Source organism: Pseudovibrio sp. Ad5 (assembly GCF_001623095.1).
Lineage (GTDB): Bacteria > Pseudomonadota > Alphaproteobacteria > Rhizobiales > Stappiaceae > Pseudovibrio.
Map to the genome: position 1 here is coordinate 1 of NZ_LMCH01000064.1, position 57,671 is coordinate 57,671.

General features: G+C 52.1%; 51 protein-coding genes (1 of these 51 running past the window's edge). 25 read left to right on the plus strand and 26 right to left on the minus strand.

Annotated features, from left to right (window positions below; translation table 11 throughout):
* Positions 1 to 201: transposase (locus PsAD5_RS21445; protein WP_153041414.1), on the minus strand; the 201-nt coding region annotated here is incomplete at its 3' end.
* Between the two features lie 281 nt (positions 202 to 482).
* Between PsAD5_RS21445 and xrtT the strand changes: the two genes are divergently transcribed.
* Together xrtT and PsAD5_RS21455 are read left to right on the plus strand one after the other, a co-directional pair.
* The gene (gene xrtT, locus PsAD5_RS21450; protein ID WP_208988746.1) at positions 483 to 1,943 is read left to right on the plus strand and encodes an exosortase T; all 1,461 of its coding nucleotides are present in this window, start codon (positions 483 to 485) and stop codon (positions 1,941 to 1,943) included.
* A 19-nt stretch (positions 1,944 to 1,962) separates the two neighbouring features.
* Positions 1,963 to 4,155: a VIT and vWA domain-containing protein gene (locus tag PsAD5_RS21455; protein WP_063293617.1), complete on the plus strand. Its 2,193-nt coding sequence runs from the start codon at positions 1,963 to 1,965 to the stop codon at positions 4,153 to 4,155.
* A 51-nt stretch (positions 4,156 to 4,206) separates the two neighbouring features.
* Here PsAD5_RS21455 and PsAD5_RS21460 read toward each other — a convergent pair whose 3' ends face one another.
* The 5 genes from PsAD5_RS21460 to PsAD5_RS21480 all read right to left on the minus strand — a co-directional run bounded on the left by PsAD5_RS21460 (position 4,207) and on the right by PsAD5_RS21480 (position 8,859).
* Entirely contained in the window at positions 4,207 to 5,160 is a 954-nt protein-coding gene (locus PsAD5_RS21460) for a branched-chain amino acid ABC transporter permease (protein WP_063293618.1), read from the minus strand.
* Entirely contained in the window at positions 5,160 to 6,047 is an 888-nt protein-coding gene (locus PsAD5_RS21465; RefSeq protein WP_063293619.1) for a branched-chain amino acid ABC transporter permease, read from the minus strand. The genes PsAD5_RS21460 and PsAD5_RS21465 overlap by 1 nt, the downstream gene beginning before the upstream one ends.
* On the minus strand, positions 6,044 to 6,769 hold the full coding sequence (locus PsAD5_RS21470; protein WP_063293620.1) for an ABC transporter ATP-binding protein: 726 nt from the start codon (positions 6,767 to 6,769) through the stop codon (positions 6,044 to 6,046). The genes PsAD5_RS21465 and PsAD5_RS21470 overlap by 4 nt, the downstream gene beginning before the upstream one ends.
* The gene (locus PsAD5_RS21475; RefSeq protein WP_063293621.1) at positions 6,762 to 7,538 is read right to left on the minus strand and encodes an ABC transporter ATP-binding protein; all 777 of its coding nucleotides are present in this window, start codon (positions 7,536 to 7,538) and stop codon (positions 6,762 to 6,764) included. Before PsAD5_RS21475 ends, PsAD5_RS21470 begins: the two co-directional genes overlap by 8 nt.
* A gap of 115 nt (positions 7,539 to 7,653) precedes the next feature.
* On the minus strand, positions 7,654 to 8,859 hold the full coding sequence (locus PsAD5_RS21480) for an ABC transporter substrate-binding protein (RefSeq protein WP_063293622.1): 1,206 nt from the start codon (positions 8,857 to 8,859) through the stop codon (positions 7,654 to 7,656).
* 346 nt (positions 8,860 to 9,205) lie between these two features.
* On the opposite strand from PsAD5_RS21480, the gene PsAD5_RS21485 reads away from it, so the two are divergent.
* The 3 genes from PsAD5_RS21485 to PsAD5_RS21495 are packed head-to-tail and all read left to right on the plus strand — an operon-like array spanning position 9,206 to position 12,315.
* Complete coding sequence (locus tag PsAD5_RS21485; protein ID WP_193778169.1) at positions 9,206 to 9,874, plus strand: helix-turn-helix domain-containing protein; 669 nt, start codon at positions 9,206 to 9,208, stop codon at positions 9,872 to 9,874.
* Positions 9,875 to 9,928: 54 nt separating this feature from the next.
* The gene (locus tag PsAD5_RS21490; protein WP_063293624.1) at positions 9,929 to 11,053 is read left to right on the plus strand and encodes a cupin domain-containing protein; all 1,125 of its coding nucleotides are present in this window, start codon (positions 9,929 to 9,931) and stop codon (positions 11,051 to 11,053) included.
* A gap of 47 nt (positions 11,054 to 11,100) precedes the next feature.
* A complete protein-coding gene (locus tag PsAD5_RS21495; RefSeq protein WP_063293625.1) occupies positions 11,101 to 12,315 on the plus strand; it encodes an aminotransferase class V-fold PLP-dependent enzyme in 1,215 nt (404 codons plus the stop codon).
* Between the two features lie 148 nt (positions 12,316 to 12,463).
* Here the strand turns inward: PsAD5_RS21495 and PsAD5_RS21500 are convergent, their stop codons facing one another.
* The 16 genes from PsAD5_RS21500 to PsAD5_RS21575 form a co-directional block, all read right to left on the minus strand.
* Positions 12,464 to 14,248 (minus strand): IucA/IucC family protein, encoded by a 1,785-nt coding sequence (locus PsAD5_RS21500; protein WP_063293626.1) that lies wholly within the window; start codon positions 14,246 to 14,248, stop codon positions 12,464 to 12,466.
* A complete protein-coding gene (locus PsAD5_RS21505; RefSeq protein ID WP_063293627.1) occupies positions 14,245 to 15,288 on the minus strand; it encodes a GNAT family N-acetyltransferase in 1,044 nt (347 codons plus the stop codon). Before PsAD5_RS21505 ends, PsAD5_RS21500 begins: the two co-directional genes overlap by 4 nt.
* 1 nt (position 15,289) lies before the next feature.
* Positions 15,290 to 16,957: an IucA/IucC family protein gene (locus PsAD5_RS21510; RefSeq protein WP_193777034.1), complete on the minus strand. Its 1,668-nt coding sequence runs from the start codon at positions 16,955 to 16,957 to the stop codon at positions 15,290 to 15,292.
* A gap of 211 nt (positions 16,958 to 17,168) precedes the next feature.
* Positions 17,169 to 18,509, minus strand: coding sequence for a lysine N(6)-hydroxylase/L-ornithine N(5)-oxygenase family protein (locus tag PsAD5_RS21515; protein ID WP_084406027.1), 1,341 nt, complete (start codon positions 18,507 to 18,509; stop codon positions 17,169 to 17,171).
* A gap of 22 nt (positions 18,510 to 18,531) precedes the next feature.
* Positions 18,532 to 19,713, minus strand: coding sequence for an MFS transporter (locus PsAD5_RS21520; RefSeq protein ID WP_063293629.1), 1,182 nt, complete (start codon positions 19,711 to 19,713; stop codon positions 18,532 to 18,534).
* 1,332 nt (positions 19,714 to 21,045) lie between these two features.
* Positions 21,046 to 22,311, minus strand: a complete 1,266-nt coding sequence (locus PsAD5_RS21525) for an NAD(P)/FAD-dependent oxidoreductase (protein ID WP_063293630.1) — start codon at positions 22,309 to 22,311, stop codon at positions 21,046 to 21,048.
* Positions 22,312 to 22,416: 105 nt separating this feature from the next.
* Positions 22,417 to 23,118 (minus strand): c-type cytochrome, encoded by a 702-nt coding sequence (locus PsAD5_RS21530; RefSeq protein WP_063293631.1) that lies wholly within the window; start codon positions 23,116 to 23,118, stop codon positions 22,417 to 22,419.
* Positions 23,115 to 24,170 (minus strand): c-type cytochrome, encoded by a 1,056-nt coding sequence (locus PsAD5_RS21535; protein WP_063293632.1) that lies wholly within the window; start codon positions 24,168 to 24,170, stop codon positions 23,115 to 23,117. The genes PsAD5_RS21530 and PsAD5_RS21535 overlap by 4 nt, the downstream gene beginning before the upstream one ends.
* Positions 24,154 to 25,419: a sulfite dehydrogenase gene (gene soxC / locus PsAD5_RS21540; protein ID WP_084403597.1), complete on the minus strand. Its 1,266-nt coding sequence runs from the start codon at positions 25,417 to 25,419 to the stop codon at positions 24,154 to 24,156. The genes PsAD5_RS21535 and soxC overlap by 17 nt, the downstream gene beginning before the upstream one ends.
* A gap of 39 nt (positions 25,420 to 25,458) precedes the next feature.
* Positions 25,459 to 27,141 carry a thiosulfohydrolase SoxB gene (gene soxB / locus PsAD5_RS21545; RefSeq protein ID WP_063293634.1) on the minus strand — a complete coding sequence of 561 codons (1,683 nt, stop codon included), beginning with the start codon at positions 27,139 to 27,141 and terminating at the stop codon, positions 25,459 to 25,461.
* Between the two features lie 138 nt (positions 27,142 to 27,279).
* Entirely contained in the window at positions 27,280 to 28,122 is an 843-nt protein-coding gene (gene soxA / locus PsAD5_RS21550; protein ID WP_063287071.1) for a sulfur oxidation c-type cytochrome SoxA, read from the minus strand.
* A gap of 27 nt (positions 28,123 to 28,149) precedes the next feature.
* Positions 28,150 to 28,479, minus strand: coding sequence for a thiosulfate oxidation carrier complex protein SoxZ (gene soxZ, locus PsAD5_RS21555; protein ID WP_057463825.1), 330 nt, complete (start codon positions 28,477 to 28,479; stop codon positions 28,150 to 28,152).
* A 23-nt stretch (positions 28,480 to 28,502) separates the two neighbouring features.
* Positions 28,503 to 28,937 carry a thiosulfate oxidation carrier protein SoxY gene (soxY, locus tag PsAD5_RS21560; protein ID WP_063287072.1) on the minus strand — a complete coding sequence of 145 codons (435 nt, stop codon included), beginning with the start codon at positions 28,935 to 28,937 and terminating at the stop codon, positions 28,503 to 28,505.
* 128 nt (positions 28,938 to 29,065) lie between these two features.
* A complete protein-coding gene (gene soxX, locus PsAD5_RS21565) occupies positions 29,066 to 29,524 on the minus strand; it encodes a sulfur oxidation c-type cytochrome SoxX (RefSeq protein WP_057463823.1) in 459 nt (152 codons plus the stop codon).
* Between the two features lie 128 nt (positions 29,525 to 29,652).
* Positions 29,653 to 30,225 carry a SoxW family protein gene (locus PsAD5_RS21570; protein WP_063287073.1) on the minus strand — a complete coding sequence of 191 codons (573 nt, stop codon included), beginning with the start codon at positions 30,223 to 30,225 and terminating at the stop codon, positions 29,653 to 29,655.
* A gap of 63 nt (positions 30,226 to 30,288) precedes the next feature.
* Positions 30,289 to 31,026, minus strand: a complete 738-nt coding sequence (locus PsAD5_RS21575; protein ID WP_057463821.1) for a cytochrome c biogenesis CcdA family protein — start codon at positions 31,024 to 31,026, stop codon at positions 30,289 to 30,291.
* Between the two features lie 60 nt (positions 31,027 to 31,086).
* Between PsAD5_RS21575 and PsAD5_RS21580 the strand changes: the two genes are divergently transcribed.
* From PsAD5_RS21580 to PsAD5_RS21620, 9 genes are all read left to right on the plus strand, one after another.
* Positions 31,087 to 31,464, plus strand: coding sequence for a thioredoxin family protein (locus PsAD5_RS21580; RefSeq protein WP_244272111.1), 378 nt, complete (start codon positions 31,087 to 31,089; stop codon positions 31,462 to 31,464).
* A gap of 64 nt (positions 31,465 to 31,528) precedes the next feature.
* Positions 31,529 to 32,035, plus strand: coding sequence for a GlcG/HbpS family heme-binding protein (locus PsAD5_RS21585; protein WP_063293635.1), 507 nt, complete (start codon positions 31,529 to 31,531; stop codon positions 32,033 to 32,035).
* A gap of 145 nt (positions 32,036 to 32,180) precedes the next feature.
* A complete protein-coding gene (locus PsAD5_RS21590) occupies positions 32,181 to 32,528 on the plus strand; it encodes an ArsR/SmtB family transcription factor (RefSeq protein ID WP_063287076.1) in 348 nt (115 codons plus the stop codon).
* A 38-nt stretch (positions 32,529 to 32,566) separates the two neighbouring features.
* Positions 32,567 to 33,619: a YeeE/YedE family protein gene (locus PsAD5_RS21595; protein WP_063293636.1), complete on the plus strand. Its 1,053-nt coding sequence runs from the start codon at positions 32,567 to 32,569 to the stop codon at positions 33,617 to 33,619.
* A gap of 240 nt (positions 33,620 to 33,859) precedes the next feature.
* Positions 33,860 to 34,486 (plus strand): bifunctional nicotinamidase/pyrazinamidase, encoded by a 627-nt coding sequence (gene pncA, locus PsAD5_RS21600; protein WP_063293637.1) that lies wholly within the window; start codon positions 33,860 to 33,862, stop codon positions 34,484 to 34,486.
* Positions 34,483 to 35,775: a nicotinate phosphoribosyltransferase gene (gene pncB, locus PsAD5_RS21605; protein ID WP_063293638.1), complete on the plus strand. Its 1,293-nt coding sequence runs from the start codon at positions 34,483 to 34,485 to the stop codon at positions 35,773 to 35,775. The genes pncA and pncB overlap by 4 nt, the downstream gene beginning before the upstream one ends.
* A 115-nt stretch (positions 35,776 to 35,890) precedes the next feature.
* Positions 35,891 to 37,516 carry an FAD-binding oxidoreductase gene (locus PsAD5_RS21610; protein WP_063293639.1) on the plus strand — a complete coding sequence of 542 codons (1,626 nt, stop codon included), beginning with the start codon at positions 35,891 to 35,893 and terminating at the stop codon, positions 37,514 to 37,516.
* 24 nt (positions 37,517 to 37,540) lie between these two features.
* The gene (locus tag PsAD5_RS21615; RefSeq protein WP_063293640.1) at positions 37,541 to 39,190 is read left to right on the plus strand and encodes a glycerol-3-phosphate dehydrogenase/oxidase; all 1,650 of its coding nucleotides are present in this window, start codon (positions 37,541 to 37,543) and stop codon (positions 39,188 to 39,190) included.
* Positions 39,187 to 40,725, plus strand: coding sequence for an FGGY-family carbohydrate kinase (locus tag PsAD5_RS21620; RefSeq protein ID WP_063293641.1), 1,539 nt, complete (start codon positions 39,187 to 39,189; stop codon positions 40,723 to 40,725). The genes PsAD5_RS21615 and PsAD5_RS21620 overlap by 4 nt, the downstream gene beginning before the upstream one ends.
* Here the strand turns inward: PsAD5_RS21620 and PsAD5_RS21625 are convergent.
* Positions 40,722 to 41,984, minus strand: a complete 1,263-nt coding sequence (locus PsAD5_RS21625) for a malonyl-CoA decarboxylase (RefSeq protein ID WP_063287083.1) — start codon at positions 41,982 to 41,984, stop codon at positions 40,722 to 40,724. The two genes, PsAD5_RS21620 and PsAD5_RS21625, sit on opposite strands and share 4 nt — an antisense overlap.
* A 184-nt stretch (positions 41,985 to 42,168) precedes the next feature.
* Between PsAD5_RS21625 and PsAD5_RS21630 the strand changes: the two genes are divergently transcribed.
* Entirely contained in the window at positions 42,169 to 42,849 is a 681-nt protein-coding gene (locus tag PsAD5_RS21630; protein WP_063287422.1) for a cupin domain-containing protein, read from the plus strand.
* 9 nt (positions 42,850 to 42,858) lie between these two features.
* On the opposite strand, the gene PsAD5_RS21635 is transcribed toward PsAD5_RS21630, so the two are convergent.
* Positions 42,859 to 44,292: a sterol desaturase family protein gene (locus PsAD5_RS21635; RefSeq protein WP_063293642.1), complete on the minus strand. Its 1,434-nt coding sequence runs from the start codon at positions 44,290 to 44,292 to the stop codon at positions 42,859 to 42,861.
* A gap of 521 nt (positions 44,293 to 44,813) precedes the next feature.
* Here PsAD5_RS21635 and PsAD5_RS21640 point away from each other — a divergent pair.
* The 3 genes from PsAD5_RS21640 (at position 44,814) to PsAD5_RS21650 (ending at position 46,949) form a co-directional block, all read left to right on the plus strand.
* Entirely contained in the window at positions 44,814 to 44,984 is a 171-nt protein-coding gene (locus PsAD5_RS21640; RefSeq protein ID WP_057463812.1) for a XapX domain-containing protein, read from the plus strand.
* Between the two features lie 277 nt (positions 44,985 to 45,261).
* Entirely contained in the window at positions 45,262 to 45,840 is a 579-nt protein-coding gene (locus PsAD5_RS21645; RefSeq protein WP_084406032.1) for an NADPH-dependent FMN reductase, read from the plus strand.
* A gap of 458 nt (positions 45,841 to 46,298) precedes the next feature.
* The gene (locus PsAD5_RS21650; RefSeq protein ID WP_208981716.1) at positions 46,299 to 46,949 is read left to right on the plus strand and encodes a LysE family translocator; all 651 of its coding nucleotides are present in this window, start codon (positions 46,299 to 46,301) and stop codon (positions 46,947 to 46,949) included.
* A gap of 8 nt (positions 46,950 to 46,957) precedes the next feature.
* Here the strand turns inward: PsAD5_RS21650 and PsAD5_RS21655 are convergent, their stop codons facing one another.
* The gene (locus PsAD5_RS21655) at positions 46,958 to 47,800 is read right to left on the minus strand and encodes an alpha/beta fold hydrolase (RefSeq protein ID WP_063293644.1); all 843 of its coding nucleotides are present in this window, start codon (positions 47,798 to 47,800) and stop codon (positions 46,958 to 46,960) included.
* 553 nt (positions 47,801 to 48,353) lie between these two features.
* On the opposite strand from PsAD5_RS21655, the gene PsAD5_RS21660 reads away from it, so the two are divergent.
* Positions 48,354 to 50,273 carry a beta-N-acetylhexosaminidase gene (locus PsAD5_RS21660; protein ID WP_063293645.1) on the plus strand — a complete coding sequence of 640 codons (1,920 nt, stop codon included), beginning with the start codon at positions 48,354 to 48,356 and terminating at the stop codon, positions 50,271 to 50,273.
* A gap of 47 nt (positions 50,274 to 50,320) precedes the next feature.
* Here PsAD5_RS21660 and PsAD5_RS21665 read toward each other — a convergent pair whose 3' ends face one another.
* Positions 50,321 to 51,088, minus strand: a complete 768-nt coding sequence (locus tag PsAD5_RS21665; RefSeq protein ID WP_057463808.1) for a GntR family transcriptional regulator — start codon at positions 51,086 to 51,088, stop codon at positions 50,321 to 50,323.
* 372 nt (positions 51,089 to 51,460) lie between these two features.
* Between PsAD5_RS21665 and PsAD5_RS21670 the strand changes: the two genes are divergently transcribed.
* The 6 genes from PsAD5_RS21670 to PsAD5_RS21695 all read left to right on the plus strand — a co-directional run.
* Complete coding sequence (locus PsAD5_RS21670) at positions 51,461 to 52,354, plus strand: carbohydrate ABC transporter permease (protein ID WP_193775920.1); 894 nt, start codon at positions 51,461 to 51,463, stop codon at positions 52,352 to 52,354.
* A gap of 1 nt (position 52,355) precedes the next feature.
* The gene (locus tag PsAD5_RS21675) at positions 52,356 to 53,198 is read left to right on the plus strand and encodes a carbohydrate ABC transporter permease (RefSeq protein WP_063293646.1); all 843 of its coding nucleotides are present in this window, start codon (positions 52,356 to 52,358) and stop codon (positions 53,196 to 53,198) included.
* A gap of 40 nt (positions 53,199 to 53,238) precedes the next feature.
* Complete coding sequence (locus PsAD5_RS21680; RefSeq protein WP_063293647.1) at positions 53,239 to 54,459, plus strand: ABC transporter substrate-binding protein; 1,221 nt, start codon at positions 53,239 to 53,241, stop codon at positions 54,457 to 54,459.
* 62 nt (positions 54,460 to 54,521) lie between these two features.
* Complete coding sequence (locus tag PsAD5_RS21685; protein ID WP_063293648.1) at positions 54,522 to 55,622, plus strand: ABC transporter ATP-binding protein; 1,101 nt, start codon at positions 54,522 to 54,524, stop codon at positions 55,620 to 55,622.
* A gap of 9 nt (positions 55,623 to 55,631) precedes the next feature.
* A complete protein-coding gene (locus tag PsAD5_RS21690) occupies positions 55,632 to 56,816 on the plus strand; it encodes a Gfo/Idh/MocA family protein (RefSeq protein ID WP_063293649.1) in 1,185 nt (394 codons plus the stop codon).
* Positions 56,813 to 57,671, plus strand: partial view of an SIS domain-containing protein gene (locus tag PsAD5_RS21695; RefSeq protein ID WP_063293650.1) — the 5' portion only. Its footprint extends 152 nt past the window's final position; only the first 859 of its 1,011 coding nucleotides appear in the window; its start codon is at positions 56,813 to 56,815; the stop codon falls past the right edge of the window. Before PsAD5_RS21690 ends, PsAD5_RS21695 begins: the two co-directional genes overlap by 4 nt.

A 57,671-nucleotide genomic window follows, 5' to 3' on the forward strand; every position in this document is an offset into this window, starting at 1 on the left:
AAACTCTTTTGACCAACTGTAATAAAGTCCCTGCGAGATACCTTCTTGACGACACAGTTCAGCAATGCTGTCCTCACCACGTAGTCCTGCGAGTACGATGCGGATCTTGTCTTCAGTGGAATAGCGCTTGCGGGTCTTGCGGCGGATATCTTTAACCGCCTTCTCAGCTGCAGCGCTGGCGGTCCGTGTGTTGTGCCCCATTGTTCACTCCTAATCTCATGATCATGAGCCAAAACACTCCCTTATTCAAATTAACCGATCTGTCCATAAGGCTTCGATGGGGAACACTTTTCAAGGCTAAAACCCTGTACATCTGGCCCAGTACCTTCACCGAAAACGCCCTTCAATGAGGCTGGAAGATCATAAGCGCAGCTGCAGAGAAGAAAGACTGCGACAGGTTTGTGCCTTTGGCTGAATGAAATGCTGAAAATCTGCACAGATGGTGAGTAGGGTCTGCAAATCAGGTTGGCATAACGGTTTGCATGACAATGACTCTTGCAAATCATCGCGTGACAGCTTTTGGGTTTGGGCTCGCCTCCGCCATTCTGGCTTCTGAGCCTGCGCTATGGCTGGTGCGAACATGGTTTGATCCCTCTTATTCATCCTCTGGCGCTGTTTATCTGGTCGCGGTCGCGGGCTTATTGCTTTGGTCGCTGTCGAGCCCCGTGGACCATTCTGCAAATCATCACCGCCAAACTGCAGCTTTGCTTCTTGTGGCTTCCGCTTTCATTCGCCTGATCAGTCAGGTGTTTGCAATCAATGTTATTGGCGGGTTGGCTCTGGCTTTTGATATCTTCGCCATTGCTACGCTTTTGAGGGTAGGGGAACGCAAGCGTGCACTCTCTCCCTTCTGGCTCTCTGCGCTTTTCCTGTTCTCCCTGCCTGTTGAGCGGATTGTTCAAAGGCTATTGGGTTACCCATTGCAGGAACTGTCTGCGAACGCGTCTTGCTTTCTTCTCAGCGGTGTCACTGAGAATCTTTCCTGCAATGGCGTGCGGCTGACACTTGAAGGCAAAGACGTACTGGTTGATTTGCCTTGTTCTGGCACGTCCAGCCTTATGCTCAGCTTGGCATTTATTGTGGTGTTGAATGCCATCTATCGCCCACGCTTAAGTGTCGCTCTGCTTTGGGTCGGCATTACGCTCGTTCTCAGCATCTTAGGCAACTCTCTCCGCATCAGCACATTAGCGCTCGGCATCGCCTATCCGCATTGGGTTCTTGACGTAAACGTTATGATGGAACCATGGCACAGCGTGATTGGGTACATCACTCTTGCTCTCACCCTTCTGCCAATCCTGAGGCTGTATCGGCCTAAGGCACGCATGTTCGTTGCCTCTCTTCATATGGTTAAAGGTCATGAGCTGCCTAAGTCACTTCAAAAGTATCTGGCTCTCGCCTTTGTTGGTCTTGCTGTTGTTGTTGTCAGCCTGCCCCGACAGGCTGTTGATGTGGCGAGAGCAACTACGCTCCCTGTTTTGCCTTTGTTTTTGAATGGGCAGTCCGGGCAGGACATCCCATTACTTCCTGTCGAGCAACAGTATCTCGAAGCGTATGGAGGGTATGCAGTCAAAAAGCGCTATGGAGAGCATGCGCTTACTCTTGTACATACCAGCTCCCCGCTTCGCCATCTTCATGCGCCGGATGATTGCTTGCGCGGTCTGGGCTACCGGGTCGAGTTTCTTGGGTCTCGTTTTGTGGCAATGCCTTCAGCGCTGTATCGGGCCACTGCAGAAAACGGCCAGCAATGGCAGGTCTCCGTCTCTTTTTTCTCTGATGACGGGCATGTCACCAACAACGTGGCCGAAGCGATCTGGATTTGGTTGCAAAACCCGTCGCTCTCTTGGACCAGCATTCAGCGCGTTTCACCATGGCAGGCTGCTCTTTCCAACCAAAACCAGTTTGAGGCCGCGGTTTTTGCTGCCTTTGATTTCCCCAGGACTTGAAATTTAGAGGATATTCTTGATGTTTGAGATAACGCGCTTTCTCTTTTTGCTTTTGATTTTTGTAGTCAGCACGAGCTCCGATGCTGGTGCCGAGCAGCCAGACCCACTGGGAAAGAAGGCGGGCACAATTGTCGCCATGTTAAATGGACAACAGGTTGAGTTGCCTTTGCTCTCTGCGCACTACGATGTGGATGTGGTTGGAGATCTCGCCCAGGTTACGCTTTCACAGACATTCCTCAATCCCAATGATGTGCCGCTCCATGCAACATATCTGTTTCCCCTAAATCAGAAAGCTGCCGTTCATGCCATGGAAATGGAGTTGGAAGGGCAGCGGATTGTCGCGCAAATCAAAGAAAAACAAGAAGCAAATGCTGTATTCAAGCAAGCGAAGGCTGAGGGGAAAGCCGCGTCCCTTCTGACACAGCATCGACCAAACATGTTTACTCAGGATATCGCCAACTTGATGCCGGGTAACCCAGTGACCGTGCACCTGCAATATGTGCAGTCCGTGCCGAAAGTGGATGGGGCTTATGAACTGGTTGTTCCCATGGTGGTTGGGCCGCGGTACCAAGGAGCAACCGAGTCCGCCCAGCAGGGCAAGCCTGATGCGATGTCTGGCAGTGATGAAGTTGATGTCGTTTCCGGCTGGGAAATTGATCGGCTACCGACATATCCTCAGGTGTTAGGCGTTTCAACATCTAAGGCCATCGATAGTCAGCGGGTCTCCCTGGATATGTCCATGACCGCAGCTCTGCCTATATCCGGTCTTTGGAGCTCAACACATAAGTTGAGCATCTCCGGAGATGAAACCAAAAAACAGGCGACCTTTGAGAACACTAGGGAGGTTGACAATAAAGACTTTGTCTTGCGTTACGAACTGGCCGCTGAGACGAGTGTGACTGCCGGTCTAGACAGTTACTACGAGGATGAAAAAGGGGGCTTCTTTTCGCTACTCATCGAGCCGCCTAAAGTTACGGCTGAAGCGACTATTGGTAAAAGAGAGCTGGTGTTTGTGTTGGACACCTCCGGCTCCATGGGGGGCGCTCCGATCGCTGCAAGCAAAGCCTTTATGCGTGCCGCGATTAATAATCTACGCCCAGATGATTACTTTCGGATCCTTCGGTTTGCAAATGAGACAACTGCATTTGAGGAGCAGTCCTTAATTGCAAGCGAGCATAACAAACAGGCAGGGCTTGAGTATGTCTCCGGTCTTTATGCTGGTGGCGGGACAGAACTGAATGCAGCGCTCAAAGCTGCGTTTGGTACGCAACAACCTAAAGACACAACACGCATCGTTATTTTCCTGACAGACGGTTATATAGGCAATGAGCGCAAAGTAATCCAAACCGTTGCCAATCGCATTGGAAAGGCACGTCTTTATGCGTTTGGAGTGGGTTCGTCCGTCAATCGCTTCCTGCTTGAGGCGCTGGCAACAGAGGGACGGGGATATGCACGCTATGTTGGGGCTGAGGAGAGCTTCCATGAGACTGCAGAGGCCTTTGCAAAAGACTTGAAAACGCCTGTGCTGATCGATGTCTCAATTGATTGGAACGGATTAGAAGTTGAAGAGCAAAGCCCGACAAAGCTGCCTGATTTGTTCGAAGGGCGCGCACTTCGAATTCTGGGGCGCTATCAAAAAAGTGGAAAGCACACCATTTTCATAAGTGGCTTAGTGAATGGAAAGGCAGCTCGCATGCCGCTGGAGATTGATCTGTCAGGGAGAACTCAGCAACAGAGCTCAGAAAAGAAAGCGCTTCCAATCATCTGGGCGCGTGAGCAGATTTTTGCAAAAAATCGAGCATATACGATTGGAGGCAGTTCAAATCAGGCCTTAAAAAACGAGATTATTAAGCTTGGTCTGGATCATTCTCTGCAAACCCGCTTCACTTCGTTCATTGCGGTTTCTGAGGGCCCCGTAAATCATGCCCCAGAAAATGCAGTTTCAGCATTGGTCCCACTGCCGCAAGTTTCTGGAGTAACGACAAAAGCCTATCCAAACCTCAGTGGAAGTTCAGCGCCAGAACCGGAAGGGATTATGGGGCTCTTGATCGTGATTATGGGTCTTGTCGCGCGCTTCCGCCAAAACCTTGTCAGCATGGTTCGGACAATACGTTGCTCCATTACTCGGACAGGTCAACGCTCCATTCCTCTGGAGGGTCTGGATCGCTCACTGCCTTATAAACTCCGCCGGGATGGTTGGTGGTTGGATTGAACTGCAATCCGGGACCCATAGCGGAATATGATGCCTTCTGCCTCCAGCAAGCTAAGAGCGTCTCAACTTGTCCAGTTTTGGCGCTCTTTCTGGTAGCAAGCCGGAGCGATATCGTTGCAGAACGAACTGCAGGAATAGGCCAATAAGCAGCATGCGCATGTAAGAGGATCGGGTTGCCCATTCTGAGGGGAGGAAGCCTGTTAGGATTTCTGTCATTGACCAGATCGCCCAAACGATCAGCGCTCCCGCGATAGCCCCTTTATTGTTTCCACTTCCGCCTGCGATCAACATCACCCAGGCAAGAAACGTTATCAGGATTGGCTCAGTTGCGTCTGGGCTGAAGTACTTGAAATAGTGCGCACTCAACGCTCCAGCCAACGCCATAAATATGGCACCAATCACAAACGTTTGCGTGCGGAAAGAGTGAGTGTCCTTGCCGATGGATTCAGCTGCGTCTTCATTGTCGCGGATCGCTCGCAAAACCCGGCCCCACGGACTTTTGTGGAGGCGCTGAGAAATGAAATAAGTCAGCAATACAATTATCCAAACGAAAAGAACGAAGACAATTTCGGCTGTTTGCCCTTTGAACACCCCTTCAAAGGGACGGGGTATGTTGGAAACTCCCAAACTCCCGTTGGTCAACCACTCCTCATTTACGATGACAAGTCGGATGATCTCTGCAATTCCAATTGTTGCCATGGCGAGGTAATCGCTTTTGAGAGAAACGCAAAGCCGTGCAATGCCCCAGCCAACAAGACCTGCAATGACAGCTGCAACGGCCATACCTACAAAAATGGGTTGCTGAAATCCCCCAACATTGTTTGATGCTGCCGTGGAAGTGATAATAGCTGCTGAGTATGCGCCGATAGCGTAAAAGCCAGCAATCCCGGCATTAAACAGGCCGCCAAACCCCCATTGGATGTTAAGCGCCAGGCAAATCACAGCATAAATGCCAGCCATGGTGAGGAAGGAAACGAAATAGAAGAACAGCCCTGTGAGTTCCATCAAAGTACCCTTCCTTTTAGTAGGCCTTGCGGACGGAACAACAACAGCGCCAACATGATGATAAAGGCGATTGCGCTCTTATAACTGGGCGAGATGATCTCTATTTCCATGATCGGGAACGTACAAATCTCTTCTGCAACGCCGATTATCAAGCCTCCCAGCATAGCTCCTAAGGGGCGGCCAATTCCGCCCAACAAAGCTGCTGCAAACATAGGTAACAGCAAGTTCCAACCCAGGTTTGTATGGATGTCCGTATCCAACCCCACAAACACACCACCAATGGCAGCAAGGCCACCTCCAATTAGCCAAGTCCATCGAATAATTTTTTCCGTATCCAGTCCGGCAATCCTTGCCAGTTCTGGGTCATCTGCAACCGCTCGCATGGATTTTCCTGTTTTAGAATACGAGAGGAAGAAATGCAGCGTGATGGCAATAACGACTGTAAACGCGATGATTTGCATATGCCGAAGAGCGATGCGGAAACTATCAAAAAAGACCAGCGGTTTTTGAAAGCCGACCACATAGACTTGAGAGTCCGTGCCCCACAATAACTGGATGGCTGAACGCAAAATAAGAGCAACCCCAAAGGATGCGATGACAGTGTAGATGCTGGGTAGATCTCTCAGTGGTTTATAGAAGGCCTTATCCAAAAACACTGCCACCAGAGCCGTCCCGACAACGGCAATCAGAATAGCTGCAAGTGCTGGAACACCAAGTGTCCAAACAGCAGTTAGTGCGATGTAAGCGCCAGTTGTCATCAAGTCGCCATGAGCAAAGTGTGCAAAGCGCAGAATGCCAAAAATCATCGAAATCCCGACAGCGCCCAATGCATAAATGCTGCCAAGAGTTATGCCTGGTATGAGGTAATAGTTGATGAAATCAATCATGCTGGCAGCCCTCCGCCGAGAAATGCATGCCGGACCTCATCATTAGCCAGAAGGTTTTTGCCCGTATCCGTATATCCGTTCTTGCCGTTCACCAGCACATATCCAATGTCCGCAATGCGCAACGCCTGTTTGGCGTTTTGCTCTACCAACAACACGGAGATACCGGTCTCCCTGATCTTCAGGATCATATCAAAGATCCGTTCCAGATATGCAGGCGACAAACCGGCTGTCGGCTCGTCCAACAGCAGCAGCTTTGGATCACTCATCATTGCTCTTCCGATGGCAACCATTTGCCGTTGACCTCCGGAAAGCTGCCCCGCTGGCTGGTTTAGCTTTTCACGAAGGTCAGGAAACAGCGTCAGGATCATATCTAATGTTGAAGCTGGATTTTTCGGTGGTGCTGCATAAGTTCCAACCTGCAAGTTTTCACGCACTGTCAGGTTTGCGAAGACATTGCTGGTCTGTGGAACAGCAGAAATGCCCATAGGGACGAGGTCTGCCGTTTTGACACCGACAATCGAACGCCCCATGAACTCCACGGAGCCAGAAAAGTATTTATTGAGCGCAAAGATTGATTTCAGCAAAGTGGACTTGCCAGCCCCATTTGGTCCCACAATTACCACTATTCCTTTCAAATCAACGCACAGATCAACGCAATGAATAATAGGCGTTGCGCCATAGCCTGTAGTCAGGTTTTGGATGTTCAAAATTGGGTCAGGCATGGACATCCTCATACTTGCCACCACCGAAGTAAGCTTCCACCACGCGTTCGTCACGCTTGATTTCTTCGATGGTTCCTGTTGTTAAAACAGTGGCTTGCGCTAGTACGACAACCTCGTCGCAAAGCCGCGAGACGTAATCCAGGTCATGTTCGATCAGGCAGAAAGTGTAACCGAAGTCGTCATTCAGCTGCTGGATCTTCACAGCGATCTTACTGAGCAGGCTGCGGTTGACGCCGGCACCGATCTCATCCAGCAAGATGACTTTTGGTGTCTGCATCAATGTTCTGCCAAGTTCCAGCAGCTTCTTTTGCCCGCCGGAAAGGTTTCCTGCCAGTTCGTCCTGCAGCTTCTCAATCTCCAGAAAACGCAGTGTTTCCATAGCCTTATCGTAGGCCGCATGCTCTTGCTTGTGAAAGACGGAGGGGCGGAAGATTGCATTGAGTACATTTTCTCCGATAGAGCCATCCGCTGCGACCATCAGATTCTCAACCACAGTCATGCGTGAGAATTCGTGCGCCAATTGGAAAGTCCGATAAAGCCCTTTGCTCTGACGCTTATGCGCTGGCAAGGCAGTAATGTCTTCTCCATCAAGAAAAATTTGCCCACTGCTTGGTTGCAGTAGACCGGCTATCATATTGAAAACAGTAGTCTTACCCGCTCCATTTGGCCCGATGACTCCCGTAATTTGGCCAGTTGGAATTGAAAATGAGCAGTTGTGAACGGCGGTTAATCCACCAAATCGTTTTGATACATTCTCAAGCTGGATCATTTGTATTCCCAAAATCTCATTGACCGCGCCGCCATGACACGGTCCAACATGACCAGGCTCAGAAGAGCCCGGTCATTACTCGGTAAAATTCAACCTCTTGTGGTAGAGGTTTGAACTAATTGAAGATTTTGGTTTGCTTGTAGCTGTCGCCTTCGACTATATACTTGCCGATATAACCTGCGACATCTCCATTCTCATCAAACTCGTGGGCCCCAGAAACGCCCTCGTAATTGATGTTTTTGCCCGCAGAGATCAACTCACGTGCTTTCGCCCATTCTCCCGGGCCAACAATCTCACCTGGTGCATTCGCAACTGAACGAAGCGCATTTTTTACAGCGGCACGATCGGTTGAACCGGCTTGTTGAATTGCCAACGCAATCAACATGGTAGCGTCATAGGCCTGATCTACAAATGGCTTGTCAGATCCGCCGCCAAATGTCTCGTCAAACCGAGCATGGAACGCTTCTGTAGCTGCATTTGAGCTCGGGGAACTTGGTGAGGTAAAGAAGGAGCTGGCAAGAGCTTCTGCGCCAATTTGCTGAATTAAGATGTCATCCCGCAGACCGTCTGTACCAATGAACTTCTCGAAGAAGCCATTTTCCAATGATTGCTTGACGATCTTCGCGCCACTGCCCGCTGCATAAGCGATAACGACAAGTGCATCAGCACCGCTGGATGCCAGGGTCGCCAACTCACCACGGTATGAGTTTTTCTTGTCTTCATGCTTGGAGAATTTGGTGACGACCCCACCCAAGTTCTCGTATTCAACCTTAAAGGTGTTGCCTATGCCCACACCGTAGTCATTGTTAACATATGTAATTGCAACCTTTTTAAAGCCTTCCTCCAAAACGGCGCGTGCGAGCACTTTACCCTGATAGTTGTCGCTTGGAACAATGCGATAGACATAGTCGTTGTCTTCCAAATTGGTCATACTTGGTGCTGTCGCTGTTGGGGAAACCTGAAGCACGCCATTTGGAATAGCAACCGCATTTGCCGCAGCAATGGTTGCGCCAGAAGACAGTGCTCCCATGATTGCAACAACGTTTTCAATGTTTACCAGTTTACCTGCAGCATCAACCGATGGCTGTGCAGATGCTTGACTGTCCGCAACAACAAGCTTCATGGTTTGCCCGTCCAACAAACCGCCGCCTTTGTTCACGTCTGCCTCTGCCAGTTTTGCCCCGTTGAGGATTGGTGGAATAAAGTTGGCAAGAGGCCCCGTCACGCCCATCAATGCCCCAACTTTAATATCTTCGGCCCCAGCCGAACCTGCAAATGTTATGCATGCTGCTGTCGTCAGCATCAAAAGAGTCTTATTCATAAATCCCTCCCATTGCATTGCACCGTCGGAAGGCTTTGGCCTCATTGATTTCAGCTATCTCCTCCAATATCGGAGATTCTTACTGCTACAAACGGCGTAATACGTAAAAACACTTGCATATGCGCAAGATGCTGTCAATCACCTCTCCAGAAGTACAAGTGTCCTCACAGACAGCTGTTTTCCTGTTTTGACGGTAGGGAGATATGATCAGAAGCCACCCACTTGTTCTGATCTCTGAGCCAAATATTATTTCATATTTCAATTATGAAAATCTCTTGCATTAATGAAATTAGGCATTCTATTGTGTGGCACGACACTTATGTGCACGAACAAACAAGTAATCAAAATGAGCGAGGCGTTATCTATTTTGCGACGTGAAACAAGTAATACGGCAGCGATCTCTCGAAAGCCTACGAACGCGAAGAGGCAAGAGAAACTGCACATTGGCGAGCGCGTGAAAACCTTCCGCAAAGCATTGCAGTTATCACTCAGTGAGCTCTCTATACAGACTGGGATTTCAGAGGCGACATTGTCCCGTGTGGAGAATGATCAAACGCTGATGAGTGCTGCCAATCTTTACGTTTTGTCGCAAGCTCTCAATGTAGATATGTCTGCATTTTTTGAAAACCCGGCAAGTCCGGCTCGCAGTGGTATTCGCAGCATCACGCGCAAAGGGCAGGGCGTTTTTCTGGAAACAGAACGCTATAGTGCTCAGGTGTTGAGTAATGACATCACCAACAAAATGATGAACCCAGCCATTGATATTGTAGCAGGGCGAACTCTGGAAGAGGTTGGCGGATTACATGCTCATCCGGGTGAAGAGTTTTTGATTGTGCTGGAGGGAAACTTGCATTTGCATTCAGAACACTATGCCCCTCTGCTCCTGGAGGCTGAAGACTCCATCTATTTCGATAGCTCGATGAAGCATGCTTACGTTTGTGCTGGTGATACTCCGGCGCGTATTTTGGTAATCGCGACGATTGATGCCACGCACATCAAAAGTGAGGGTGAATAAGCACCACGCGTTCAATTTTATTTATCACATTTGAAATTCTGGGAGGGACGTCAAGTGGCACAGTTAGAAACCAAGACAGATCATATTGCATCTGCTGAAATACGGTTGCCAACCAACGATTTAAAGGAGGACTTGCCGTTTTTCAGCAAGATGCTCGGTATGAAGCTGGATATGATTTTCCCAGCTGATAATCCTGCTATTGCGGTGATGTCTGGTCACGGTCTTCGGGTGCGCCTAGAAAAGGGTGCATCAGAACAACCAGGTACACTGCGTTTATTGTGCAAAGAGCCTGCTGATTTTGCTGAAGGGCAAACCGAACTGATCGCGCCAAATGGCACTAAGATTGAGATTGTTGACGCCTCTCCTGTGCTGGAAATGCCCAAAACCCAGCACTCTTTCATTGTCAGGCATATGATTGACAATGATCCGTGGGTGATTGGCCGTGCTGGTATGCAGTATCGTGACCTGATCCCGGATCGTCTGGGTGGCAGTATTATTGCCTCTCACATCCGCATTCCAGATGCAGGTCCTGTTCCGGATATGGTGCATTATCACACCGTTGGGTTTCAGTTGATTTTTTGCTATCGCGGCTGGGTCCGGCTTGTTTATGAAGATCAAGGTGAGCCTTTTATCCTCAAAGCTGGCGACTGTGTTATCCAACCTCCAGAGATCCGGCATCGTGTACTGGAATCCTCTGGTGAGCTTGAGGTGATCGAAATTGGCGTTCCAGCAGAACATATCACCAGCATTGATCACGAGATGGACTTGCCGAATGGAACTGTGAACCCAGAGCGTGAGTTTCAGGGGCAAAAATTTGTTTATCATCAATTAGATAGCGCCATATGGCAGCCCCATCGCCTTGATGGTTTTGAATGCAGAGATACAGGTATTGGTTTAGCAACAAAACAGGTTGCCAATGTGCAAGTTGCCCGTGCAACGACGGGGCCAACTGGGGCTGTTACCAGCCACACCTCGGATATCTTGTTCTCTTTTGTCATGGAAGGCAGCGTTACCCTGGTCAATGAAGAGGGCAAAGCCCATCAATTGAAAGCTGGAGATGCGTTTGTCATACCGCCAACGATGAAAACATCTCTGCTGAATGGTTCTGATGATCTCGAGATTTTGGAAGTCTCGTTGCCGGGAGGCTTTAAGACCAAGCTTCACGACGTTACCTTTTAAACGGCTTCGCTGCCTTCAGACATCCTATTGTGAAGACTGGAAATCCATTGAATTATCAAGATATTATAGCGCTTGACGAAAATGACCCGCTCAAACACTGCAAGGAGTTGTTTGAAGAACGGCCTGGCGTCATACATTTAGACGCGAACTCCCTTGGATCTATGCCAAAATCAGTTCCGGCGCATCTTGCACATGTGTTTCAAAGTGAATGGGCGGATGAACGCAGTGCGAGTTGGGCAGCGGCCAATTGGATGGCCCGGCCTATGCAAATTGGTGCTGCGATAAGTCGTTTAATTGGCGCTGCTCCAGAAGATACGCTTGCCTACGACAATACCACGCTAAACCTGTTCAAGTTGCTGACGGATGCGCTGAAGCTTAACCCGGATCGCCAGGTGATTTTGAGCGAGAAGACCACATTCCCTACCAACCTTCACGTAGCGCAAGGCCTGGAGAACGCACATAGCGACCAGCTGAAAGTGGCCTATGCGGACCCTGAGTTGGACATTCTCGACGCCATCACTGAGGATGTTGCAGTCGTTTATCTGTCACAAGTGGATTACCGCTCTGGTCGCCGTTTCAATATAGAGCAAATCAACGCCAAAGCCCGTTCTGTAGGCGCATTAACACTTTGGGATCTTTCCCATTCTGCGGGTGCTATTCCGCTGGATGTTGAGGGTACACAAACAGATTTTGCGGTTGGATGTGGTTATAAGTATTTGTGTGGCGGTCCCGGTGGTCCTGCATGGTTATACATCAACAAAAAGCATCAGAATAAGATTTGGCCGGAGATCTCTGGTTGGATCGGTCATGCAGATACATTTTCATTTTCTGAGCAGTTTGAACCAGCTGAAGGTGTTCTGCGCCACATGACCGGATCTCCGCAGGTGATCGCAAATGAGATTTTTTGGTGTGCAGCAGAGATCTGGAACTCGGTTGACCCGCATCAGGTTTGGGCCAAGCATCGTTCTTTGAGTGAAACACTGGTTACACTAATCAAAGAACAATGCGGTGATTTTGGTGTCCAACTTGCGTCCCCTGAAAATTACGATGAACGCGGCGGGCATGTATGCGTTCGCATTCCGGGAGATGGGAGCAAAATCGTTGAAGCGCTTAAGAAGAAGAACATAACCTCTTCTTTCCGTTCTCCGAATGCAGTGAGATTTGGTCTGTCACCGCTCTATCATTCACACGCAGATTTGTGGGAGGCAACACAACAACTTCGTGCTGTTCTGGAAGAGCAGGCAATGGCTACGCAAGCCTGATTTGTAAGAGGGGCGTTTCTGCGAGACGACAATATCGTTGATTGCAGCTCTCCTCTGATCGTTTCTTGTTGGGTTCTAGCCAACTTCTTCATTGTCAGAGATTAGGCAGAGAGGCAGCTCTATCAGATAACAGAGCTGCCTTTTCATCTTAGCAGAGTAGGGGATTACTCAAATCCATACCAAGCGCAGGCAAGGGGCGTTCAGTGCTGTCACCATATCCAATTTCAAAGCGTACCTTGTTGATGCACACTTTAGGAATGGTTGGTGCAAAAAGCTCAAATGTCTTAAAGCGCGCGTCATATCCCGGATTAGCGGCAATATAGCTCTTCAGCGTATCTGTAAGAATTTGGTAGAAACATGTCTCAGTCATCTGCTCGGCTTGCGCCAGTGAAGATGACAGAAATCTGAGCACCGTGACGAAGTGAGCGGTTTGAATGTCATGCACAATGTAAGCTGGTGGCTTTGCTGGCAGTAATGTGCGCAGTTCATCACTTAGATCGCACTGCTCAGGGTAAACCTCATTTACGAGATCAACATCTCCTTGCAAATCTTTGATCGCCATACCGACAGGTACATTGTCTTCCAGAACAACTGTTATGTTCTGTCCGTGAGCAATAAAACCAAGCCCATATACGCAGAGCATGTGATAAAGTGGCACAACGGTGACTTCAAACAACTTTTGCAGCCAATCCGCTAAATCAAGATCTGCCTTTTGCGCGAGATGAGCAGCCAGGGGAACGCCTGAACCATCTTTGTGCAACAAGGCAGCGTAAAGATAAGCTTTGCGATTTGGTCCCACTTTGTAGTCTGCAGGTTCCCGCCAGATTACCCCCAAAGTTTCATCATGCTGATAGGGAATATCGCGAAGCTGCTGGTAAAACGGATGGCGATACCATACACCGCGCAGTTCTTTTAGAATGAAAACCTTATTCTTCAAGTGATCATCTGATTGAACAATTCCATCCAACCACTCAGATAAGTCAGCTCCATGAGCGATGTATTTTCCAGGAATTCCTCGCCATGCTGACGTGTTCAGGATTGTCAGAGCAACCTTTACATCTGGGCTTTCAGGGCGGTCCAGACTGGTGAGCGTCCGCAAAGATGGGCCCGAAACATAGCGTCCGCCAAAAGTACCCAGCAGGATCAGGTCTGCTGTTTGTAGATCATTGATGTACGTTTGTTGGAGCACATGATCCCATTGCCAGGGGTGTACAGGAATGAGACAGTAGCTTTCTAGAGTACCTCCTTTGCTTTTCAGAGTGTCCATTAGTTGCGCCATTTCAGTTGCGCCTAAGGTGTCTTTCAGAAAGCTTTTTTCTGCATGGATATCACTATCGCTGATCTCGCAGTTCTCACGGCGAGCAGCAAGCCATAACAACTCGATCGGTTGTCGACTCTCCGGCGCAAAGCGGGCGACATCCTCTGCTCCCCAACCAAGGCGACCTTTGTTTGCTACGGCTTTTGGATGCCCTTCCAGCAGCGCGTGTAACTCATATGGTTGCATCTGGAGGAGCGTGTCAGCATCATAACCTTCGCAGGATTGAGCCAGAAATAAATCCTGACGCAGAGTGTTGGACATTTCACGCAAAAAGGTGGCCAGTGTTTCCGGTCTCATTCCAAGTTCGGCCTGTGCATCCACTGAGAATTGAAGAGGAGACAATGGTAGTGTCAATGCGGGAGTCCGAGTGATACTGCCTGCATCCACCCAGAGGTTCCCCCAGACCATGGTTTGCGCCTGAAACGTGTAGAGTACACCTGAGGCAAGGCGTAGCTCAAAAGTTTCGCCGCCAGTACAAGTGGGGTTTAAAACTTCTTCATAAGTTAGTTCACTAAGTAACTTTGCGAGCGCTGTCTGGCAGACTTTTGGCCATAAGGGCGAGGGACTCGTCGTGTCCACCACCATTGTGCTGCAATGCTGTTTGTTGAGGATCATAAACGAACCTCCTCAAAAAAACGTTCCCGCCGACAGCACATGAGTGCCGAGCGTTTATGCGGGAAATCGAATTCCATGAGTTTTTCATAGGCAAGAGAATCTGCATAGGAGAGCAGTTTGGCGTTATCCACCCGAGGCTCACCCATTATGTTATCAGTCAGCGGGCAGTCCAAGAAAAGATAGTGTGTCAGCCCGCGCAACCAAGCGCCGGTTTTTACTTTGCCTAGGTGCCTGCGTTCACCAATCAACCCATGCCAGCCTCTGTCGTAACTTTGAGAGGCGTAATAGGGGCCGAGCCGATCCTCTCGCACCCAATAAGTTTCGAAATAACCTGCTTCCTCACCATTAAAACAACCAATTAGTGGATAGGTGTGGGGTTTGGCCTGTAATGTTTCCAGGTACGCCTTCAGCTCATCTTTAGATTTTGCCAGCTCCCAGAAATATGCGACACGGCCATCGTTCATCCAGCGATGAAACCTGTCCAGATCACGGTCTATGTCAACGGCACGAAACGATACGACCACGTCAGCAACGGGGTCATAACGCTCGTAGCACAGCCCGGTTGGATGTGGTGGTCTTAATGGATGATCCCGACCATCTGGCCCCTCGACCAAACCGGTGCGAAGGCGACCTGTGGATCTGTGAAGGAGCCAGAGTTGTGGGTTTTGATAGAAGCCAGAGCGATACACTTGATACTGCCCATTTGCTACTGCAAGAAATGGCAAGTCTCGTGGATCAATAGTATCTGCTGGCAGGCTGATTTTCAGAGTTTCTATCTCTGAATGCGACGAAAAGCATGCCTCCAGACACAACAATACTGCTTCTAGTTTTTCTTCTTGAGAACCTTTCAAATAGAATGAAAAACTCAGGTTTGCCTCTGTCGCATTCTCCAGATGAGCACAGGCAAAAGCTTTGGTGTCACGCAACACGGTTAGCTGTCCGCCATTCCAATCTTCGGATGTAACAACCTGAGCAAATCTGCAATCAGAGGAGCTATCATGTGTTTTATGGGCAATCGAAAGTGATGAGCCAATAGGCATCCTATGCAATGTCATCGCTATTTCTCTTGTTATTAAATGGGTTAGCTATTTTGAAGAATGTTGCGAGCTGGCCAGCTCCGTCGCCCGATGCTTCGTTTACGTTGCTAAGGCTAGTGCGATAGTTACCCTTACTGACCAATGTTGGAGAGGTCAGCAGATAGTCATAAAAGGCTGGATCGCCGGTTGTACTTTGAGCTGCAGCTTTAAATCTTCTGCGAAGCGTGTCATAGGCGCGGGCCTCGTCCATCAAGCCATCAATAACCAGAGTGCTCACGGTGTGGAGTAGGTTATTGACAATCACGTAATAGCAAAGCAGCTCATCACCAAGCTCAGGAGGGACCACATTTTCAGCATTTTTGCCAATGTCAGGTACGTAGGCAGACAGTATGTCATGGTGGGTCGTTAGGTGACCTGTCCCCTGACAATCCCTGACATAAAGATGAGCGGGCATGCCATCTTCCAGTGCAATCATCATATTTTGCTGATGAGAGCCGAACAGCAGACCGTAGGTAGCGCGAATATCAAGCAGAGGCAGGATAGCCACTTGCATGAATGCATCCAGCCAGCGTTCTGCCAATTCCTGAGGGGAGCGTGCTTTTTTTGCCGCCTGCCTATAAATTAAGTCACCAATTGGGGATGGAGCACCAAGTTGAGGTTCACATAAACTGGCGAGCATGGCGGGGCCGGTTTGTGTCGGTTCATGGAACGGATTGTCCCGCAAGACTACAAAACTATCCTCCAGTGCGCCGCCGTCTTCATCTTGCAGAGCAACATATCCGGGCTCAGTAAGGATGGTCAGATTTGGGAAATCACTTGCCAACTTGTCCCCCAAAGCACCTGAGAGCAGCTCTGCCATTTGCACACCGCGTTCAACCTCCTTGCGAGCAAGTACTCTTTTTGAGTTTGTTAGCCGCATGGAAAGTGAAAACTTAAGCATGTACGGCGCCTTGAAAGCGTGTACTCCGCGCATTGATGCGGTTGCTGCAAATGGCTTGCCAATTGACCCATAGGGTCTGAGAAAACCCTGCTGTATCCATCGGAGAACTTGAGGACGAGCCAATAAACGTTCTGCCTGCCATGGGTGCCAGGCAATAGGCACGTAACCTTTGTCAACTTTAGTCCGCAGTGTTTCCGGCAAGGTTTCATCACTCTTGGCAAGGTTCTGGCACATGTCAAAAGCAGTTGTTTGCACACCAGAACCTGAAACCAGGATCGAACGATCTGCCAAGACCCAGAATAAAGGAAATTGCCCCTTTAATTCAGGCGATAACAACAAGGCATCGGCTTTGGTCAGCTCGTCTCTGCTACGTGGGTTTGGATGGGTCGGATGGCCGGAAATAAGCGCTTGCTCAGCGTCCTGAAAATTCCAGTTCTCTGCAGCATGAGGAGAGTTGTTGGCGTCCAGCTCATAAGCTTGCATTTGAGCCTGATGACTATCCAACACCCTCGATAAAAGCGTAAACTGCTTTTCGCTGTGCTCACCGCTGATTGTACTATCTGTAATAAGTGCAGTCAGCGCACTCATGAGGCTAACAGGCTTGCAATGCCCCTCGCTGTTCCAGAGGTAAAACGGCAGCTGTATTTCAAATCGAGCAGCCGTATGGTGAGGGACTTGCAGCAACAAGCGATCATTGTTTTGCAGAGGAAGACAAACTGTATCCTCACTCAAACATAAAAGCTCTTTTTGCGCGTGTGATAAAAAGGACCAGCCTGACCATTCGCGCAAGAGCGCATTTAAGAATGCACTTGCAGTGGCTTGCTCAGCCCTTTGTGAAGGTGTCGGAGGTACAGACACAGGACGATTGTTTGCCTGAGTGTAAACTAAGGTTTTGTTCATGGCGAACCTGATGAATAGAGCAATTAATGATTTAATCAGCAGTTCAGGCTGGTATGACCTGATTTAAGATTTCCGCTCGTGGCACACTTGGCCAATCGATTAATTCGCTGTCTTCTTCCAGATCGAAGAGAGGCTCTCCAACAACAGCGTTCAATATGGTCGCACTCCTCCACGTCATGAGGCTCATTTGCGGATCCACAATGCCGTGAGAGGAAAGGCCGAGATTTAACCCAAAAATCTGAAGGTTTCTTGGTCCGTCCCATTGCAGTCGGTAGGATGCATCCAGTTCCGGCAGGCCATTTTCATCTAACGAAAGGCGCGGTAAGAGCGGCGTCATAAACTCCGGAAGCGCTGGCCTTGCCCCTGTCGCTAGTATGACCAGATCCGCTTGCTGCGTTTCCGTCTGACCGCTGATCGTGGAGTTTGAGGTCAGCCGGTAGCCGGTTCCCTGCTGTTCCATGGCTTTTACGTCCCGTCCCGGCAGCAAGGTGATGGTGCAAGGATCCGCGCAAAGATGCTTGCGGCGATAGATTTCTGCATACAGCTCATCGACTGTGCTTGGGGTCAGGCCATCACTCGCGAGCTTCTGGTTTACCACTTCTTGTCGCTGGCTTTGCTTGGGCAGTGTCTGGTAGCTCTGAACATAAGCAGGTGTGAAAACCTGATCAACAAACCCACCTTCTTCTAGGGGGGAGAACCGGGGTAAATTGCTGATCCACTGGACTTCCAATGGAGCTGCTTGTTTGCTTGTCAAAAGGTCCAGAACAATTTCCGCACCGGTTTGTCCGCCACCAATTACTGCAATACGCTTACTTTTTGTCTGCCGTGCTTTGTTGAGGTAACCGCTTGCGTGAAAACAATTTTCACCCAAGTAAGGGGTCGCCCACTGCGGTACAAAAGGCTTCATGCCTGTACCCACAACAAGATTGGGAGTGTGCTCAACTCGTCCGTTTTCAAACGCCACAGATAGACGGTTGTCTTTTACCGAGATTTCCTGCGCAGTGTGGTTCCAATGAAGATTGTTCATCTTGCCAGCAGCCCATGCAAGATATTCATTAAACTCCACACGGGTTACTCCGGTAAAACGACCAGCTAAAAAGTCATAGAACCTCTTCTTTTCAACCAGAAACGCCATAAAAGAGTATGCGCTGGTCGGTTGTACCGCTGTGACGAGGTCTTTCAAGAACGATGTTTGCAAAACAGAACGCGAAAACATCAATCCCTGATGCCAGCTGAATTCTGACTTACTGTCAAAAAATGCTGTACGAATGCGTGATGAGCTCTGTGCCAATGCGGCAACGCTCAGATTAAACGGCCCTATGCCTAAGCCGATCAGGTTATAAACTGGTTGCGTATTCTTCGGCATCTTGACGATCTGGGACATCTCAAGGCTCCTTTGTGTTCTGTCAAATATCAGAGGGACGCAAAGGTCGCGCAACTGGCTTGTGGCTGATCACGAACCCGGAGCCACCTACGCAAAAAACAAGTGCGATTAGGGTGGCAAATGAAAAAGTTAAGGTCAGGCTCATCTCTCCACCAAAGCCGCCAAGAAGGGAGCCTGTGGCTAGCCCGGCAAACTGAGAACAGGAAAGAGTGGTCGACCCTTTTGCTTTGAGTGAAGCTGGCAATCGTTTCAGCAAATATACTGAATTAGTAGCTGCGAGCAGTGCTGCTGAAGCGCCAATGATAGCTGCACTCATTGCGATAAAAGACAGCGTATGCGCTATGCAAAGCAGACTGAGGCCTGCCGCAAAGCTAATTGCGCTGGTGATTTGCACAATGCTTGTATGTTTGCGAAAGATTGGTAAGAGCCCCAATTGAGCAACCAATCCGCTTAGAACAGCAGCAGTAAGACAATAACTTGCAAAAGTGGTTGCCTCAGTTGAGTCCAGCTGCATGCTGTCTTTTATGAGCGGGCCTAGCAACACATATGTTGCACCAAGGCACAATTGCAGGGCAAATCCAATCAAGAGTGCAGTTTTGGGAAGTGTGAACCGTTCCTTTTGTTCGCGGCTCTTTTGGCGTTTTATCGTTGCCGGTGATGACTGCTTGAATGCGAAAAATAAGCAAGCCGCATAGACTGGAACTGGAGCAATAAGCGGAGCGGCTCCTCCAAGAAGCAAGAGCGGAGCTACAGCTGCATTTCCTGCAAGTCGTCCAAGACCTGTCATAGAACTCAAACGACCTATAGGAGCCAGAAGCTTGGAAGAGTTTTGCGTATTTCTTGCGAGTATGGCTTGAGTAAGCGGAAGGAGAGCTGGAACTGTGATGCTATAAGCAACTCGTGCCGTAATGAGGACAGTTAATCCGAGAAGAGGGGAGATTAAAGCATAACTGACTAGCATAAAGCTGATTGCAATTGCAGACACGCTTAATACCGCGAAACTCAGTATGATCCTCAAGGCACCGAGAGCTCCGATATATGCTTCTACCCGTCCCCAAGCTGGCAGGCTGATCGCTGTTGCCATCAAGCCTGTTCCTACGACAACCCCAATCATACTGAGGGTCAGGTCAAAGACGTCTTGCAGCAACGGCACCATGACCACCAGACACGCTTGATGGAATGTACTCGCCGCAATGGCAGGCATAGTTATCGCAGGTTTAAACAATGGAGACCACTATTCTCAATACAATCAGGAGGTGCGTATTAAATATGAGTCATACATTCAAGTATAATTTTGCGAACGCTCTGTCAAGCTGATCCATCAAACATTGCAGGGCTTTAAAGAGAGTGTTTTTCCTGAAATGCAGAAACTACCGAGGTTGCATAGTTGAGACGCAGTGCAAGGTATTCGGCTAGGAAGCTACTGATTAAAAGCGATGAGCTGCCAGTGAAGAGAGAGGGGATTTATGGTGTAAGTAACTTTTTTTGTTCTATTAAATGACATTGTATAGAACAGCTTCTTGTTGTTGATCAGCCAGTCAGTGTCTCTCAATAAGGCAGTTGTCCGATGTTAGTCATACTGATGCGTCAGCTTAATCATATTCGCGACCAGGTGTTCTTCATCCGCACGCTCAGGTGGAAACCGCCGCTGCGTTGACTGATGTTGCACCAAAATACGGCAAATACGCTGCTTAAAAATCTTGAACCGACTACGCGCATGATCAATGCAAGCTACCTATGTGAGGAGGTCAAAGGTTTCCTGATACCGCTTCCTCCAAGATCAGCTTTGTTTGGCGCACGGCCCGGGGGAAGTGTCCTGAGTTGATCCGAGATCTCCTTGATGGTGAAGCGAAACTCCTGCGCGACTAACGCAAAGGACAGGCGGCGGATGTCTGCGCGCATAAAACGGTGCTGATTACCAGAGTTGTGGCTAGCGGTGACGGCTTTGCGCTCCAATGTGCGTTCGTTTGCGTTATTAGCGTTGGGACTGCGTTGCTATGTCTATACTGCTCGCGAAAGTAGCTCTGGCAACACGTCAACGATAGACCGCGTTCTGTAGGATAACTCCAGCAGGCATTGGCTCAGCACTGATGCCACGAAAAGGGGATAGAATTAATCTATCCCCCCTATCTCAGATGAGGTCGATGAAATGCTCTGGAATGCACGCCGGGGATAAGTGATTTGAGCTCATTAAGTGCCAAGTGCAGTCAGTTAACAACAACCCAACCCAATCCTGCTAGCTTGTGAACTCCTCACATGTACGGTGATAGCATGGCACCTTCCTGATACGTGTTCGAGATAACTGCTGTGGCTATCCTTCCACACCCAGCAAGAGAGCCATGCCGCTCCGTGAATCTTCAGCTCTCACAAGCAAGCAGGTACGTGCTCGCAGCTCTGAGGAACCAGCCAGATCAAGCGTCCAACACATAAGCAAGTGTTCAACTCACTTCAGCCCAGTTCAGCCACCACCAACAAGACGCTCAGCAGTCCACTCAGCATCACCTCAAACCCGCTGAGCGCTCCGCAACCCAGTTCCTTACCCAAACATGTCCGCAGTCATGCCAGCGTACCAGCCGAGGCTTTCCTCGTAGGTTTGCTTGCGCAGGGCGTCGTCCTCGTTGTTTTGGGAGATGAAGCCATCCACTTTGGCGATCTTCTCATCTGTGGCCACATAGCTTGCACCAACCTTCACGCCGTTGTCTGGTGAGATCAGCGACCAACAGGTGTTGGAGAACCGTGGTTTGAACGCACGGGAGCCGGTGAGGGCGTGACGGATCGCCATGGCGGCAGCTTTGGCCTGGCTGTTGGCAGAATAGCCGGACTTTGGCATGTCGCCGTTCTGGGTCGCATCACCAAGCACATGAATGTTTTCATCCATCTGGCTTTGCAGTGTTGCCGGAACGATCGGGCACCAACCCGCCTCGTTGGTCAGGCCTGCCTGATGTGCGATGCTGCCAGCCTGCATCGCCGGGATCACGTTGCAAACATCCGCTTTGATGGTCTCGTCTTCCAGCACAATTTCCATGGTGTACGGGTCAACACGTTGAACACCTCCGGTAAACTCGTCGGTCAGCCAGTCAACCATACCTGTGTAGTGGTTCTCCCAGCCTTCCATGAACAGGCCTTGCTTGGAGAACTTCTCCTTTGGATCAAGAATGAGGATCTTGGCAGTCGGGTTTCGCTGTTTCAGCACATGAGCAACCATGGAGACGCGCTCATAAGGGCCGGGAGGACAGCGGTACGGGTTGGGCGGAGCGACCATGGCAAAGGTGCCACCTTCTGGCATGGCCTCAACCTGCGCCTTCAGCAGTTGGGTCTGTGTACCAGCTTTATAGGCGTGAGGCATCTTGGTCTGGGCAGTCACATCCCAGCCTTCAATGGCTCCTTTTACAAAGTCGATACCCGGAGACAGGACAAGGCGATCATAGGAGATGGCATCGCCGCCTGCGAGCCGAACCACCTTTTTCTCGCGGTCCACGGCAGAGGCCCAGTCATGCACGACGGTTACACCATACTCGCTGGCCAACGTGCCGTAGGAGTGTGCCAGCTTGGACATGGGCTGGAAACCGCCAATGGCCAGATTGGAGAAGAAGCAGGTGTAGTAAGTACGGGAGGGTTCAATGAGGATCACCTCAATCGCACCGTCGGAATCTTTGGCAATGTAGCGGGCTGCAGTCGCCCCGCCAGCACCGCCGCCAATGATGACCACACGGGGCCGCTTTTGCCCCAGAGCAATAGGAGAGGACAGGAGCGCCGCGCTTGCCGCTGCAGTTCCTAAAAAATGACGTCGGTTCAGTCTCATATGTCAATTCCTCCCCTAAAGCGTATGCCCGGAAGTATCTCCGGTTTTGATAGGAATACGCGTGAAAACAATTATTTGAGCAAAGCCAGTCAAAGAGGCCCCGCTCTAATGCAATTCTTTAAAATAAGCCGCTAGCGCAGCAATCTCCTCCTCCGAGAGCCGTTTGGCGATCATCTGCATGACGGGATGAGGTCTATGTCCCTTTTTGTAGGCCCGCAGCGCAATCACAAAGTCTGGTTGCGACCAGCCCGTGATGGAAGGGATCCCTTTGTCCGCTCCACTGGATTGATGGCAACTGGTACATTCACCAGAAAGATATTCGCCATATTCAGCATCTCCATCCAGATAAGTTTCTTCGTGAAGACTTGGAGCATCCTGTTGCAAAAGGCTGGCAGAAGCCTCTGGAATGTTGGCAGGGCTCACGGAAAACTGGCGTAGATAAGCGAGCAGATCAGAGCGATCCTTTTCCTTTCTCATACCCCGGTAGTTCATGCGTGTACCGGAGATGAGGTTCTTAGGGTTTTGAATGTAGATGTTCAGCGTGTCGATTGTCCAGCGCAGGCCATCAGCGCCCGCACGCTTCATGGCCTTTGAGTATGTCGCGCCTTCAATCGTTGCAGCCTTCCGGTCAAACACGCCATTCAGGTGAGGGCCGATGCGGTTCTTGGCATCCTTGCCAACATCGTGGCATCGCAAACAAGCATTGAACAGGCGTTCGCCGCGCGCAATATCCTGAGCAGAGGCAACCGAAGTTGCCCCTGACAGAAAGCCAAGTGTGAGGGCGAGGGCAGGTATCAATGCTCTCATTGGGAGTGGCTCTTCAGGAATTCGATAAGGGCAATGCGGTCTTTTTCCTTCTTCAAACCAGCGAATGTCATTTTGGTGCCCTTCACAAACTTTTTCGGTTTGGTCAGGAAAACATCCAGATTTTCGTCAGACCAGACAAGGCCGTCGCCATTGAGCTTTTTCAAGGCCTTGGAGTATTTGAAGCCGGAAACCACAGCGGCCTGCTGACCGATGATATCGTTTAGGATCGGGCCAACCTTGTTCTTGGCTTTTTCGCCAACCTGATGGCAGGCCTTACACTTTTTGAAAACCTTGGCGCCCTTCTTGATGAGTGCATCATCAAGAGCAACGGGTTCCGGAGCCGGCTCTGCAACAACTGCTGGTTCTGCAGAAGCAACTTCTTCAGCCTTTGGGGCTTCAGTCGCAGCTGCTGCTTCCTCAGCTGCTTTCGTCTCTTCCGGTGTCACATCCAGAACCTGAGCCCGTGCGGTGATCTTGACTTCCGCTTTGCAGTCTTTCATGCAGACATCGCGTTTCTTGAAGACCGGCGACTCTTCGCGATCATCCATGTAAAAGCCGTCTTCATTTGGCAGGCGAACGGAGGTGAAGTTCTCCTGGCTCAGCTCAAAGTCATCCTCAACAAGATCGTTGGCGTAAAGCAGGAAGGCCGTGATGGCGTAGACTTCATCTGGCTTCAACGACTGCGCCTCGCCAAACGGCATGGCGCGGTTCACATAGTCAAACACGGTTGAGAGATACGGCCAGTAAGAGCCGATGGTCTTAACCGGGCGATCGGATGTCAGTGTACCGTCCCCGCCGGAAAGAACCGGCCAGCGATCAACACCCTCGGCGAAGTCTCCGTGGCACACGGCACAGCGTTCGGCAAAAATCTCTTCGCCTTGCTCCACGTTTCCACGCCCGGCAGGCAATCCCTGTCCATCAGGGCGTACATCAATATTCCATGCGGCCACTTCAGCAGGGGTGGCTGCACGGCCAATATTGAAAGAACCGGCTGTCGCCGCGTTGGTGAGCAGCAGCGTTCCAGTCGCAAGAACACTAAGAAATTTCAACATTTTCCGCCTCACCATTTTCGCTAACGTACCAGGTGTGGATTCCGTTGTTGTGGTAGATGGAGTTTTCGCCGCGAACAGCGCGAAGTTCGTTTTTCGTTGGCTGGATGTAGCCTGTGGAATCATGCGCACGCGATTGCAGCAGCAGAGGCTTTCCATCCCAGTCAAACTCGAAATAGAAGCGATGCATGGACTTGTCGAAGCTCAGGCCATCCATACGGGCAGCATGCCAGTTCTTGCCGCCGTCCAACGTGATGTCCACGCGCGGGATAGTGCCGCGACCAGACCATGCCAGACCAGTCAGGACCGTATGACCGCTCTTGTGCAAAATAGGGGCCTGAGGGCTTGGATTGGTGATGATGGACTTACAGTCCATTTCCCATGTAAACCGTCGCGCCTTTCCGTTTTCCATCAGGTCAGTGTATTTGGAGGTCTCTTCCCTGTGGTGCCACGGCTCGTCGCCCACCTCGATGCGGCGCAGCCACTTGATCCACATATTGCCTTCCCACCCCGGAACCACCAGTCGCAGCGGGTAGCCTTGCTCGGGACGCAACGCCTCACCGTTCATCTTAAAGGCGACAAGGCAGTCATCCAAAGCCTTTTGCAAAGGAATGGAGCGGGTCATGGCAGAGGCGTCAGCGCCTTCCGGCATCAACCACTTGGCGTTGGTCTTCAGGCCAGCTTCTTCCAGCAGCAACCGCAGTGGAACGCCGGTGTACATCACGTTATGGATCATGCCATGGGTGAACTGACAGCCGTTAAGCTGCGCCCCGCGCCACTCCATGCCGGAGTTAGCCGCACATTCCAGAAAGTAGATCCGGTTCTCCCGTGGGAAGCGCAGAATGTCCTCCATGGTGAACACAAGCTCTTTGTCCACCAGACCGTTGATCATCAAACGATGCTGGGAAGGGTCAATATGAGCAGCCCCGCCATGGTGCCGCTCAAAGCACAGGCCGTTCGGTGTGATGATTCCGTCCAGCTCATGCAACGGCGTAAAGTTGATCGAACTCACGCGGTCAGCCGTCAGCCATTCCACAGTGCGCCGTTTCACATGCGCTTCATATTGCGAGGGCACGCCATAAGGCATGGCATCAACACCGTCTCCCAGCTCCTGCATCCACGGCTGCAGATTGGTGATGGCAGGGTCATTCGCCCTTGCCGGAAGCGCAGCGCCAGTCAAGGCAGCTCCACTCAGCAAGGCCCCGCCTTTCAGGAGGTTTCGGCGGGTAGGTGACTTTAGTCTTTCACTCATGTCAATTACTCGTCATCTCAAAATCCGTAAGGGTTCGCCTCACACGCCTGTGACGCGAACGGTAGAATTGGGGTCCATTGTGATGGTGCCTTTGCGGCTGATGTAATCTTCAACCACTTGCCAGATCTCAGGCCCCTCGGTGTCCTCTCCAACAGAGGCCCAGCCCGAAACCACATAGGTCTTGGCAGGATCAATGGTCTCGCCGGTTTTCAGCAACGTCATGTTGGTCACGCGCTCACCCACTGGCTTGGAAACGTCGATGGAGTAGCCCATGCCGCCCACACGCACCATGTCGCCACCCTGCTGGTAGTACGGGTCCGGGTTGAACAGGTTGTCGGCTACATCCTCCAGAATTTCATGCAGGTACTGACCGGTCATCTCTGAGCGGTAAGCATTCGGGTAAGTCATGCTGGTGGCGTTGTGGATGTCTTCGCGAGTGATATTGTCACCCGGCAGCAGGGAGGGCCCCCAGCGGAAGCCCGGAGACAGCGCAATGTCCGCTTCCCGCTCCTCAATCAGCGCCTGACAGATCAGGTCATCCCACGTGCCGTTGAAGTTGCCACGGCGATAAAGCAGGCTGTCGGTCGTGCCGATGATTTCTTCCAGCTCCTCCTTGAACGGCGCGCGTTCTTGATCAATCAGCGTTGCCATCTCAGGGTCGGGAGCAATCACATCAGCGAACACCGGGATCAGCTTGTAGGTGAAGTCTTTGATGCCGTTCTTGTCCACGTCCAGATCCAGACGTGACACAAACTTGCCGTTGGACCCGGAGGCAATGATCATGGTCTCATCGACCTTCACCGGCTCCGGCACCGCATCATGGGTATGACCGCTCAGGATCACGTCAATGCCGGAAACCTGCTGCGCAACCTTGCGGTCCACGTCAAAGCCGTTGTGGCTGAGCAGAACGACAACATCAGCGCCTTCCTGCTTCACTTCCGCAACCATCTCCTGAATCCGAGCTTCACGAATGCCGAAGGAAAGGTTCGGGAACATCCAGCCCGGATTGGCAATCGGCATATACGGGAAGGCCTGACCGATCACAGCAATCTTGGCACCGCCACGCTCGAAAATCTTGTAGGGCTCGAACGCTGGTTCGTCCCACTCATTGTCAAAGATGTTGGCTCCCAAAAACGGGAAGGGCAGCTCCTCGACGATCTCGTTGACGCGATCAATGCCGTAGGTGAATTCCCAGTGGGAGGTCATGGCATCCGGCTTGAGTGCGTTCATCAGGTTGACCATATCCTGACCTTCAGTGCGCAGCGCAGTCATGGACCCGTGCCACGTATCACCTCCATCAAGGAACAGCGCATCAGGACGTTCTGCTCTAATCGACTTCACGATGGTCGACACCCGGTCCAGCCCGCCCATCTTGCCATAACTACGGGCCAGCGAGACAAAATCCTCAGAGGTGAGGGCATAGGCTTCCGGCGTTCCGGTCTGGTAGTTGAACGCCTTCAGCAGGTCCTGACCAGTGATGTGCGGCAGCAATCCCTTTTGGGCACCCACACCAATATTCACGGAGGGCTCACGGAACCAGACCGGCTTCACCTGAGCATGACAATCCGTAAAGTGGATGATGGTCACGTTGCCGGTGGTTTTGAAGTCTAGAAGTTGGTTCTGTGTCAGGGACTGGCGTGCGGCCAGCACTGGAAAATTCCCAGCCCCAAAAATAGCGGCTGCAGCGACACCAGCCTGCAAGAAATCACGGCGCGAGATCATCTCCGCACCCTCCGTAGGTTATTAGAATTTCGAAAATTGTTTTAGATCAGGAGGTTACTGCATAAGAGTAACCTCCAAAATCACTATTTAGCATGAGCGAATTCTTATCACTTGATTTCTCAATCAAGTGGAATGCACCTAGTTACGAACAGATGGGGTCTCGACTGAAAGTCCCATCCCGCGAGATGTTACATAAGCTTCCAGAGCAATGAACTCATCACTTCCGCGCTTGTAAGGCTCAGCCCGCACCTGATCCATACAGCCTTTAAACCGGCGGTGAATGGACCCAAGTCCGCCCCACTTCAGACGATACACCGGGAACCCGTTGATCTGCCCCTGACTCAAATGGTCAGCACGGATCATGTTGCCGTAATTGTCTTCATGGCAGTTGGCACAGGCCATATTCAGCAGGCCAACACGGGTGTAGTAAAGCTCTTCACCCTTCTTGACCCAGTCAGCAATCGGCCCGTCAGTCTTCATGGCAACTGGCATGCCACGGGATTGCAAACCGATCAGAGCCGTCATGGCCAGCATCTCGGCGCTCTCCCATTTCCACGGCTCTGCTCCCTGATGCGTCTCGATGGACGCATTGATCAGCATTTCCATGGTGGCAGGCTTGCCCATCTCGTCATTCCAGCGCGGCAACTTGGTTCGCAAACCGGTAAAGTTATCCGCATCTCCATGACAATCCGCGCAGGACTGATTGGATTTTCCGGCGGGCGTTTCCCAAAGCTCCTCTGCATATTCAATAGCCACAAACGCTGGATTCTCGAAATCATCCATTTGCAGTGCCTGAGTTTCAGCAGAGCGGAAACGCCAACCTGAAATCAGCTCGTCCAGTGGATGGTCATCCGCCGGAACAGCAGTTGTTGCAATTGTTTCGCCATCGATGACAAGTTCGCGTCCGTCATCTGCAAGCGCAGCAGTGCTAAGTGTGCCGAAAAGAAGCCCCCCAGCGAGTATTGAAACCGTCCTTTTCATACCCTTCTCCTCCCAAAGAATGGCTGCCTAGGCGACCGTGATTTTCTTTTCCATGTCGTAGACCGAGCCGTCATCATCGGTCCATTCAAACCGAACCGCTCCAGACTCTGGAATCCGCATCTGAAACTCGATGTAAGGGTTCGCAGAAACAGAAGGTTCAATATCTGCCATGAACACGGGCTCGCCATTGAAGCTGGCAGCAAACTTATTGATGATCTTGCGTGGAATGGTCTCGCCGGTTTTCTTATCCTTGCGCTGACCAGATTCCATCGGATGCGAGATCAGTGTCTTGATGGTCACGACCTCGTTTACGCTTGCCTTCTTAGGCACTTTGACGCGTGGTTTTACCTTTGCCATGTGTTTCTCAATGCCTTTTCTGATTAACCGCCACAGCCACCGATGGTGACCTTGACACTACGCTTTGTCATGATGGCGGACCCGTCCGGCATCTTTGCAATGGCGACAATGTCCTGCGTTTTCGCAAGGCGAATACGGGTCTTGGCTTCCTGAGCACCGGAAAGAGCGCTGAAGTGGAATGTCGCAACACCTGGGCTCGGGTTGCCTGCTGCAAGCAGCATGATGGAGGCTGCACCCGGCGCAGATACTTCAATCGGAACAGTGTTCCCGTTTTCAGCAATCTCTGGCGCACCAATGGTAATGTCACCGCTTCCCGGCTTTGCGCCGCCAGTGAACTCCACAATTGCATCTTCAACAGCATTGCCTGCTGCAAACGCCGGCGCGGTAAAACGCAGTGTCGTCAGAGCGGCTGCGCCTCCCACTGCCAAACCAAGCGCTTCACGTCTGGTAACAGTCATTAAAAATCCTCCTTGGAGCGTATCTCCCCAACAGGCGCTGAGCACTCTTTGGGAAAATACGCTTAAGCAATAATTCTGAGCGTGATGCGTAACCGGTCAGCAACGCAGCACGCTCAAGGCAAACGCGCCTATTCTTTCAAAGTCGCCAGATAAGCGACGATGTCTTCAACTTGCTCTGCTGAAAGAATGGTCTTTCCTGCAAATTTCTTTGCCACGCGGTTCAAACCTTCGCTCTTGTAGAAGGCAGGCATAATGGTCGCTTCCCCGAAGACTTCCTTCGAGTTGACAACAATCGCCCGCAATTCCGCTTCGGTATAGGTGTCCCCGATACCCTCAAGGTACGGACCTATCTCTCCGTGGAACTGCTCTTCAGCAAGATCATCATTCGCGTGACAGGCAAGGCAGTTTCCCAGTTTCCGGTTGGCGAACCATTCCCGTCCTTTGGCTGGATCACCAACCGCACCGGTCAAAGACACCGGCACAGCCGCCTCGACAAATTGAACGTCACCTGGAGCAACAACTCCGGCAACGGCACTTCCTGAAATTAGCAGCGTTGCAGCCGCTATAGTTTTGGCAATCGCCTTCATTGCTCCCTCCCAATTACAGCGATTCAATATTTTTATGCTACTCAGATACGTAGAAACACTCAACTTAAAATTCACATAATTGAATATGTTAATATATCGACCTTAGTCTAAGTAATTGAGTGAAAACGCTATTCTGAGGCTGCTTTTTGTTTCAAAAATTCACGTGCATGAAATTTTTGAAAATGTTCTTCGCCCTCATAGCCCTTCTGTTTGACCCAGCGGAGCATGTTGAGGGTGGTCCATTTTCCAAATGAACCAGGCATGGTCTGCACAGAGGCAGTCCCTGCTGTTTTGCCAGTCCCAACCTCTTCAGGTAGGAACAGGAAGGTGGGCGTGAACACAACGCCCCAGCGACGTGCGATGTTCTTCTCGGTTTGAACTTCCCCGTCGAAGTCCGTCACCTCTTCATCGCCAAACAGGTTCATCTGAACCACGAAGTAGTTGTCTTCAATGAATTTGCGAACCTCCGGGTCGCTGAAGACATTCTTATGCAAGCGCGAACAGTAAATGCAGCCGCGTTGCTCAAAGAGAATAACCATGCGTTTGCCTTCTTCATTGGCAGCGGCAAGGTCCTCTCTAAGGTCTTTGAAGGTAAGGCGAAGCCATGGCTGTTTGTGGAGACCGTCCTCTCCAACCTCAGCAAAGCTCAGTGTCATGCTGGCGAAAATCATCGCTGCAGCAAGCATTAGTTTTTTAAGCATCGATCCCTCCCATAACGCACCGCTCCCAAGAACCCCTCTATGGTTTCAGGATGCGGAAACGCCTCAGCTTAAAGATGTCAATCCCGGCGCATACTCAATCATTTGCTCTGCAATCCAGGAAACGGTGTTCGTCCCAATCAACACCGCAAAAATAATCAAAAGAACGCCCATGCCTTTTTCGATGGCACCAAGGTACTTTCGAAAACGGCCCATGAAACTCAGGAATGGCTTTGAGAAAACAGCTGCCAGAATGAACGGCAGCGTCATGCCAACCCCATACGCAAACAGCAGCAACATGCCCTGAGAAACATCATCACTGGCGCCAGCCGTGAACAAAATAGTTGCCAGAACCGGACCAACACAGGGCGTCCAGCCAAAGGCAAAAGCCAGTCCCACAAAGTAAGCGCCAACGATTCCAGCCGGGGCCGAAGAGCTGTCGAGCCGGGCTTCTCTCAGCAGCAGGTTGAGCCGGATGATGCCGACAAAATGCAGGCCGAGAATGAAGATGACAGCAGCAGCCATGTAGCGCAGCACATCAAACCAGTCTCGCAGCAACTGGCCGAAAACCGTTGCCGTTGCACCAAGGCCGACAAAGATTGTGAGAATGCCAGCAGCAAAGAAAAACGACGTAAAAACAACACGTCGCTGGATGGCAGGGGTCACCCCGTCACCGGAAAGCTCGTTCATTCCAATGCCTGCAATGTAGCAAAGGTAGAACGGCACAATTGGTAAAATACAAGGCGATAGGAACGAGAGTAACCCCGCGCTCCCCGCCGCAATGATAGTTAGATCTGGATACATATGGGCACTTGCTAAAAACACATTCTATTATTAGAATATTTAGATATCATAGATTTTAAAATGTCAATCGTGGATATCATGAGCAATTTTGGTTGGATCTCATTTGTCATTTTCGCCCTTCTTTTCAGCAGCGCTCAAGCGGCTGGTTCGACCATGAAATTGCTCATGGTCGAGGACGAAATCTGTCCTTGGTGTGAACGCTGGGAAGAGGATATTGGTGGCGCCTACGGCAAAACAGAGGAGGGGCAAAAAGCCCCTTTGATGCGGATGGATATTGATGATCCGATTCCCAAAGACGTGACCCTGAAAGGAAAGGCGCGGTTTACGCCAACCTTCATCCTTTTAATTGACGGCGCCGAAGTCCAGCGGATTGAAGGTTACCCGGGAGAAGACTTCTTCTACCCCGCCCTGAACCAGATGCTTCAGTCTGCTCAATAACAATATTGAAAAGAAATTCATCTTTCCCGGCCAGTCCGGGGCATAATTCAGTTGGGAGAACTCCATGAAATCATTCATCACAGGGGCGGCATTGCTCGCAATGTCCGCAGGCTTCAGCATTGCGCAGGCCGAAGATGAATCCGCCTTTGTCAGCTTCAAGTCATTGAAGCCGGAAATCGCCATGAAGCTTGCCGTCGCCACCATGGAAGCCTGCCGTGAAGGCGGCTATCAGATCTCTGCTGTTGTCGTTGACCGCTTCGGCCAGACACAATCGGCAATCCGGGATCGTTATGCAGGCGTTCATACAGTCGACACAGCACGCGGAAAAGCATGGACGGCTGTCAGTTTCCGCGGATCTACACTGGAAATTCAGCAGGAGATCAAGGCAGGCAATCTGTCGGCAGGACTGCGTGACATCCCGGGTGCTGTGGCACTGGGTGGTGGCCTCCCAGTCGAATCTGCAGGCGCTATTGTTGGTGGAATTGGTGTCTCCGGTGCGCCCTCTCCAAAAGTTGATGAGGAGTGTGCCCAAAGTGGCCTAGAGGAAATCTCAGATTTGCTGGACTTCTAAAAGGTAATCGCCGTGCAATGGTTGAAAAATGATTGCATTCAGCGTATGCCACCACTTCAAAGGTGTGCTGCAAGGTCAGCTTTAATTTATTCAACTTTAGCTGACCTTGCCATTCCGTTCCGACTGGTCTGCAGGATTTGGTTTAATGGCTATACCCATGATTGAACGTGGGATGAAAGAAGAAGACATCGAGCGCATGGTCGGCCATGCCAAGGATGCAACTGATTTCCTGAAAGCATTGACACACGAAGGCCGATTGATGATCCTGTGTCATCTCGTTACGGGCGAAAAGTCTGTAACAGAGCTGGAGCAGCTTCTGTCGTCTCGTCAGTCTGCGGTCAGTCAGCAACTTGCACGTTTGCGCCTGGATGGTCTGGTAAATTGCCGAAGGGACGGCAAGGCAGTCTATTACAGCCTCAAGGATGAACGCGCAGCTCGGGTTCTGGACCTGATTTTCGAGTTGTTCTGCACCGAAGAAAACAGCGATAAGTAATATTTAAGCTCCGGCGTTTTGGTCTTGGGAGGGATCAAATGTCCGAGGATATTCTGGCGGCATTCGCAGGCCTTGCGGGTGGTGTTTTGCTTGGTCTTGCTGCACGTCTTGGCCGCTTCTGCACACTTGGCGCGATTGAAGACGCCCTTTATGGCAAAGAATGGCTGCGCATGCGCATGTGGGCCTTCGCCATTGCCATCTCCATCGCATCGACGTTTCTGCTGGCGGATCTTGGTCTGATCGCGCTGGACCAAACCATCTATCTCACCCAAAGCTGGAACCCGCTCGCCTGCATCGTCGGTGGCCTGATGTTTGGCTATGGCATGGCAATGGCTGGCTCCTGCGGTTTTGGCGCTTTGGCACGCTTGGGCGGCGGAGATATGCGGTACTTCGTGCTCTCTCTGGTGATCGCCATTTCAGCGGCCATGGCCGTGGGCGGTCCAACAGCCTATCTACGGGTATTCCTGTTCCCGACTGAACTCTCAGAGGCAAGCTCAACAGGCATCGCGCACGCTCTTGCCCAACGGCTGGAGCTTTCCGAACTGACAATTGCCCTGGTCATTGCCGGAGCCATTGGCCTTTTCGCTGTCAGCAACAAAGAGTTCCGCCAAAGTCCAAAGGCCATTATTGCTTCATTGACTGTTGCTCTTGCGATTCTCCTCGGCTGGGTCGCAACCAGCTACCTCTTTGAAGAAAGCTTTGAAGAAGTTGCAGTGGCCAGTCACTCCTTCACAGTCCCGGTGGGCGATACCCTCATGTATCTCATGACCGCATCTGGGGGTGGTTTGTCTTTCGCCGTGGGCTCAATCTTCGGCGTCCTCAGCGGAGCATTCCTTGGCTCACTCATCAAAGGCCATTTCAGATGGGAGGCCTGTGATGACCCACGCGAACTCAGACGCCAGATCCTTGGTGGTTTTCTGATGGGCACTGGCGGCGTGATTGCTCTGGGTTGTACCATCGGGCAGGGCATATCGGCCTTCTCGACACTCGCAGTCAGCGCACCGGTCGTCATGCTCTCTATCATCGCCGGAGCAGCAATCGGGTTGCGTCAGCTCGTTGTTGGCTTTCAGTTTGCCTTCTGGAAGCAGTAACCGGACGCTGTGTTCGCAGTGACTTGTGCACAAAGATGGCCTTGGAGTAAGGCGCCCAAGACACACATTGCCTAAATTATAGATTTTACCTCTGGTTGCGGATTAATCCCGCATATTTTGCTTGAGTTTGGCGGAGATTATCGCAATATTTCGCGCTGGCCACTTCGGTGTATCTAAACGTCCTCGCATTTTGCTCTGCGAAACTCATACAGGACTACTCATCGCGAACAGGAAGCAACCATGACACGACCGACAAACGAAGCTCTGATTATGATTGATATTCAGAACGATTTCTGTTCGGGCGGAGCTCTGGCTGTGAAGCACGGTGAGCAGATCGTCCCCTTGGTCAACGAGCTGCAAAACGAGTTTGCCGTCAAAGTGTTGACGCAAGACTGGCACCCGCAGCACCATAAATCCTTTGCGGACAATCACGACGCCAAGCAGCATTATGATATGACCGATATGCCTTATGGCCCGCAGGTTCTCTGGCCAAACCATTGCGTGCAGGGCACAAATGGCGCAGCGTTTCACAAAGACCTGATGACCGACAGCGCGGACCTTATCCTGCGCAAAGGCTTCCGCCCGCACATCGACAGCTACTCCGCGTTCTTCGAGAACGACCACACCACCCCAACAGGCCTGTCGGCTTACCTGCGTGAGCGCGGTGTCGATACACTGCACATGGTTGGTCTGGCGACAGATTTCTGCGTCCGGTTCTCAGCTGTGGATGCGGCAAAGTTGGGGTTCAACGTGATTGTTCATCTGGATGCCTGCAGAGCGATTGACCTGAACGGATCCCTGAAAGAGGCTTTGAATGAGATGCAAAGCCACGGCGTCAAATTCTCTGGCGAGATGGTTGCACAATGATTGATATTGCCTCCCGCGTTTATAACCACAATTGGAAAATCGATCCGATTGTTCGTTCCCTGATCGACACCGACTTCTACAAGCTGCTCATGGCACAGTCGGTCTTTCTGAAAAAGCCGAACACGCAGGTCACCTTCAGCCTCATCAACAGAGCGCAGCACATTCCGCTGGCAAAGCTCATTGATGAAAAGGAACTTCGGGACCAGCTGGACCACATCCGCACGCTCTCCCTGTCTCGCGGGGAAAGTACATGGCTGCGCGGCAATATGTTCTACGGCAAGCGGTCCATGTTCCGCGCCGAGTTTCTGGAGTGGTTCGAAAACCTGCGCCTGCCGCCCTATCATCTGGAAGTCAAAGACGATCAGTACGAGCTCACCTTTGAAGGCGACTGGCCTGCCGTGATGCTCTGGGAAGTTCCGGCTCTTGCCGTGCTGATGGAACTACGCTCCCGCGCGGTGCTCAAAAACATGGGCCGGTTCGAGCTACAGGTCCTGTATGCCCGCGCCATGACCAAACTCTGGGAAAAAGTCGAATGCCTGCGCAAGGTTGAAGACCTCTCACTGGCAGATTTCGGCACCCGCCGCCGCCACTCCTATTTGTGGCAGGACTGGTGCGTGCAGGCCATGATGGAAGGCCTCGGCAAGAAGTTTGTCGGCACATCCAACTGCCTGATCGCCATGCGCCGCGAAGTAGAAGCAATCGGCACCAACGCGCACGAATTGCCAATGGTCTATTCCGCTCTGGCAGAAAGTGATGATGAACTTGCCGACGCCCCGTATCAGGTGCTGAATGATTGGCAGGAAGAGCACGACGGCAACCTGCGCATTATCTTGCCCGACACGTTTGGGACCGAAGGCTTCCTGAAACGTGCTCCGGGATGGCTGTCCTCCTGGACAGGCATCCGCATCGACAGTGGTGACCCAGTCAAAGGCGCAGAAGCAGCAATCAAATGGTGGAAAGCCTGCGGAGAGGATCCAACACAAAAGCGCGTCATCTTCTCTGATGGGTTGGACGAAGACATGATCGCCCACCTCCAGCGCAAGTTCCATGGCCGCGTCCGGTGTAGTTTTGGTTGGGGAACTATGCTCACCAACGACTTCCGCGGGTTGGTGCCAGATGATGCCTTGGCTCCGTTCTCACTGGTCTGCAAAGCCATTTCTGCAAACGGCAAACCAACGGTCAAGCTCTCCGACAATCCCAATAAGGCTATGGGATCACGGGAAGAAATTGAACGCTACAAGCGCGTTTTCGGGGTTGGCAAGCAGATGAGCCAGAAGATTATCGTGTAACGCGGCGTATTTTAGCCATCACTCAAAATAATCCACTTGCATAGTTTCCCTATGCGTAAACTCTGTGTAGCATGCGTCACGCAGCACAGTTTATACGTGTGGGGGGGCGACGAAGATGAGAAGATGGAACGGTTGGGGCGATGATACGCACCAGGCGGAGTTGGCCGATTTTGCTAAGGCCTTGATCGCAGAGCTTTTAGGCGAGACACATCCGTTATCTGACGCCACCTTGCAAAGCGCCATTGAGCGTGTTCCTGCGTCTCGCGCACCAGATCATCCCTTACTGGATAAAACGCCCTCAACGCGCATCAGGCATGCATCTGGGCAGAGCTTCTCAGACTGGCTGCAAATGCGCAGTGGCAAGTTTGAAAACATCCCTGATGCAGTCGCTCTCCCGGAAACTTCCCAGCAAATCCGAGAGCTTATGGACTGGGCAACGCAGCAAGATGTCATCCTCGTCCCGTATGGCGGAGGCACGTCCGTTGTCGGCCATCTGGCATGCCCTGTTGGCGAGAAACCGCAGATCACCATCGCACTCACGCGTATGAATCGCCTGCTGGACTTCGACAAGGAAAGCCAGATCGCGACTTTCGGAGCTGGCGTACGCGGGCCGGATCTGGAAGCCCAACTGGCAGCCATCGGCTACACGCTCGGCCACTTCCCGCAAAGCTTTGAGCTTTCCACCGCAGGCGGTTGGGTCGTCACACGTTCCTCTGGCCAGCAATCTCTGCGGTATGGCCGCATTGAGCAGCTCTTTGCTGGTGGTACGCTGGAAACGCCAAAGGGAACATTGAAAATTCCAAGTCTCCCCGCATCATCTGCTGGCCCTGATCTGCGGGAAATGGTGCTCGGCTCAGAAGGCACACTTGGCATCCTGACTGAAGTAAAACTGCGCGTCACACCATTGGCTGAGGCGGAGCAGTTCTACACGGTCTTCATGCCGGATTGGGAAAGCGGTGTCGCTGCTGTCCAAGCCATCACGCAAGGCCGCATTCCGCTCTCCATGATGCGCCTGAGCAACGCGACAGAAACCGATGTAAGCCTGAAGCTGGCCGTGCCGGAGAAGAAGCTCTCCAAGCTCAACATGCTCTTCAAGCTCAAGGGCCTGACAGATCAAAAATGCATGCTCACCTTCGGGCTGACAGGATCAAAGAAGCAAGGCTCCGTAAACCTGAAACTCGCGAATACCTACCTGAAGCAACATGGTGCCAAGCGCGTTCTTTCCAAGATGCTGGGCGACAAATGGAAGGAAGGCCGCTTCAAAGGACCATACCTGCGCCATCCTTTGTGGGAGCATGGTGTGGGCGTCGATACCTTTGAGACGGCAATGGACTGGTCAGCCCTGCGTCCATACATCAACGTGGTTGAACAGAGCGTCACCAAAGCACTGAAGGAACAAGGCATTCCCGTGTTCGCCTTCACGCATCTGTCTCACGTCTATCCGCAAGGCTCCAGCGCATACACCACTTATCTGTTCCCAGTTGCCAGCACCTATGAAGAGACACTGGAACGCTGGAAAATCATCAAGAAAGTCGCATCTGAAACCGTGGTTGCTCATGGCGGAACCATCAGCCACCAGCATGGTGTCGGACGTGACCACGCCCCGTATCTGCCAGCGGAAAAAGGCGTGCTGGGCATGAGTGCTTTGAAAGCCCTCAGCAGCAATTTCGACCCAGACCACCGCATGAACCCCGGTGTTCTGATCTCCGAGGAAACCGTAGGCAACACAGAACCCGCATAACTCTCAATATTGGAGGAGGGGGCAATGGCGAATACAGGACAACTTAGCAGGCATGAAAAGCTGTCACTCATAAAAGAGCGCAGCAAGCCGTGGGACATGGTTGTTGTTGGCGGTGGCATCACCGGAGCCGGTGTTGCATTGATGGCAGCAAGAACTGGGCTCGATGTTCTGCTGCTGGAAAAACAGGATTATGCATGGGGCACGTCCAGCCGGTCCTCCAAAATGGTGCATGGCGGCTTACGTTACCTGTCTCAGGGCGAGTTCCGGCTGGCACGGGAATCTGTACAGGAACGTGAAAGGCTGATGAAGGAAGCCCCCGGTCTCATCGAGCCCATGAGCTACCTTTTTCCGTTCCGCGAAAAGCAGTTCCCAACCCGTCGCGCCTTCTTTGTCCTTCTCAACATCTACGGATACTTCGCCAGAAAGCGTGACCACAAATATCTGGACCGCGATCAGACCATCGCCGCGTTACCGGGGCTCAATGAAAACGGCTTGCTCGGCTCAGCGCAATATACTGATGCCCTCACAGATGACAGCCGCCTTGTCCTGCGCGTCCTTGCTGATGCCAGACGCAGCGGTGCAACCACGCTCAACTATACTGCTGTGAAGATGGTCCATCGTGAGGGGGAAGGACCAAAACTCCTGGAAGTGCAAGATCAGGAAACCAGCGAAGTCTTTGCCATCTCAACCAAAACAGTCGTCAACGCGACCGGAGTTTGGGCGGATGGCCTGCGCGAGCAATTGGGTCAGACCAAACGCATTCGCCCTTTACGTGGCAGTCATATCATAGTCCCGTCCTGGCGTATGCCAGTGCATCAATGCCTGACCTATCTGCACCCGCATGACAAGCGCGGCGTCTTCATCTACCCGTGGTTGGGCCGTACGGTAATCGGGACGACCGATCTGGATCACTCGGAGGATCTGGATCAGGAAGCCGCCATCAAATCGGAGGAGGTGGCGTATCTGCTTGATGGTGCCAACCACAACTTCCCCGGCACAAAGCTTACTGAGAAAGACGTCATTTCAACATGGTCCGGCGTCCGGCCAATCGTAGGCAATGAGGGCGAAGACCCTAAAGAACTGCATCCGTCAAAAGCCAAACGCGACCATGTGGTGTGGGATGATGATGGCATCATCACCGTGACAGGCGGAAAGCTCACCACCTTCCGCGTGATGGCCGAGCAAGTGCTGGAAACCTGTACGACTTATCTGAAAGGCAAGAGCATTGCGCGGGCAGGCGAGTGTGTGTTCGAACCTCCCATTGAAACGAAGGGCAATATCGGGTTACCAGAAGCCGAACTCAAGCGATTACAGGGCTACTATGGTGCTGTTTTTCCAGCGCTTATCGCAGCAATGTCTCCCAAGGGGCTTTCCTTCGTCAGTGGCACAAACCGCATTTGGGCAGAGCTTGAATGGGCCGTCGTGAATGAAGAAGTCGTGCATTTGGACGATCTCCTTTTGCGCCGCACACGAATTGGCTTAGTGTTGGAGAACGGCGGGGCCGCATTAGCTGATGAGCTGGAAACACGGCTGAGAGTAAAACTGGGGTGGTCCATGGACAAATGGCAGGATGAGTGGTCGCGATATCAGAAGATTTGGCGAGACCACTACAGCTTGCCAACAATACGGGCACCCCAAGAGCAGGAAATGATGCATGAGGTGACCGTAGGATGACGGAAACGCTTCTCGCCATCGATTGCGGCAGCCAGAGCATCCGCGCCTTGCTGTTTTCTCCAGACGGGACGCTGCTGTCCAAAGTACAAAAGCCGATTACGGATTATCGAAGTGACAATCCCGGTTGGTCAGAGATTGATCCGCTTATCCTGTGGGAGCTGCTGGGCCGCTGCTGCCGTGAGTTGTGGGATAGAGGAGCTGACCCCGCTGCCGTCAAAGCCATGAGTGTCACCACACAGCGCGGCACCCAAATCTCAGTTGATGAGAGAGGCATCCCTCTGCGTCCTGCCATCACATGGATGGATGAGCGCATTGAAGACCAGCAGAAACCATTGCCGCTGCTTTGGAAAACAATCTTCGGCGTGGCAGGCTTGTCCCGATCTATCAAGAGCGTACGCAGTGAATGTGAGGTGAACTGGATCGCAGTCAACCAGCCCGGAATTTGGAAGAAAACCTATAAGTTCCTGCAGGTTTCCGGCTACCTCAACTTCAAGCTGACGGACCTTTTTCGTGATTCAACAGGTGCACAGGTTGGCTACATTCCCTACGACTACAAAAAGCAGCAGTGGGCGAGTGATAACCATTTTCTCTGGAAGCTCTTCGCCTTCAAGCGCAGCCACCTACCAGAGCTCATAGAGCCCGGAAATCCCATCGGATATGTGAGTGAAGAAGCTGCGCAGCACACTGGACTGCCAGAAGGTTTGCCGGTCATCTCCGCAGCTGCTGACAAAGCATGTGAAGCCGTCGGCTGCGGCGCAGTGGATGCCAGCGTTGGTTGCCTCAGCTACGGCACACGGGCAACGGCGACCATTCATTCCACAAAGTACTTCGAGGTGGAACGCCCTCTGCCTGCCTATGCTGGTGGTATGCCGCGTATGTTCACCCCAGAAACCTCCGTCATTCTAGGGTATTGGATGGTCAACTGGTTCAAGGAAGAGTTTGGCCACCCGGAGCAGGAGAAAGCCAAAGAGATTGGCAGTCCGGTTGAAGTGTTCTTTGACGACCTGCTCAACAGCACGCCTCCCGGGTCCCATGGCTTGACGTTGTTGCCCAAATGGGGCCGCGACAACGGGCGTTCCACGCCAATCAAAGGCGCGATTATCGGCTTTGGGGATGTGCACACCAGAGGCCACATCTACCGCGCTATCATCGAAGGCATCACGCTGGAATTACATCGTGGTCTGAAGCGGATCGAACGCAAAAGCGGCGAGAAGATCAAAGTCTTACGTGTCTCCGGCGGCGGCTCTCAGTCGGACGCCATCATGCAAATCACCGCAGATATCTTCGGACTGCCCACTGAGCGCCCGCATACCTTTGAAACTGCAGGTCTGGGTGCTGCCATTGCCGCAAGCGTAGGCGCTGGGGTCCATCCTGACTTCAAGCAGGCCATGAAAGCCATGACACGGCAAAACGAGGTGTTTCAGCCGGACCCGAAAACGGTTCAGCTCTACAAGAAGCTGTTTGAGGATGTCTACCTGCCCATGCCGCGCAGGCTTGCCCCGCTGAACAAAGCACTCCGAAAGATTGTCGGCTAGGCAACATCGCTCTTGGGCTGGGATGCTGTCTGCACCACACCAGCCTTAGCAAGCGCCTGCACCCGTTTGGAGGCCACGATTTCCTTCTTATTCGCAAACACTTCGTGGTTCTGCGAGATCTTTTGCAAATCGTAAAGATAGTTCACCATCACCCCCGCCGATTGCTTTTTGCCGTTCTCAGAAGTGTCCGCCCCCACATGCACGTCATGCACCAGCGCGCCGTTGTAAAGATGGAACCGAGCCACCGGATCAAACGGCATATCGTTCTTCCGCTTGCCTTCAAGAAGGTAATAAGCAGCGAGTTCTTTAAGGGCTGCATCAGTCTCCGGCAGCTCAATCTCTTGCTCTTTGGCCCACTTGCAGAAAGTAGGGAGCGGGGACAGCGTCACAAACGTCTTCAGTTGGCTAAGCTCACGCGAAAGATCCTGCACCACTTGCTTGATCAGCGAGTTGCCAAAGGAAACACCTGCCAGCCCGCTCTGACAGTTAGAAATCGAGTAGAAGACCGCCGTATCCACTTCATCAACCGGCACAATAACCCGCTCTTCTGCAAGCACGCCTTGAATGGACGAGGGCACACCTTTGGTCAGCGCCACTTCCACAAAAATCAGCGGCTCATCTGGCAATGAGGGATGGAAGAAGGCAAAGCAACGCCGGTCTTCCGGTTGCAAACGACGGCGCAAATCATCCCAACTATCAATGGCATGCACGGCCTCATAGGCGATGATTTTTTCCAGTATCTGCGCCGGACTGTCCCAGCTGATAGGCCGCAGCACCAGAAAACCACGGTTGAACCACGAGTTAAACAGGTGCTGGAAATCCAGATCAGTGCGCGCCAGATTCGGCTGCTCCTTCATGAAACCCAGCAAGTCCTTGCGCATATGTACCAGCTGATGAGTGGCACCTGGAACCTGATTGAGCCGCCGCGCCAACTCCTGCCGTTTTGGCTCCGCCGCCTCTACTAGCTTTCGGTAATTGGCTTCCGTTCGCTCTGTTTTATAACTGGAAACAACACTCTCCAGCTTATCTGGATCGATGTCCATTTCGCGGTTCAAATGCTCAAAAAACGCCCGCTTTCCCTCAGTATCTGTGGTGGCGTAGCCATCCAGAATCTCGTGGGCAATGGCAGCTCCGGAAACGTCTCCTTGACTGCTCATCAAGGCATTGCAAAGCTCGGTAAGGGGACGCTCATCCCGCTTGCCCATAAAAACATAACGACGATCAAAAAGGGTGGAAAGTAAATCTGCCAGCAGGCTCATGGTCAGGCGTCCCGTAGTTGCACAGCGCAGTGCATCAGAAAATCGCCGGAAGCCTAACAAGGGACTGCTGGGAACGGAATGCAACAAACAGCTTAACAATGAAGTGATCCCTAACAGCACGCTAACATCTGTAAATGAGCGACAAGTGTGCTTAACTTGAGAGCATCATGTGATGGAGGCTTCAGTGAAGATCAACGGTGATTTTTCAAAGCGAGTGGTTGAGTTCAGCGACGATATTCCTTGGGTCGCGTCCCCAATGAAAGGCGTTGAGCGCAGGCCGCTTGATCGTTTGGGAGATGAAGTTGCACGAGCAACCACCGTTGTTCGCTTCGCACCCGGCAGCCACTTCTCTGAGCATGTCCATACAGGCGGAGAAGAGTTTGTTGTGCTAGCGGGAGTATTTCAGGATGAGCACGGGGATTTCCCGGCTGGCTCCTACATCCGCAACCCACCTGAATCCAAACACACACCAGCCTCTGAACCCGGCTGTACCATCCTCGTCAAACTCTGGCAGTTCGACCTTGCAGACCGCACCCATGTGCGCGTGGACACCAACAAACTTGGCCGCGTAAACGATGCTACGCGCGAAGGCGTTGCCGTCTCACCTCTGTTTCAGGATGAACGCGAGAACGTGCGCATGGAGCACTGGCAGGCAGGTGCAAACCATGCGGTTGAGGCTGACGGCGGAGCAGAGATCTTCGTGCTGGAAGGCTCAATCATCGAAGACGGAGAGGACCTTCCCGAACACGCTTGGCTCCGTGTACCCATCGGCTATGACCTCAACATCACAGCAGGAGAAGAGGGCGCCAAGCTCTGGATCAAGTCCGGTCACCTTCCCTTTGTCACTGCCCCGCATGGGGGATAAGAGGGCTACCTAAAGCTGCTCCTGCAACCAGACCCGACTGCTTTCTTCCAGCGCGTTGCGAGCTGAAATGATGTTCGCAACATGCTCCGGAAAAGAGGAGAGCTCATAGCGCAGCGTATATTCCAGCTGTCCCTGCTCCCCGTCAGGATGCCACGTCACCTGCTGCACCGCAGGTGTGCTGCCATCCAAAACCACTGGCTTCTCCAGCCACGGCAGTGCAGAAAGCGTTGTTTCTTCAGAGAGTTTAATCTCAGGTGAAACCCCTTTTGCAACATCCATCCGCTGCGAGACCTGCGTCGAAATCGGCAAAGTCCAAAGCACGGTGAGAAACCAGAGCAGAGCTGGCACTCGCGCGACCTCAACAAAGCGCAGTTGATATTTGCCCTCCAGAAACTGCGAGATCATCACGAGACCAGCCAGAATAAGCACCACACCAAACGCCAGCTCCCGTGCGCTCAGTTGTGGGGACAGGAAGATAAACATGGTCACCAGCAGCACCAGCAACGCGAATGAAATGCCACAATACAGCTTGGTCAGCGGTGAGATCACCGGATCAAATTTAGGGCGATTGGTGACACCTGTTTTCTGCAGTTTACTGGTGTTCCGCCGCCTGTCTTCCGGTCGCCATCCCGTTGGTTTGAACCACAGCCGGACCTTGTCCCACCAGCTGCGCGTATGAAGGCTGTCGCGAAACAGCATGGACCAGTGCTGCAAGTTGGCTTTCACCGGATTCCACGTTTTCAGCGGCGTTGTGGTGCCATAATGGCAAGGATGCTCTGCGACCTCCGGCTGCCAGCTGCCAAACATCCGATCCCAAATCACCAGCGTGCCGCCGAAGTTCTTGTCGATGTAAATCGGGTTCTTGGCATGGTGGACACGATGGCTTGAGGGCGTGGAAAACACACCTTCCATCAGGGGGATACGATCAATCGCCTGGGTGTGCAGCCAGAACTGATAGGCCTTCAACAGCATAAATTGCACAAGGAACACCTCTGGCGGGCAGCCGAGGAAGGCGAGAGGCAGATAGAAGACCCACGAGAACGCATACTGAAACGCACTCTGCCGCAGTGCCGTGGTCAGGTTATACTCCTCACTTTGGTGATGCCCCACATGGGCGCCCCAAAGAAAATTGTAGGTGTGTGCAATGCGGTGGAACCAGTAATAGCAGAAATCCACACCAAAGAAGAACAGGACCCATGTGGCCCAACTGGTCGAGCCAAAGTCAAACAGCCGATAGGACGACCACGCCCAGATAAACACCGAGAATGTAAAGGTTTTTAGCAGCGCATCTGAAACCAGCAGGCAAATGCCCATGGATAGGCTGGCAATGTTATCGCTAAACCGGTGCAGGTCCCGCCCGCTCATGCGCAGGTAGGCGTATTCCATCAGCATAAAAAACAGAAACAGCGGAATAGCCAGCGCCGTCACATTATACTCTGCCATTTTACTCCCCCTCGCACTGCATTCCAAAAGAATGGTCGTGCAACAAAAAAGCGTCGAGCTGCAGGCCTGAGCGAATACCAGTAAAGGACCGCAAAGGCGCTTATGTTGACTTTAACGTAAAGGCAGAGAGATGGGCTGACAACACAATTCTGAGCTCATGAAAATGGCGATAAGTAGAAGTTCTGCAAGAAGATGCAGGAGTTTTGCGCAGAACTAACATAAATGATTGCTACCCAACATATTGATTTAAATGAACTAATGAAAATGACAGTGCGGCAACTGATCGCATTTTGAATATTTTTTCTGCAAATGATTTTTTTTGCGTTAAAAGTGCAATTACAGGGTAGGGTCCGCCTTGTCGGGCGACCTGAATATTCAAGGACCTTAGCTGGCTGTCCTTCACGGTTTTCGGTCATACACTCAGGGGACTGCAGGGGTATGGGCGCGCAGTAAAAGCAAGGGCTGTAGTTCAAAGAAAACAGAGTTTTCTGAACAATAAGAAAGAATTAACGGGAGACACCATGGCTGAACTGCTTATGTCAACACTTGCTGGCTTCATTATTGGAGCGATCTTCACCGCAATCAAACTGCCTATTCCCGCTCCACCAGTTCTGTCTGGTTGTGTAGCGATCCTTGGCGTTTGGGGAGGTCATCAGATCATGCTGCAGATCACTGAGCGCTTCTTCTCCTAAAGTGCGTTCGGTTTGATTGAGGCCAATCAAACCCTACAGCGTATCTCCGAAAAGTGGAAACCGGTTTTCGGATAAAGATACGCAAAAACAAAGACTAAAGCAGCGCAAGTGTTTCAGCTTAAATACGAACTGCTTTAAGTGTTCGCTAGAATATAGAAGTGTTTACGGTCAAATTTCAAAAAGCGGTGCTGAAGTTCAGTGCCGTTTTTTTTGTACTTGCATAATAAAGAAACAAAAATGTATATAAAAACAAAAATATTGTCATATGGAGTTTCCCATGAATATCCTCCTCATCTCAGGAAGCACCAGAGAAGGCTCGTTGAACAAGAGCCTGTTGGATGCCGCTGAAGAAGAAGCGCATAACCTGAACCATCAGACGACCAGCCTGTCGCACCAGCTTGCCTCTTTTCCCCTCTATCACTCCGATCTTGAAGCAGATGCCGCCGTTCAGAACCAGCTCTCGATGCTACGGCAACAGATTGAAGCCGCTGATATAATCCTGATCTCCTCTCCTGAATACAACGGCTTCCACACCCCGCATCTCCATAACATATTCACCTGGGCGTCCAGACGTGCAGCTGGCAAATCCCACTCCGTGCTTGAGGGAAAAGTGGTTGGTTTGTTGGCCGCCGCACCGGGTCTGTTCGGGGGTGTAAGAATGCTTCCGCGTCTGGCGTCGTTTGCAGCTGACCACGGTTGTTGGGTGCATCCGCGATATGTCGCTGTCGGTAATATGGCATCAAAGACCAATGACGACGGTCAGCTAACCTGTTCGGAGACAAGACAAAAACTGCGCAATCTAATCAGCCAGACCTGCGAAATGGCCGAACCAGTAAAGATCACAGAACCTGCCTGAACAGACCTGCTGCATCTCAGAAAAGCCAAACCCGGTGTCTCAAACACCGGGTTTTTTATGTCTGATTGCTTAGCAGACGGGCAATCTGATCAAACAATGGGCAGTATTATCGATTTCTTGGATCCTCCTTCAATGAGTTCCATCCGGAAATATACACATATTCATCAATGAGTTATCAGAAGATCGGTGCGTCATCGTTAGTTTGGCATGCCCCTTGCGAATGTGCCGACCAACAGAGTTTGCACAAACAGCGCGCGGAGAGGGGGCAGCTACAGAAACTCACAGTGCCACGTTTGGAGAGGCGGGCCTTAAGGCTTACGGCAAGTGAATTTCTAATCCGCGCGCGAGGGGAGATGAACCATCAGTCATCTCCCCTTAGCCTTCCGGGTTTTGGGTTGCGTTCGTATGTGCGTTGCTTTGCGTTATTTATGTGTTTCTAGCGTTGAATTGGAAAAACCATGGAGCTTCTTCGCTCTTTTGATGCCACACTCATTTTTGGTTTTATCGTCACCTTCATGGCGCTCAATTTCACACCCGGTCCCGCGGTCCTGAAAGTGGTTGGCGACAGCATCACAAACGGTATTGGTAAAACCCACGCCAGCATGGCCGGTGTGTTCGGAGCCAACCTCATGTATGCGCTCCTCGCCGCGGGAGGCATGAGCGCGCTGCTACTGTCTTTCCCAGTCCTGTTTGAGACGGTCAAATGGATTGGCGTAGCTTATCTATTGTATCTTGCATATGGCTCTTTCAAAGCCGCTTTCTCAGCCTCGCTGGGCGAAGCGAAAGAGCAGAAGCCGGCATCCACTTTGAAGCTTTTCCTCACCTCATTCGCAATGCAGGGCGCAAATCCGAAGTCCGTCCTGTCATTTGGCGCGATGCTGCCTGTGTTTGCCGGGGAAGGCGATGGCATGGCCCTGCGCATGATGGCACTGGCCATCTTCAACATCGCGCTCGAATATCCGGCACTGCTGTTTTACGCCTATCTCGGAACTCGGGCCTCCAAATTCGCAGTCTCCGCCCGTTCTCGCGCAGCTATGGATGCCTTCGCCGGCACAGCATTGGCCGGTGCAGCCTACATGATCTCCAAAAGCACGCTGAAAACACAGTAGGCAGCTTCTCACGCGTTCAGGAAACCCAGTGCCTTCTCATTAAAGAGCGCTGGGTTTTCGAACATCAGGAAGTGGCTTCCACCATCGGCTTCGCGGATCACCTCAAGCGAACCATTTGGCATTGAGGAAGCGATGAACTGCTGTGAAGCCAGCGGATGCCAACTGGCCTCGCCTGTAAATACCAGAGTGCGCTGGTGAATGTTAGGCAAAAAGGCCCGCCAGTCTTGCATCATGAGGTTTTCGATAAGAGCAGCAGCATGCACGCGGGGCAATTTCAGGTTCTCGGCTGCCAATGCGCGCAAGGCAGCATCACCAACCTTGCTGGTGAACATCCCGCTAATAATCTCAAGATGATCCTCAACACTGCGGGTCCTGCGAATAGCCACCACCATCTCATCAAGTGACTCCAAAGTAGGGTGGATAGAACCTGCCTCGGCGATCACTTGTTGTGTCCAGGATGGCCGTGCCATGAGGGCCGCTGGCTCGTCGATAAAAATTAGACGGCGCGCAGGGCGTTCAGCCCCGAACATATCCAGATATGCCCAGAGCATGGCGACGGAAAGCGAATGGCCAACCGCGTCGAAATCTCGAAGGTCCAACGCCTCAACCACGTCAAACAGATCCTTGGCAAACCGATGGATCCGATAACCATCCGTGGGCTTTTGTGATGCGCCGTGCCCCCGGTTCTCAAGAGCATAAACCGTATGGCTCTGGCAAAAGTCGGCGAACTGTCCTTCATATACAGATGCCGTCTGGCTCCAGCCACCCAGCAAAAAGACAGGCCGTCCTTGCCCGCCTGTCAGATAGGAGAGTTCCACCCCATCTCGGGTCCGTACACTCTTGCGTTCCATCCTCTTTGGCCTTTCGCAGACAACTCAACATTCTCCTGCAAGTATAGAACCCAACACGTTACCCAGCCGCAAATGAGGTCTTAATCGCGAAGTGAGGAGGGCCACCTTGAATAACTGGTCCTAAATTTTACAGGCTGATCGCCTATCAGCCGGAAAGCTCTAACAACCACCATGCCTTGCTCCGGTATTGATGCAATAAGGCAGGCGACCGTGTTGGAAAACAGAATTGCAGTCAAAGACTTACACAACCTGAAAAGTTTGTGTTTGATTTGTCACCATGAGTGTTTGTTTAAGTTTCAGTTGTTCAAAATAAAGTAACTGCCCGCGCATTTTGAAAGTAATACCAATTCAAATTTATGGATTTATTTGTCTGCCAAGGTGTTGACAGCTCCAGCCAAGTAGAAGCTATGCTGGTGCTTGTTCTTCCGGAAATGAAACCTGATTTTCTGATAAGAGCATTCGCAAATTCAAGCAGTTAGAGCATGCGCTCAGGCAATCCGTTGCCTTTGGTGTGCTCACTGCAACATCCTGAAATTGGTGAGGAGTCGTGGGCATGGAAGCTGCTGCCTGTGCTGATACTACAATCAGAATGGAAACATGGAGAACGGAGGATCGGCAGATCAACTGCATCCTCTCTGCCAAGTGCGATGCACCCATCTCCAACTACACCTTATGCTTCAGCATGCTTGCGCCTTGTGAGGTGATTGAAGGTGCCACTGTCAAGAAAATGACGGCGGGCTGCATAGAGCTTGGCTTTGACAGAGATGTACTGGGAACAGGGCAGGCCCTGGCGTTCACGCTCAAATACAAGCGAAGCATGAACCCCTCCAACCGCAGCTGGCTGCCAAAAGGCGCTTATCTGCGTCTGGAGGATGGCAGCATTGCGCCAGTCCAGATTGCATCATGCGGCATCGATCAGGCTTTCAGCACCAAGTTGCCAGAACAGCAAGCCGATCCCGCATCCAGTGAACTGATGCTTGTCCCAGCCCCGCAAAGCTGGCAGCCCTCCGGTGACACGCTGGACGTAAGCGCAGGTTACAAGCTGGACCGTTCTTGGGATGCCGAAGGCGAGGCCGACAGCACGGACGCTGTGGAGGCCCTTGCAGAGCGCAACAACATTGGTCCGTTCCTATCTGAGGATGGTATTGCGCTTCGCTTTGCCAAAACCGAAGAACTCGCCGAAGACGCCTACGAACTGGCAATCACCTCAGAGGGCATCACGCTCTCTGCGTCAGCGGCAGCCGGTGCTTTTTACGGTTCCATCACACTGCTCAACCTCAAGCTGATCTACGGTGGAACCATCCCTTGCGGCCAGATTTCCGATGCACCACGGTTTGAATGGCGCGGCCAGCATCTGGACTGCGCACGCCACTATTACGAGCCGGAAACCCTGCTGCGGCTGGTGGATATGATGGCGCTGTTCAAGCTTAACCGCTTCCACTGGCACTTCTGCGATGATGAGGCTTTCCGTCTTGAGGTGGAGAGCTATCCAGAGCTCTGGAAGAAGTCTGGCATGCGCGGCGAAGGACGTGTCGTTCCCGGCATCTATGGGGCTGCGGATGGCCCGCAAGGTGGTACTTACTCCATTGCCTTCGCCAAGCGACTGGTGGACCACGCCAAAGCATTGAACATCGAAGTCCTGCCAGAAATCGAAGTTCCCGCTCACTCCTGGGCTGTGCTTCAAATCCACCCGGAACTACGTGATGCAGCGGATGAAAGCGGTGAAATCTCCGTCCACGGCTACCTGAACAACACCATCAATCCCGCCTTGCCAGAAGCGTGGACCTATATGGAAGCGCTGGCCAAGGAAATCTCTGGCATCTTCCCGTTTGCTCACTTGCACCTTGGCTGTGATGAGCGCCCGCCAGCAGCATGGACCAGGTCTCCTGCCATCGAACAGTTGAAGGCAGAGCAGGGCCTCAAAACAGCGGATGACGTGCAGGGCTGGATGATGGACAAGCTGGCGTCCTACGTCCGTTCGCTGGGCGTACGCCCCGCAGCGTGGGAAGAAGCTGCCAAAGGTGCCAATGGAGGCATCAACAACGACGCCATCTTGTTCTCGTGGACACAGCAAGGACCGGGTCTGGAAGCAGCGCGCAAAGGCTATTCGGTGGTGATGACCCCAGCTGCGCACGCCTATTGGGATATTGCACCTTCCAGCAACTTCAACGAGATCGGCCTCAACTGGGCAGGCATCACCAGCCTTGCAGACAGTGTGAACTGGGATCCGGTGCCGGAAAATGAACCAGAGCTGGAAGGCAAGATCATCGGCGCCCAGGGTTGCCTGTGGTCAGAGGTCGTCCTGCGAGACGCCAACATGGAAACCATGATGGCTCCGCGCATTCTGGGTATTTCTGAAATCGGCTGGGCGACCCGCGCCAACAAACCGGATGCAGATGAGATCACACAAAAGGCTGCGTGCTACAGCAAGCTGTTCTCTGCCATCGGGTGGCGTCAGGATGTAAGGGACTAAACAATAAAAGCCCCGCTCCAAATTTTGGCAGCGGGGCTTTCGATATCTCAGACGTTGCGCAATTCTGCAACAAAATCATAGATATCACCGCGATAAACGCCTGTGGTCAACTCGATCGCCCGGCCACTCGCCAGATAAGCCGTGCGGTCAATGTAAAGCGCCGCATCCCCTTCACAAACTTCCAGCAAGTCAGCTTGCTCTTCTGTCAGCTTGCAGGCGGAAATACGCTGGATAGCACGGGAAGGGCGCATACCGTTCAAAGACAATTTCTCATAGAGAGACGTTTCAATCCGCGACGGATCAGGCACAAACTCGGTTGAGAGCGAACTGGTCTCAATCGCTAACGGAATACCATCCGCACGGCGCAGACGGGTAATCCGCGAAACCTGACCGTCAGACGCAAGCCCGAGCGCAACAATTTCCTCAGGTGAGGGAAGATAAATCCCGCAGGACAGCGTCTCGGAGGAGGATGTCTTCCCGCGCCGCTGCATGTCCTCGGTAAAGCTGGTAAGCGCCGACAAGGACTGTTCCATGCGCTTCATCTGCGGAGCCACATAAGAACCTGAGCCACGGCGCTGAATCACCAGACCATCCACCACCAGCTGCGAAATGGCTTTGCGAATCGTCACGCGGGACAGCCCGGTCAGTGTCGCCAGCTCACGCTCTGCTGGCAGAGTGGTCGCTGCTGCTAACCGTCCATCTTTAATGGCAGATTCAAGGTGTCGGTAAAGCTGTAAGTAGCGTGGACCGCCACTCCTCTGCTGCCAGGATGTCGTTGAGAACAGATCGGTATGGGTATCTTCTTGTGCGCTCATTCTGCTCTTCTTTATGTGAATCCGTATTATCTATAATACCTTTTTGATACCAATGCAAAACAATACCGATTGGATACCAATGAAAGAAATGAAGCTTATCCCCTTGCGATTTTCTTGAAAAATCGGAGTTTTTTCGTCTGAAACAGAAATATTTCACAGGAGGTACTGAAATGGTAGACAAATGGATTTGTTTTGGTATTATTTTGGTGCTCGCAAAAAACACGCGGTTCGTCTCCCTGGCGATAACAAGACGCAAGCGGCGAGTGACAAGCGATCACCTTTGGGAATTGGGGAGAGCGCATGACACATGCGTCAGGGGACCTGCTGCCTTATCAGGGCGAGCGCGGCGGTTCGGCACAAAAGAAACAAGGGATGCTGCAAGGGCTTATGCGCTCACAGGCAACCTTTGCATGGCTACTGATTGCTCCGGCAGCATTATATCTCGTATTAGTCGTGGCCTGGCCGCTGGTAGAGACAGTCCGTTTGTCTTTCACCAACGCCAACATTGGCGGCGAAGCCTACATCGGCACTGCCAACTATGAGAAGCTGCTCAGCTCTCGCAAATTCGGTCAGACAGTGTCCAGAACGTTCTATTGGATGTTCCTGTCTGTTTCATTTAAAATCATTTTCGGACTGATCGGTGCAACGCTGCTCAATGCGGCAATCCCGGGGCGGGCGCTGTTCCGCATGCTGGTCATGCCGCCGTGGATTGTGCCTGTCGCGATTGGTTGTTTCGGCTGGTTGTGGCTCTACAACGGCCACTTCGGCATCATCTCAGGAGCCCTGCAATACGTAGGCATTCTGGATGGTCCGTTCGAGTTCCTCGCCTACAAACAAAGCGCGTTTTACTCCGCTGTTGTTACCGATGTCTGGGTCGGCCTGCCTATGGTGACCATCTTCATGCTGGCAGCCATGCAGGGCGTGCCGCGCGATCTTTATGAAGCAGCCTATGTGGACGGGGCCTCCCGTTGGTACCGCTTCCGCCGCATCACCATTCCGCAAATTCTGCCGGTGATCATCACCATGTCGATCCTGTCGATCATCTGGACCTTCAACTCCTTTGAGATCATCTGGATCTTGACGGAAGGCGGCCCGCGCAACGCAACCACAACGCTGATCATCGACACCTACAAGATGGCCATTGCAAACTTCAAGTTCGGGCAGGGGGCAGCCCGTGCTGTGATTGTGGTGACACTGCTTAGCGTGTTCTCGCTGGTCTATCTGTTCGCACTTCACCAGATCAAAAAACGTTTCGAGGCAGCCTAAAATGATGGATCGTTACTCGCTGCCACATAAAGTATTTCTCTACTTCTGCGTGGTGCTATTCCTCGGCTTCATTCTGCTGCCGTTTTTTGAGATGTTCATGACCTCGCTGCGGCCACTGGATCACCTGTTCCGCTCGCCCTACCAGTTCTGGTCAGACGACTTCTCGTTCAAAGCCTACTCCCAGATGTGGGAGACAGTGCCAATGCTGCCGCGTTACATCGCAAACAGCATGCTGATCTCTATCTCGGTGACAGCTCTGGCTTTGGCGTTCGTCATTCCCGCCGCTTATGCCTATGCCCGGTTTGATTTCAAAGGCAAATCACTCAGCCTCGGCATCTTTCTGGCGGTTAACATGTTCTCCGGTGCTGTCCTGCTTATTCCGCTTTACAAGCTCCTGAGAAACTACGGCCTGCTGAACACCTACTTCGCGATGATTGTTCCCGGTGCAGCGTTTCTGGTGCCAATGGGAATCTGGCTCCTGAAATCCTATCTGGAGAAAATCCCGCGCGAACTGGAAGAAGCAGCCTTCATGGATGGCGCCAGCCGTCTGTACACTCTGCGCCGCGTTGTTCTGCCTTTGGCGGTTCCCGGTCTCATTGTCGTGGGTGTGGCTGTGTTCCTGTCAGCCTACGCACAGCAGTTCCTGTTCGCGATCACGTTCAACAGCGTCAAGGAGTTCATGCCTCTGCCAGCGGGCATCCTCGAGTTCATTGGCTATCAGTCAGTCAAATGGAACCAGATGATGGCAGCAAGCATTGTTGGAATACTGCCCGTACTCGTAATTTTCCTATTTTTACAGCGCTACTTGGTGGCCGGCCTCACAGCCGGTGCGATCAAGGAGTGATTTTTAAAAGTGTCAATGGTTACTACTGGGAGGAGAAACCATGAGAACCAAACTACTATTTGCAGCGGCTGCAGGGGCAGGCGCAATGATGGCAGCAACATCTGCACAATCAGCTGAGCTACATTTCATCCGTTGTGGGGACAACGGATTGGATGAAGATCGCAAGGTTATTGCCGCATTTGAAGCCGCCCATCCCGGCAACACTGTCAACATGGAAAGCCTTCCATGGGGCACCTGTCAGGATAAGTCTTTGAAACTTGCATCCGCAGGCAGCCCGCCATCTGTGTCGTACATGGGCTCACGTACGTTAAAACAGCTGGCAGACAACGACCTCGTTGTTGACGTGAAGATCTCTGAAGATCAGCAGAAGGCCTATCAGCCGGGCGTTTTGAACACCGTGAGCTATCGCGACAAGTTCTGGGGCTTCCCGCGTGCATTTTCCACCAAGGGTCTGTTCCTCAACTGTGACATCTTCGAGGAAGCCGGTCTTGCGTGTGAAGCACCAAAGACCTGGGACGAGATGTATGCGGCTGCGAAGACCATCAAGGACAAAACCGGTAAAGCAGGTGTCGGCCTGACGGGCAAAGACTTCGACAACACCATGCATCAGTTCCTCAACTACCTGTACTCCAATGGCGGTCAGGTCATCGATCCATCCACCAACGAAATCACTCTGGATTCCAAGAACACTCTGGAAACTCTGAAGTTCTACGGCAAGCTGGTGGAAGTTGCTCAGGAAGGTCCAACCGCATTTGAGCGTACGCAGGTCCGTGATCTGTTCAACGACAACAAAGTCGGCATGTACATCGACGGCCCTTGGGCACGCGGTCAGCATAAAGAAGGCATCACCACCAAGGCTGCTCCAATTCCAGCAGGTCCAAGTGGTGTCAGTGGTACGCTTCTCATCACCGACTCCCTCGCTGTCTTCAAAGGCTCTGGCCATGAAGAACTGGCGATGGAATTTGCGCGCATGATGACCACAGGCGACTCTCAGTACACGCTGGATAAACCAGACGGTTGGGGTCTGACACCAATCCTGAAATACGAAGAGCTGGGCTATGAGAAGCCTTACTACATGGATGACCCATACTGGGCAGTCTTTGTTGACTCCATCCCAACAGGTGGTCCGGAGCCTCTCTTTGTTGATTACAAAGCGATGCAGACAACCATCAACTCCATGATTCAGGGCATCATCCTGAAAGACGATACCGCTGAAAACCTGGTGGCAATCGCCGCTGAAGAACTCGAAGAGTTCAAGTAAGCAAAACCCGGAGAGGCTGGCGACAGCCTCTCCCCGTTCCTTAGTGCGAGAAGACGAATATTATGGCCACGCTCCAGCTACAAAACATCGAAAAATCATTTGGACCAACAACCGTGTTGAAAGACGTCAACTTGTCCATTGAGGATAAGGAATTCGTCGTCTTTGTTGGCCCTTCTGGCTGCGGAAAAACAACGCTCCTGCGGATCGTGGCAGGTTTGGAAATAGCCTCCGAAGGCTCCATCATCATTGATGGCAAAGACGTTTCCGATGACCACCCTATTGACCGTGGCATCTCCATGGTGTTCCAAAGCTACGCGCTCTATCCTCACCTCTCAGTTTTTGAAAACATCGCCTTTCCGCTGCGCGTCGCCAAGCGCCCGGAAGAGGAGATCAAGGACCGCGTCAACAAGGCTGCTGCAATCCTGCAACTGGAAGAGCGCCTGAACCACAAGCCGGGACAGCTCTCCGGTGGTCAGCGCCAGCGTGTTGCCATTGGCCGCTCTATTGTTCGCAATCCAAAAGTGTTCCTGTTTGACGAGCCGCTCTCAAATCTTGATGCAGCGCTGCGCGGGGACATGCGTGTGGAACTCTCCAAGCTCCATAAAAGCCTGGACACCACAATGATTTACGTCACCCACGATCAGGTGGAAGCCATGACCATGGCCGACCGCATTGTGGTGCTCAACGGCGGTGTGGTGGAGCAGTGCGGCACCCCGATGGACCTGTACCTGCGCCCGCGCAACAAATTCGTGGCTGGCTTCATCGGCCATCCAAAAATGAACTTCCTGCCCGCCATCGTCAGCCGCGTTGAAGACCGCATGCTGCACGTGAAGCTCGCCAATGGCGGTGTCATGAGCATGCCAGTGTCGTCAGAGGGCGTGAAGGCCGGTGACAACGTGGATATCGGCATCCGCCCTGAGCATATGCAGCTTGATGAGAATGGACCAGTTTCCATGCATGTAGAAGTGCTGGAGCGCTTGGGAGCGCATTCCATCGCCTACGGTAAAGTAGAGGGTGACGGTGCGTTTTGTGCATCTTTGCCAGGCATGACAGAGATCCCTGAAGGCACATCTATAAAACTCAGTATCAAGCCGGAGGATGCCTACGTCTTTGACGAAAAAGGTATTGCACTGCAACGCCTTGGTGCTCTGGAACTGGCATAGGAGAAACACATGCGTATCATCGTTGTTGGTTTGGGTTTGCGAGCTGTCAGTGTTCTGGAAAGACTGCAGGCTCACATGAGTGAAGCGGAAGTGGTGGCCTATGTAGACCCCAAACCGCACCAGATTGAACGCCTCAGAAACCACGAGGCCATCAAGCCTTACGGCACGCTGGAAGAGATGCTGGCTGGTGAAAAGGCGGACCTGTTGTTCGTCAGCTCTCCAAACCATATGCATCTGGAGCACATCCGCCTCGGGCTGGAAGCTGGCATCCGCATGTTTGCAGAAAAGCCTGTTGTGATCTCCATGAGCGAGACCATGGAACTGGCAGAGCTGCTTTCCAAACACGGTGCAGATCAGGTGCTCATCGGTCTGGTTCTCCGCTACGCCCAGCATGCAAGAGATCTGCGCGCAGCGCAGGCGGCTGGCCAGATCGGTGATGTGGTTTCCATTGAGGCCAACGAGCATATTGCGCCGTATCATGGGGCTTTCTTCATGCGTGACTGGCGCCGTCATGAAAAATACTCCGGCGGCTTTATGCTGGAAAAATGCTGCCACGATCTTGATATCTACAACATGGTGACCGGCTCACGCCCAAGCCGTGTAGCCAGCTTTGGCGGCAGAAAGTCCTTTGTCCCAAGCAATGCACCAGCAAAAGAAACAGATACGAAAGTGTATCATGTTAAAGAGTCCATCTGGGAAGCTGCGGAAGACCCGTTCCTCTCCGATGGCGATATCGTCGATCACCAGACCGCGATCCTCGAATACGAGAGCGGGGCCACCATGGCCTTCCACACCAACATCAATGTACCGGACGAACACCGCCGGTTCTGCGTGATTGGTACCAAGGGCATGGCAGAAGGTGACTTCGTGCGCGGTTATCTGAAAGTGACCGATGCCCACACCCGCGGCACATTGGTGGATGAAGATTACAACAAGTCCATCGACCGCCCCGGCGCACACTACGGCGCTGATGACATGATGTGTCAGGACCTCTGCGCCTATCTGCGCGGTGAAATGGACAGCCTGCCAGTTTCCGTCGTGGATGCGCTGGAAGCAGGCGTTGCCGCACTGGCACTCGATCAGGCGCGCACAACCGGTCAGGTCGTGGACCTGACGTCCTATTGGCAGAAATTCGACAGTTTCAACCTGCGGGAAACCGCAGCAACAACAAAAAAGATGGAATCAATACAGTGACCAAACTCCCCGGCGCGTACATGCGCGCTGAGATAGATCAGGCAATTCCGGCATTTGCAGAAGGGGTCCGTCAGGACCTCACCGAGAGTGTCAAAGCAGCAGCGCTGGACAAGCTCGACACGTTCTACACCATTGCGCGTGGAAGCTCAGATGCCGCCGCCAACTTGATCTCCTATGAACTGATGGCCGAACTGCAAAAGCCGGTAACAACACTGCCGCCCTCTGTGTTCAGTCTGGGGAATGGATTGCAGTTGGGCAATGCTGGCGCCCTTATTTTCTCCCAATCCGGAGGAAGCAAGGATCTGGTCAGTGCTGCAATCGGGTTCAAAAATGGCGGAGGTAAAACGCTCGCCATCACCAACACACCGGGTTCTCCGTTAGCAATTGAAACGGACGCCTGCGTTGATATCAAAGCAGGGCTGGAGCAAGCAGTTCCGGCCACCAAAACAGTTATCTGCACCATTGCCGCCGGAATGGCTATGCTGGCCGCGCTCAAACCAGACTACGCCAAAGCCTGTGAAGCAGCGGCAAAAGCCATGCTGGCCAGCGCTGAGGCGAAACTTGAGCAGGCTGACGAGATCATTGAGGCAGTGAAGTCCACGCCGCATGTGTATGTGATCGGACGCGGTTGCGGCTTTGGCGCAGCGCAGGAAGTTGCGCTGAAACTGAAGGAAACAACCGCCATTCATGCAGAAGCGTATTCCGCTGCTGAGGTGCTGCACGGTCCGCTGCAACTGGCCACAAAACCGCTCTGTGTCCTCATTCTGGATACGGGGGAAGAGGTCAGCAATCAGAGTCTGAGCCTGGCTGAGGAGCGGTTCCGCTCTGTCGGCGCAAATGTTTTTCGCCTGACAC

Excerpts from the sequence above, each read along its gene's own strand:
- PsAD5_RS21535 (WP_063293632.1), bottom strand. The coding sequence starts at position 24,170 with ATGTTGAAATTTCTTAGTGTTCTTGCGACTGGAACGCTGCTGCTCACC.
- PsAD5_RS21530 (WP_063293631.1), bottom strand. The coding sequence starts at position 23,118 with ATGAGAGCATTGATACCTGCCCTCGCCCTCACACTTGGCTTTCTGTCA.
- PsAD5_RS21465 (WP_063293619.1), bottom strand. The coding sequence starts at position 6,047 with ATGATTGATTTCATCAACTATTACCTCATACCAGGCATAACTCTTGGC.
- PsAD5_RS21470 (WP_063293620.1), bottom strand. The coding sequence starts at position 6,769 with ATGCCTGACCCAATTTTGAACATCCAAAACCTGACTACAGGCTATGGC.
- PsAD5_RS21635 (WP_063293642.1), bottom strand. The coding sequence starts at position 44,292 with ATGGCAGAGTATAATGTGACGGCGCTGGCTATTCCGCTGTTTCTGTTT.
- PsAD5_RS21610 (WP_063293639.1), top strand. The coding sequence starts at position 35,891 with ATGAGAAGATGGAACGGTTGGGGCGATGATACGCACCAGGCGGAGTTG.
- pncB (WP_063293638.1), top strand. The coding sequence starts at position 34,483 with ATGATTGATATTGCCTCCCGCGTTTATAACCACAATTGGAAAATCGAT.
- soxZ (WP_057463825.1), bottom strand. The coding sequence starts at position 28,479 with ATGGCAAAGGTAAAACCACGCGTCAAAGTGCCTAAGAAGGCAAGCGTA.
- PsAD5_RS21515 (WP_084406027.1), bottom strand. The coding sequence starts at position 18,509 with ATGTCCCAGATCGTCAAGATGCCGAAGAATACGCAACCAGTTTATAAC.
- PsAD5_RS21455 (WP_063293617.1), top strand. The coding sequence starts at position 1,963 with ATGTTTGAGATAACGCGCTTTCTCTTTTTGCTTTTGATTTTTGTAGTC.
- soxX (WP_057463823.1), bottom strand. The coding sequence starts at position 29,524 with ATGAAGGCGATTGCCAAAACTATAGCGGCTGCAACGCTGCTAATTTCA.
- xrtT (WP_208988746.1), top strand. The coding sequence starts at position 483 with ATGACAATGACTCTTGCAAATCATCGCGTGACAGCTTTTGGGTTTGGG.
- PsAD5_RS21480 (WP_063293622.1), bottom strand. The coding sequence starts at position 8,859 with ATGAATAAGACTCTTTTGATGCTGACGACAGCAGCATGCATAACATTT.
- PsAD5_RS21570 (WP_063287073.1), bottom strand. The coding sequence starts at position 30,225 with ATGCTTAAAAAACTAATGCTTGCTGCAGCGATGATTTTCGCCAGCATG.
- PsAD5_RS21680 (WP_063293647.1), top strand. The coding sequence starts at position 53,239 with ATGAGAACCAAACTACTATTTGCAGCGGCTGCAGGGGCAGGCGCAATG.
- PsAD5_RS21670 (WP_193775920.1), top strand. The coding sequence starts at position 51,461 with ATGCTGCAAGGGCTTATGCGCTCACAGGCAACCTTTGCATGGCTACTG.
- PsAD5_RS21485 (WP_193778169.1), top strand. The coding sequence starts at position 9,206 with ATGAGCGAGGCGTTATCTATTTTGCGACGTGAAACAAGTAATACGGCA.
- PsAD5_RS21475 (WP_063293621.1), bottom strand. The coding sequence starts at position 7,538 with ATGATCCAGCTTGAGAATGTATCAAAACGATTTGGTGGATTAACCGCC.
- PsAD5_RS21575 (WP_057463821.1), bottom strand. The coding sequence starts at position 31,026 with ATGTATCCAGATCTAACTATCATTGCGGCGGGGAGCGCGGGGTTACTC.
- PsAD5_RS21580 (WP_244272111.1), top strand. The coding sequence starts at position 31,087 with ATGTCAATCGTGGATATCATGAGCAATTTTGGTTGGATCTCATTTGTC.
- PsAD5_RS21685 (WP_063293648.1), top strand. The coding sequence starts at position 54,522 with ATGGCCACGCTCCAGCTACAAAACATCGAAAAATCATTTGGACCAACA.
- PsAD5_RS21525 (WP_063293630.1), bottom strand. The coding sequence starts at position 22,311 with ATGAGACTGAACCGACGTCATTTTTTAGGAACTGCAGCGGCAAGCGCG.
- PsAD5_RS21500 (WP_063293626.1), bottom strand. The coding sequence starts at position 14,248 with ATGATCCTCAACAAACAGCATTGCAGCACAATGGTGGTGGACACGACG.
- PsAD5_RS21690 (WP_063293649.1), top strand. The coding sequence starts at position 55,632 with ATGCGTATCATCGTTGTTGGTTTGGGTTTGCGAGCTGTCAGTGTTCTG.
- PsAD5_RS21620 (WP_063293641.1), top strand. The coding sequence starts at position 39,187 with ATGACGGAAACGCTTCTCGCCATCGATTGCGGCAGCCAGAGCATCCGC.
- PsAD5_RS21645 (WP_084406032.1), top strand. The coding sequence starts at position 45,262 with ATGAATATCCTCCTCATCTCAGGAAGCACCAGAGAAGGCTCGTTGAAC.
- PsAD5_RS21665 (WP_057463808.1), bottom strand. The coding sequence starts at position 51,088 with ATGAGCGCACAAGAAGATACCCATACCGATCTGTTCTCAACGACATCC.
- PsAD5_RS21615 (WP_063293640.1), top strand. The coding sequence starts at position 37,541 with ATGGCGAATACAGGACAACTTAGCAGGCATGAAAAGCTGTCACTCATA.
- soxA (WP_063287071.1), bottom strand. The coding sequence starts at position 28,122 with ATGAAAAGGACGGTTTCAATACTCGCTGGGGGGCTTCTTTTCGGCACA.
- PsAD5_RS21520 (WP_063293629.1), bottom strand. The coding sequence starts at position 19,713 with ATGCCTGCCATTGCGGCGAGTACATTCCATCAAGCGTGTCTGGTGGTC.
- PsAD5_RS21675 (WP_063293646.1), top strand. The coding sequence starts at position 52,356 with ATGATGGATCGTTACTCGCTGCCACATAAAGTATTTCTCTACTTCTGC.
- PsAD5_RS21505 (WP_063293627.1), bottom strand. The coding sequence starts at position 15,288 with ATGCCTATTGGCTCATCACTTTCGATTGCCCATAAAACACATGATAGC.
- PsAD5_RS21590 (WP_063287076.1), top strand. The coding sequence starts at position 32,181 with ATGGCTATACCCATGATTGAACGTGGGATGAAAGAAGAAGACATCGAG.
- PsAD5_RS21640 (WP_057463812.1), top strand. The coding sequence starts at position 44,814 with ATGGCTGAACTGCTTATGTCAACACTTGCTGGCTTCATTATTGGAGCG.
- soxC (WP_084403597.1), bottom strand. The coding sequence starts at position 25,419 with ATGAGTGAAAGACTAAAGTCACCTACCCGCCGAAACCTCCTGAAAGGC.
- PsAD5_RS21660 (WP_063293645.1), top strand. The coding sequence starts at position 48,354 with ATGGAAGCTGCTGCCTGTGCTGATACTACAATCAGAATGGAAACATGG.
- PsAD5_RS21625 (WP_063287083.1), bottom strand. The coding sequence starts at position 41,984 with ATGAGCCTGCTGGCAGATTTACTTTCCACCCTTTTTGATCGTCGTTAT.
- PsAD5_RS21585 (WP_063293635.1), top strand. The coding sequence starts at position 31,529 with ATGAAATCATTCATCACAGGGGCGGCATTGCTCGCAATGTCCGCAGGC.
- PsAD5_RS21595 (WP_063293636.1), top strand. The coding sequence starts at position 32,567 with ATGTCCGAGGATATTCTGGCGGCATTCGCAGGCCTTGCGGGTGGTGTT.
- soxB (WP_063293634.1), bottom strand. The coding sequence starts at position 27,141 with ATGATCTCGCGCCGTGATTTCTTGCAGGCTGGTGTCGCTGCAGCCGCT.
- soxY (WP_063287072.1), bottom strand. The coding sequence starts at position 28,937 with ATGACTGTTACCAGACGTGAAGCGCTTGGTTTGGCAGTGGGAGGCGCA.
- PsAD5_RS21655 (WP_063293644.1), bottom strand. The coding sequence starts at position 47,800 with ATGGAACGCAAGAGTGTACGGACCCGAGATGGGGTGGAACTCTCCTAT.
- pncA (WP_063293637.1), top strand. The coding sequence starts at position 33,860 with ATGACACGACCGACAAACGAAGCTCTGATTATGATTGATATTCAGAAC.
- PsAD5_RS21650 (WP_208981716.1), top strand. The coding sequence starts at position 46,299 with ATGGAGCTTCTTCGCTCTTTTGATGCCACACTCATTTTTGGTTTTATC.
- PsAD5_RS21460 (WP_063293618.1), bottom strand. The coding sequence starts at position 5,160 with ATGGAACTCACAGGGCTGTTCTTCTATTTCGTTTCCTTCCTCACCATG.